The following is a 57,671-nucleotide window of genomic DNA, read 5'->3' on the forward strand; positions in this document are numbered from 1 at the left end:
CGCACCGCGGTGACACTACGCGCCAGCGACCCGAGCGCGGCGGTCCTCGTGCTGTCGCAGTACGCGGCCACCGCGTACGCCGCTGAACTGCTCGGCCCGTCCGGTCGGGCCGGAGTTGGCTACCTACTCAAGGACCGCATCGGCGAGATCGCCGACTTCTCCGACGCGGTGTCGCGGGTCGCGGCTGGCGAGACCGTCATCGACCCCGACGTGGTACGGCAGTTGCTGAACCGCCGACGCACGATTAACCCACTCGACCGGTTGACCACACGGGAACGGCAGGTGCTCGGGCAGATGGCCGAAGGCGACAACAATCCGTCCATCGCCCGAACGCTCGGCATCAGCGACGCCGCGGTGGCCAAACACATCGGCAACACCTTCACCAAACTCGACCTCCCTGAGGCCGACGGCCACCGCCGGGTACTCGCCGTCCTGACTTACCTGCGAAGCTGACCGCACCCGAGTCGGCAGGGACGGCGCGCGTGAGCGGCGAGCTGTGCGTGCATCCGGAGCACTACCCTTCACCTCGGTAAACACCGAACAGGCGCCGAGTTTGGACAACTGCGCCGATCATCTCTCATGCTGGTCGAGTGCTCGAACCGGAACTCACCGAACACGACTACCTGCGCCAGGTCGAGCTCCTCGCCCGCGACATCGTCAACGCGGCCACATCACCCTGTCGCTCAGTCACGCCGCCACGATCGGTCTCGGCGGCCGCTGACCCGGGTTCGCGCGAAGCGCGGCCCCGGACGCGCCGCCCCCGCGCGGTCGCGGCCGGTTGCGCCCAGCCGTAGCTGCGCCCGGCCCCGCGACGCGCGGCCGGCTGGCTCAGCAGGCCGCGCTGAACCCGTCGAGCAGATTCCGGTCGTACACGAAGATCGCATACCGGTCGATATCGACGCGCCGGAGCGGCTGGCCGTACTGGGCGAGCACGTCGCGTGGCGTTCCGTACATCGGGCGCTCCGTTTCCAGCAGCACGAAACGCGCGTCGTGGGCCGACGGGTCGTACATGTCGATGTGCGTCTGCCAGCACATCCCGGTGAGCTTGCCGTTACCGCTGAGCACCGGCACGACCGTGACGGCGCGTGAGGTTCCCACCGTGATGTTGTTCGACACCCAGTACGACCCGAGCCCGTAGCGCAGACCTTGGCGCTGCAGCCAGTCCGCGGCCGCCTGACCCTCGATCGGGTCCGCCCGCGGCGGCGCGTACCCGACCAACGCGACCACCTGCACCGCCAGGACTACCGCCAGCAATCCCAGGCCGGCTCGGGCCGGCACCCGATGAACGGCCGCCCCGCGACGGTCGGCTCCGGCACCTCGACGTCTGCGACGTGCACTAACGTCGCGACGGTCGGTAGCGACATGCCGCTCTTGGCCGCCGGCACCGTCCGCGAGCGGAATTGCTGCAATGGTGGGCGGTTCGGCCTGTGGCGTCGGGTGACTGGCGGGGCGCGCAGCGTGCGGAGATCGCTGCAATAGCCAGCGGTCGGCGAGGCGAGCGGCGAGCACGGCGGACATCGGCAGTACCGGCGCGATCTCGCGCGTGGCGAGCAGGTCGATCGGCAGCGTCGAGACGATTTCCGCGCCGAGGTCGCAGACGATCGCCACCGCCAGCACCGCGTCGAGACGGTCGGCGGTGCCGCGTAGCAGCCCGATTGCGGTGAGTGACAGGGCCAGGATTGCCAGTAATACACCCGGGATGTGTACCGCCTGTAGCATCACCTCTACCCAAGGCGCCTGGACGCCGGGGCGATACGTTCCGAAGAGGACGCCCACCATGCGCGCCACGGTCCCGGCGCGCGCCGGCCACTCCGACACCGGCGACAACTGGATCGGCGGGCGCGGCGCGTGGAACCCGCCGAGGCGCTCGATCAGCCAGAGCGCCGCGTGCGACAGGACGATCGACGCGACACCGGCGAGCGCAAGCCGGGCATCCACCCCGCGGAGCTCGCGCCGCCGCAACGCCCGCAACAGCGTCATCGCGACCAGCGGCGCCGCGCCCACGAACGTGATCAGCGGATCACCGGCCGCACCCCACGCCAGCACGACCGCCACCGCGTACGGCATCCACGCACGGTGACGGGCCCGTTCCACCAGGAGCCAGGCGATCAGTAGCGGCACGGCCGAGCCGGTGTGGTTGGGCGAGGACAGCAGCGTCTGGTAGGCGAGCCCGGGCATCGGCACGAACAGGATCGCGACCGCGATGACCGCCGCCAGCCACCCCCAGGCGGCACCGAGGGTCCGGCCGCGGGACGCTTCCTCGCCCGAGTCACGGTCGGCCACGGCCGGATCACCGGCCGCGCTACTGGCGCGAGCCGGATCGCTGGCCGCGGTGCGGGTGCCAGCCGGATCGCCCACCGCAGCGCTGGCGTGAGCTGGATCGGCGGCCGCGGTGCCGGCATCCGGACCGGCGGCGATGGTGCTCGCGTGCGGACCGGCGTCGGGTGCGCCCGCGTGCGGATCCGGGGCGGCGGTCGTGCCAGCAGCTCCGGCGAGAGGGACGGCAACCGTGCTGGTCGCCGGAGCCGATCCGGCAGCGGCGCCGGACGGCGCGGCGCCGGACGGGCGGGCCAGCCACGCCGCGAGCAGCACGACCAGCGTCCACGTGATGGCGGCGGCCACGTGGATCTGTTCCGGGCTGACCCCGGTGACGAGCTGCACCAGGCCGTACTGGACCAGCTCCGTCGGGTAGAACGACACGTCCGAGAGGGTCCAGCCGCGCAGCAGCGGGTTGCCGTGGAACAGGTCCCACGCCTGCAGCGCGTTGCTCGCGCCGTCGCTGTTGACCGTCACGGCGCGGGCCATCCGCAGGTACCCGAGCAACAAGACAACGCCGAAGAGTAGGCATGCGGTGGCGGTGAGCACCGCCCAGCGGAATTGTGGCATTGCAGTTAATACCGCCACGCACGGTCAGCGGAGCATGGCGAGGCGTCGACGTCGCTCATGAGGAGCCATTGTGTCGTACCGCGTTTTCACGCAAATCCGGCCATCCCCGCCGACTCACCACTGACGGTTCGTGCACTGTCGCGCTCCGCGAAGGTCCGTTGCGTCCGGTCACGGGCTGTCAGGCGGTGGATACGGTGAGCCGCGCGCGGTGCGTCGACGGCCCGACCACGTTCGGTCGTCATGGGCGGACCATAAGGGTGGGACCTGGGGCGTCACGTCACGCCACCGGGCGATCTACGGATAGCTCTCAGGTATTACTGGTGCCTATGGCGCGAATCCTGATCACCGGCGTGACCGGGTCGCTGGGCCGGCGGGTCGCCGCTCGAGCGGCCGGCGCCGGGCACACGGTTGTCGGCACCCACGTGAGCAGCTGCGATCCCGAGACGCACGCTGCCGTCCTCCTCGGCGCGTCGCCGCGGGTCACCGGCGCGAAGGGCGCGAGCTCCCATGCCGCCGCCGCACCCGGCCCGGCCTGCGTCCGGCTCGATATCCGCGATCGGGATGCGGTACGCGACGTCGTGGATACGGTCGGCCCGGATTACGTCATCCACGCGGCGGCCGCGCGTGATCGCAACGACTGGACGATCAACGCCGACGGCGCGGCCAACGTCGCGCTGGCCTGCCGGAACGTTCGCCTGGTGCACGTGTCCAGCGACGCGATCTTCGCCGGACGGAGTGATCGTGAGTACACGGAGGGCGACGAGCCGGAGCCGGTGTATCGGTACGGTGCGGCGAAGGCGGCGGCGGAAACCGCGGTGCGGGCCGCCGCGCCCGCCGCGGCGATCGTGCGGACCTCGCTGATCCTCGCCGAAGGCGACGGCGGGCACGAGGCACTGACCCACGACCTCATCGCCGGGCGGATCGACGGCGCGCTGTACGCCGACGAGATCCGCAAGCCCGTCCACGTCGACGACCTCGCCGACGCCCTGCTGGAACTCGCCGCCGGCGACTACCGCGGCATCCTCAACGTGGCCGGGGCGGACGCGGTCAGCCGGTACGAACTCGGCGTGCTGGTCGCACAGCGGGACGGCCTGGACGCGTCGCGGCTACGCAGCGCATCCTCGTCGGGCCGGCCGGGTGACGTCCGGCTCGACATCGGCCGGGCAACCGGCCTGCTCCACACCCGGCTGCGCGGCGCGCACGAATTCATGGCGCCCGCGACGCCGTGACGATGCGGGGGGGGGAGGGGGATCGGCCCGTGCCGGTGAGCGCCGGACACCGGACCGGATTGCCGGGCGGTACATGATACTGAATTGCCGCGTAATGGGGCGATTACCGGGCGGACGTAAACACAGAACGTGCGCACCGATAAGGTGATCTTCCATGAACGGCGTGCAGTTGCTGCTCATCATCGTCGGCGGCATCGCGGTGTCCGCCTGGGCGCACCGGCGGGGCGTGCAACCCGGGCTGGTCGTGGTCGTCCTGGCCGCGGCGGCGTCGTTCATTCCCGGGGTACCCCGGCTGGAACTGGACAGCGAGCTCATTCTCGCCGTCGTGGTGCCGCCGCTGCTGCACTCGGCCGCTCGCGGAGCGTCAGCATCCGGATTCTCGCAGAACCTGCGGCCAATCCTCACACTCGGCGTGATGCTGGTAGTACTCTCCGCAGGCGTCGCCGGGCTCGTCGGCAGCTGGCTCATGCCGACCATCGGGCTGCCCGCGGCGCTGCTGCTCGGGGCGGTACTCGCGCCGCCGGACACGATCACCACCGTGTCGCACGGCGATGAGCTCGGGCTGCCGCGGCGGGTCACGGCGATCCTGACCGGCGAGAGCCTCGTCAACGACGCGACCGCGCTCACCCTGTTCGGGCTGGCGGCCGCGGCGGCCGGCGCCGGCGAGACGGTGTTCCACAACGCGTTCGCGCTGTTCGGGTACACCGTCGTCGGCGGACTCGTGGTCGGCGGCCTGCTCTCCGCGGCCGCGCTGTGGCTGCGGCCCCGCCTGCACAATCCCGTGCTCGAGACGTCACTGGCGTTGCTGCTGCCGTTCACCGCGTTCCTGACGGCCGAGCAGATCCACGCCTCCGGCATCCTCGCCGTGGTCGCCGCCGCGTTCCTGCTGACCGTCAACACGATGCTCGACCCGCAGCATCAGTACCCCGGGGCGTACCGCACCCGCCTGCAGGAGGACGCGGTGTGGCCGGTGTTCGACTTTCTGCTGGAAACGTTCGTATTCGCCTACATCGGGCTTCAGCTGCGCTTCGTGGTCACCGATCTCGGGCACGCCGCCGCCCGGCCGGGCCTGGCGATCACGCTCGTCAGCGCCGTCGTATTGCTGATTACGGTAATCCTGTTCCGGCTCGGCGCCGTGTGGGCGCTGTTCGCCTGGTGGGGGCTGCGCCGCAGGTCCTTCGAGCGGCGGCTCGCCAACGACCCGCAGTTCCGGGCCCGCGCCCAGCGCCGCGCAGAGGCGCGCATGCGGCGGGTTCAGCAGCGGCGCAAGTCCGACCGTGGCGGTGCTGGCAAGCGGCGGGAACCCAGCCAGGGCGGCCTCGAACCCAACCTGGGCGGCGGGGCTTTCCGGGGCGCTGGCGAGCGGCGCGCGCTGAACCAGGCCGGCAGCGAGGCCAACCGAGGCGGCGGCGAGCGACGCGGGCTCAACCAGGACGGCGGCGAGGCCAACCGAGGCGGCGGCGAGCGACGCGGGCTCAACCAGGACGGCGGCGAGGCCAACCAGGGCGCTGGCGAGCGACGCGCGCTGAACCAGGGCGGCGGCGAGTGGCGCGAGTTCAGCCAGCGCGCCGGCGAGTGGCGCGGCCCGCTCGGCGTGCCGACCACGCGGGAGTCCGTCATCGTCGGCTGGACCGGCATGCGCGGCATCCTGACCCTCGCCGCCGCGGCCGCCATCCCGCACACGCTCAGCAACGGCGAGGAGTTCCCGGGGCGCGACGCGATCCAGGCGATCGCGCTGTTCGTCACGCTCGGTACGCTGCTGATCCAGGGCACGACGATCCCGATGCTGGTCCGCCGGCTGAACATCGACACCGGCGCCGAGCGCCGCCAGGCCAACGAGCTGCTGGAACGCGGCCAGGCGATCGCGGCCGCCGCGGTCACCCACGCCGGCCCGGCCGCGGCGGAGGACTTCGACGCCCAGCGCGACGCCGTGGTCCGCGCGATCGAGTCGGGGGAACTGGACGACGACACGGCGCGCGTGCTGGTCCACGACATCGACCTGCACCAGGCCGCCGCCACCCATCTATCCCGAGCCGAACACGCGGAGTAGGCGAAATACCGGTTATCGGATTGCCGGAATCCGGTAATTCCCCGGCGTCCCGCGGTCACCGCGGGCGAAGCTGCGCGCGGACAGCGCCGAGCACGGCGCCAACGTGGCCGGCGGCGAGCACCGCGACCGCGCGCTTGCGGCTCGGCGCGGCTCAGCCTCGCGGAGCCTCCCTCAGCGTGGCTCAGCGAGGCCCGGTGGAGATCGCGAGACCCGGGCCCCGAGCACCCCGATCGGCTGGTCAACGCATGCCGTTCGGCGGGGTACACGGCGATGCGCGGCGTATAGCAAGATCTCCCGGTGTGAACACAGACTTCGGCTGGCGTTGGCTCGACCGGATCGCCTACCGGTCGGCCTTCCGGCACACGAAGACCACCTTTGACGCACAGCTGCACGCACGCTCCGCGGGCACCGGCGGCTCCCTGGTGCTCCTCGTTTCGTCCTGGGCGCTGTACGCGCTGATCATCGCTCTGTTCCTGGCCGGCGTCTGGCTGTGCAGCCTGTCGTTCCCCGGTCCCGGGCTGCTGCTGGGCCTGATCGTCATCGGGGTCGCGGTCGAGCTGCGCCCTCGCTTCGGGCGGGTGCCGAAGTACGCCACCGAGGTCACGCCGGCGGAGGCTCCCGAGCTGCACGCGCTGGTCGCGCAGGTGGCATCGGCCGTCGGCGCGCAGCCCCCGGCGATCTACGTCGAGGAGGACGTGTTCAACGCCTCAGCCGACAGCTACGGCCTGCGCCGGCGCAGGGTGCTGGTCCTCGGCCTGCCGCTGTGGAACGCACTGTCCCGCCAGCAGCGGGTCGCACTGCTCGGCCACGAGCTCGGCCACTTCGTCAACGGCGACCCGCGTCGCGGCCTGGTCGTCCAGCCGGCCTTCACCGCCCTGCACCGGCTCTCCATCCTGCTGCGGCCCGCCGGCGACCACGGCCTCTGGGCCAGGCTGATCCTCGGCGCCTTAACCGCGGTCCTGCGCGCGGTGCTGCTGCTGCCCCGGCTGGCGCTGCAGATCCTGGCCTTCCGCGACGGCCAGCGCGCCGAGTACCGCGCCGACCGGCTGGCCGCGACAGCCGCGGGGCGCGCAGCCACCGTCGAACTGCTCGACCTGCTGACCGTCCTCGACAGCGTCGCGATGCTCGTCAAACGCGACGCGCGAGCCGGCCGGCCGGTCACCGCATGGCCCGCGACCACCGCCGGACTGCTCACCGAGATCCGGCCGCAGCTCACCGCCCGGCGCGAGGCCGAGCTGCGCGACCAGCTCTCGCTGTTCGACTCCCACCCGCCGAACGGGCTGCGCGCCCAGCTGGTGCAGGCGCAGGCGAACGAGTCGGCAGCCGTGGTGCTCAACGAGGCCGCGAACGCCCGTATCGACCAGGAACTCGCGAAACACAGCGCCCGATCGGCACGCGCGCTCAAATCGCTCTGATCTCTCCCGACGGCCAACGGCGGTTTCGAACGACAGGCCGAACAGGTCGATGAGCACGGCGGGCTGGGGTCAGGGGATCAGGACCAGGCGCTCGCCCGGGGCGGTGGGCATGGACCAGGCCTCCTCGACGCGGGCCAGCGGCACGGCGACGGGGTTCACCGTCAGGGTGCCCGCCGCGATCTCCGCCGCCAGGGACGGCAGTTCCGCGACGATCGCGGCGGTGGGCACCGAGCCTTGGCCGCTGCCCACGAGGGCGACGTTGGCGGCCCGCAGCAGATACGACGGGAGAGTGATCTCCGGGCCGGACACCGAGCCGATCTCGAGCCAGGTCAGCGGCTTCCCGCGGTCGCTGCGGGCGGTCAGCAGGGCGGGCAGGAGCCGCTCGGTCACCGGGCCCCAGACGTAGTCGATGACGACGTCGACGTCCGCGGCCGCCTCCGCCAGCCGCGCGGCCGCTTCCGCATCGGGGCCGCGCCCGGCAGCAGCCTCGCCGGATGCCGAGGAGGCAGGCACGGCCGCCGACTCGCCGGGCGACGAGGCCGCCGACGAGACGGACGACGAGGTGGGCACCGTGGAGGCGGGTGCGGCTTCGGGGGAGCGGTGCGGTGCGGGCAGCTCGAGGACGTCGTCGGCGCCGAGGTCCTTGAGCAGGGCGAGACGGGACGGGTCGCGGCCGGCGGCGACCACCCGCTTGGCGCCGAGCAGCTTGGCGATCTGCACGGCGAGCTGTCCGGCGTTCCCGGTCGCGCCCAGGACGAGGATCTCCGCGCCGGGCTGCACTGCGATGCGCCGGCGCAACGCCACCCACGACGACATGCCGGGGTTCATCGCCGCAGCCACCGCCACGGGATCCGTGTCATGTGGCAGGGGTACCGCACGTCGCCGGTCGACTACCGCCCGCTCCGCCATGGTGCCGATTGCCGTATCGGGAGCGACGAAATACAGCAGGTCCCCGGCCGCGGTACGCCCGACCGCATCGATGCCCGGAACCAGGGGCAGTGTCCCGTCCGAGGTGTAGTGGGAGCCGTCCGCCGACGAGCGGACCCGCGGATGCAGGCCGACGGCCAGGACGTCGACCAGGATCTCGTGGTCGGCGGCCGGCTCGGGCGCCGGAAACGACTCGTAGCGGGGCGGCGTGCCGAACGAGCGGACAACGGCGGCGTGCATGGTGGATCCCCCAATCGGTTTGTGTCACGTACTACTTCGAAGGTAGTTTGTCTCGCGTACTACGTCAAGTTAAGGTGTGCCGGTGACCGAGATGAGCACCATGGACGCCCTCGTGCAGCTGTCCTTCCAGATCCAGCGCATCCTCAGCGAGGTCGGCGCCGAGCACGACCTGTCGATCGTGCAGATCCGGATGCTCGGCGTGCTGCGGGACCGGCAGCCGGCAATGCTGGAACTCGGGCAGCACCTCGGGCTCGACAAGTCCTCCACGACCGGGCTGGTGAGCCGCGCCGAGAAGCGCGGGCTCGTGCAGCGTTCGCCGTCGCCGTACGACGGCCGGGGTGTGCTGGTCGCGCTCACCGAACAGGGGCGCGAGGTCGTCCAGTGGGGCGAGGCCGAGATCGGGCGGCGGATCGCCGAGCTCACCGGGCCGCTCAGCGACGCGGAACGGGACCGGCTCACCGAGCTCGCCGCGCGGCTGGTCCGGGACGTCCGGCCCGGTTATCCGATATACCGATAATCCGATAAAGCCGTGCAGGGCGTAATCCGATAAAGCCGTGCAGTGTGCGCGATGGGGCCGCCACACCCGTGTCCCCCGGCCGATCGGGGTCGTAACTGCCGCCGGGCGGGGCGGCGGCGCGCCCGGCGTGACCCGTCGGACATGGCGTGGTGTTCTACGCCGGCTGGAGGCGGTCCTGGGCGCCGTTCTGGTCAACGCGTGCGGCCGTGCGGCGCGGGCGGACTGGGCGGCGGCGAACGCGTCGCCGCTAAATCCGTGGACAGGCGGGTGCGGGCGCTGCCACGGTCGCGGCATGGACATGCTGCGCATGCACGAGATCGCCGAGGCCGGGCACCGCATCCTCAACCCGTTCACCGAAGAGAAGCTCATGCTGCTCGGCGAGGTGTGCCGGCTCCGGCCGGCGCAGCGCCAGCTCGACCTCGCGTGCGGCAAGGGGGAAATGCTGTGCCGCTGGGCCGACGCGTTCGGCATCGAGGGGCACGGGGTCGACATCAGCGAGGTCTTCGTGCCCCTCGCGCGGGCGCGGGCGGCCGAACTCGGCGTCGCGGACCGGGTCACCTTCGAACTCGGCGAGGCCGCGGCAGCCGTGCGCGCCATGACCGGGGCGGCGACACCCGCAATGACCGAACCGACACCCGCGGACACCGAGGCGACACGCTCGGATATCGAGGCGGCACGCGCGATTGTCGACGCCGCGCACGCGGACATCGAGGCGGCCCGCGCCGATATCGAGGCGGCACCCGCGGAGCGGCGGCAATATCACCAATATGACATCGCGTCGTGCATCGGGGCGACATGGATCGGCGGTGGACTGGCCGGCACCGTCGCGCTGATGCGGCCGGCGGTGCGGGACGGCGGGCTGCTGCTGCTCGGCGAGCCGTACTGGGCCGAGGACACGCCCGAGGAGGCGTACGCGGCGCTGAACATGCTGGGCGGAGAGTTCGCGACGCTCGAGGGCACCCTCGACCGGATCGAGGCGGCCGGGCTGGAATTGCTGGAAATGGTGCTCGCCGACGGTGACAGCTGGGATCGGTACGTTGCCGAACAGTGGTGGACGGTCTCGGACTGGCTGCGGGAGAACGCCGGCTCGCCGGACGCGCCCGCGATGCGGGAGTACCTGGAGACGTCCCGCCGCACGCACCTGCGGTATCAGCGCAGATATCTCGGCTGGGGCGTCTTCGTCTGCCGGTGAACCGAGGCAGATACGAGGCAAATAAATATGGCGAACGGCGGCGCCCGGTGAGGCGCGCCCAGGACAACGGCCCTACGCCGGGCGCGGGGCGGTGGCGTACGAGGCGAGCGCGAACCACCCCGGCAGCGCCCGCCGGACCGGCTCCGGGCCGAGGACCCGCAGCGCGCCGTCGCGCAGGGCGTGCTGCCAGGTCACGTCGCCGCGCCAGATCTCGACCAGGCGGCGCAGCGTGCCGTGCACGGTCACGGTGACGTCGAAGCCGGGGTCCTCGTCGCACACGTCCGCCTCGCGGGCGGCGATGACCAGCCACCAGTACCGCAGCGGGCCGGGCACGTCGGTGAACTCGAAGTGCACCACCGACCGGCCCGCCGGCACCGCGTCATGGTCGACCCGGCGGTGCATGTCCCACAGCAGCAGCTTCGGGTCGAGGTCGGCGTCGCCGAGCTCGCCGATCCAGCGCACGCCCCAGATGCCGATCGCCTCCAGGATCGGGCCGAGCTCACGGCCCGCGTCGGTGAGCGTGTACAGCCCGCCGCCGGTGGTGATCAGGCCGGCGGCCGTGAGCTGGTGCAGCCGCTTGGACAACAGCGCCGGGGACATCCGCGGCAGGCCGCGGCGCAGGTCGTTGAAGCGCCGGCTACCGGCGATCAGCTCGCGCAGCACCAGCATCGTCCAGCGCTCGTCGAGCAGCTCCATCGCCTTGGCGACGGGGCAGAACTGGTAATAGGAGGCGCCCATGCCACGCAGCGTAGGGCGGCAGCGACCGGTGCCGCAGTACAGATTCTGTACTGGAGGCCGCCGCCGGCCACTACTTAGCGTGAAAGTATGACGACTCCGTTGAAGCAGCAGCACCGCGCCATGTGGGCGTCCGGCGACTACGCCGCCGTGGCCGCGGACATCATTCCCGACCTGGGCGCCGTCCTGGTCGACGCGTGCGGCGTGCGGCCCGGGCAGCGGGTCCTGGACGTGGCCGCCGGCACCGGTAATGCCGCAATCCCCGCCGCGCTGCGTGGCGCCCGGGTCACGGCCAGCGACCTCACCCCCGAATTACTGGAGGCCGGGCAGAAGCTCGCCGCCGCCCAGGGCGCCCAGCTGGAATGGGCCGAAGGCGACGCCGAGGAGCTGCCGTTCGGCGACGCCGAGTTCGACGTCGTGCTGTCGTGCGTCGGCGTGATGTTCGCGCCGTTCCACCAGGTGGCCGCCGGCGAGCTGGTCCGGGTCTGCCGGCCCGGCGGCACGATCGGGCTGCTCAGCTGGACCCCGGCCGGGTTCGTCGGGCAGCTGTTCGCGGCGATGAAGCCGTTCGGCGCGCCCCCGCCGCCGGGCGCCCAGCCGCCGCCGCTGTGGGGCGACGAGGCGCACGTGCGGGCGCTGTTCGGCGACCGGGTCACGGGGGTCACGGCCCGCATCGAAACGGTCCGCGTCGAGCGGTTCGCGCAGCGTGACGCATTCCGGACGTACTTCCGGCAGAACTACGGGCCGACGTTGGCCGCTTATCGGCTGCTGGAGGGCGACCCGGCGCGGACGGCCGAGCTCGACCAGGCCCTGGACTCCCTCGCCGAGGAGTTCCGCGCCGCCGACGGGTCGATGGAGTGGGAGTACCTGCTGTTCACCGCCACGCGGTCTGGTGGTCCGGCCGGGGCGTAGTTACTCTTCAGTAGGTGAGCACTGAGGCTTTCGTTTACGACGCCATTCGGACACCGCGGGGCCGCGGTAAACAGAACGGCTCGTTGCACACCGTCAAACCCATCTCACTCGTGGTCGGGCTGATCGACGAGCTGCGCCGGCGCAACCCGGACCTCGACCCGGCCCGGATCGACGACGTCGTGCTCGGGGTGGTCTCGCCGGTCGGCGACCAGGGCTCGGACATCGCCCGGACCGCGGCCATCGCGGCCGGGCTCGGCGAGACCACCGCCGGAGTGCAGCTCAACCGCTTCTGCGCCTCCGGCCTGGAGGCGGTGAACATCGCCGCGCAGAAGATCCGGGCCGGCTGGGAGGACGTCGTCCTGGCCGGCGGCGTCGAGTCGATGTCGCGGGTGCCGATGGCCTCCGACGGCGGCGCCTGGGCGATGGACCCGGAGACGAACCTGGCCACCAGCTTCGTCCCGCAGGGCATCGGCGCCGACCTGATCGCCACCATGGACGGGTTCACCCGGGAGGACGTGGACGCTTACGCGCTGGAGTCGCAGACCCGGGCCGCGAAGGCGTGGGCGGGCGGTTACTTCGCGCGATCGATCGTGCCCGTGCGTGACCGCAACGGACTGCTCGTGCTCGACCGCGACGAGCACCTCCGCGCCTCCACGCTGGAGGGCCTCGGCGCACTGCCCGCCTCGTTCGCCACCATCGGCGAGCTCGGCGGCTTCGACGCGGTGGCCCTCCAGCGGTACCACTGGATCGAAGGCATCGATCACGTCCACACCGCGGGCAACTCGTCCGGCATCGTCGACGGCGCGTCGCTGCTGCTCGTCGGCGGCGAGGCCGTCGGCCGCGAGTTCGGTCTCACGCCGCGGGCCCGGATCGTCTCGGCCGCCGTCAGCGGCGCCGACCCGCTCATCATGCTCACCGGCCCGGCCCCGGCCAGCCGCAAGGCCCTGGCCAAGGCCGGCCTGGGCGTCGAGGACATCGCGCTGGTCGAGATGAACGAGGCGTTCGCCGCCGTCGTGCTGCATTTCGCCCGGGACATGGGCTTCGACCTGGACCAGGTCAACGTCAACGGCGGCGCGATCGCCATGGGTCACCCGCTCGGCGCCACCGGCGGCATGCTGCTCGGCACGCTTGTCGACGAGCTCGAGCGGCGCGGCGAGCGGTACGGGCTGGCCACCATGTGCGTGGGCGGCGGCATGGGCATCGCCACGATCGTCGAGCGACTGTGAACCGGGGGAGCGCTGTGACAATGATTCGGTACGAGCGCGACACGGACGGTGTCGTCACGCTCACGATGGATGACCCGGCCCGGTCGGCCAACACGATGAACGCCGCATTTACCGACGCGCTCGCCGCCGCGGTGGACCGGCTGTATGCGGAGCGTGACGTCATTACCGGCGTCATCCTCACCTCCGCGAAGCAGACGTTCTTCGCCGGCGGCGACCTGGAGCTGCTGGCGAGCCTCGGGCCCGACGACGCCGCCGCGGTGATGGAGTCCACCACCCGCATCAAGGACGTGCTGCGCCGGCTGGAGACACTCGGCCGGCCGGTCGTCGCCGCGATCAACGGCTCCGCCCTCGGCGGCGGCCTCGAGCTCGCGCTCGCCTGCCACCGGCGGATCGTCGCCGACGACCCGCGGATCGAGATCGGCTTCCCCGAGGTCACGCTGGGCCTGCTGCCCGGCGCCGGGGGCGTGGTGCGCACCGTGCGGCTGCTCGGACTGGCCGACGCCCTGCTCCAGGTACTGCTCAAAGGACAGCGGCACCGGCCGGAACAGGCCCTGCGGGTCGGGCTCGTCCACGCCGCCGCGCCGGCCGGAGAACTCATGGGCGCGGCCCGCGCGTGGATTACCGCAAACCCTCACGCTGTGCAGCCGTGGGACGTCAGCGGGTACCGGATTCCCGGCGGTACCCCATCGACACCGGCAATCGCGGCAAACCTCCCGGCGCTGCCGGCGACACTGCGCAAGGAGCTCAAGGGCGCTCCGTATCCGGCGCCCCGGAATATTCTGTGCGCCGCCGTCGAGGGAGCGCAGGTCGACCTGGCGAACGCGTTCGTCATCGAGGGCCGGTACTTCGTCGAGCTCGCCACCGGCCGGATCGCCAAGAACATGATCAAGGCGTTCTTCTTCGACCTGCAGGCGGCCAACGCCCGCGGCTCCGCGTCGGCGACGTTCACCAAGGTCGCGGTCCTCGGCGCCGGCATGATGGGCGCCGCGATCGCCTACATCTGCGCCCGAGCCGGCCTCGACGTCGTCCTCAAGGACGTCACCCTGGAGGCCGCGCGGCGCGGCAAGGCCTACGCCGAGTCACGCCGGCACGACCAGGCGTTGCTGGACCGCATCACCCCGACCGCCGAGGTGTCCGACCTGGCCGGCGCCGACCTCGTCATCGAGGCCGTGTTCGAGGACCCAGGCCTGAAGCACAAGGTGTTCGCCGAGATCGAGGACGTGGTGGCGCCCGGCGCGCTGCTGTGCTCCAACACCTCCACGCTGCCGATCTCGCTGCTCGCCGAGGGCGTGCGCCGCCGCGCCGACTTCGTCGGCCTGCACTTCTTCTCTCCGGTCGACAAGATGCCGCTGGTCGAGGTCATCCGCGGCACCGAGACCTCGTCCGACGCCGTCGACAGAGCCCTCGCGGTGGTACGCCTGCTGCGAAAGACCCCGATCGTCGTCAACGACAGCCGCGGGTTCTTCACCAGCCGCGTCATCGGCACGTTCACGCTGGAGGGCCTGCGCCTGCTCGCCGAGGGCGTCGCGGCGCCGTCGATCGAACAGGCCAGCCTGCAGGCCGGTTATCCCGCGGGGGTACTGCAACTGCTGGACGAACTGACCCTCACCCTGCCGCAGAAAATCCGCAAAGCCACCGCCGGCGCGCTCGTCGCCGCCGGCGGAACGTGGACCCCGGGCCCGGCCGACGCGCTGCTCGACCGCATGGTGGACGAGTTCGCCCGCCCGGGCCGCTCCGGCGGCGCCGGCTTCTACGACTACGCCGACGGCAAACGGGTCCGGCTCTGGCCCGGCCTGCGCGAACACTTCCAGCGACCGGACGCGGACGTACCGTTCACGGACATGCAGGAGCGCATGCTCTTCGCCGAGGCCGTCGAGTCGGTGAAATGCCTCGACGAGGGCGTCCTGACCGCGGTCGCCGACGCCAACGTCGGCTCCATCCTCGGTATCGGCTTCCCCGGCTGGACCGGCGGCGTGCTGCAGTACATCAACCAGTACGACGGCGGCCTGCCCGGCTTCGTCGCCCGCTGCGAGGAGCTGGCCACCCGTTACGGCGAGCGCTTCACCCCGCCGCCGCTACTGCTGGCAAAGGCGTCACGCGGCGAGACGTTCGCCTGACGCTGCGTTTACCGCCCGGCGTTTGTCGAAGGCGCCTTCCTGGGCGGGGCAATCGCGCACTCCGCGCGGACCCGGTGCGCCCCGCCCAGGGTGCGCGCTCAGCGCGTGCCCAGCACTGACCTGGTGCGCCCCCGCCCGGGTGCGCGCTCCGCGCGTGCTCGGCGCCGGCTCAGTCCGGGCTCAGCGTTGTCGGCCCGCGCTCTGCGAGGGGGCGGACGGGGCCGGGCCGGCCGGGTCTGCGCGGTGCGCCGGCTCAGTCCGGGCTCGGTGCCGTCCGCCCGCGTGCTGTGCGGACTCTGCGCGGTGTGCGGGCCCTGCGCTTCGCGCTCTGCACGGGGTCAGTGCGCCCCGCCCAGGTTGAGCACCACGACGCCGGCGATGACCAGCGCGACGCCGGTGACCTTCAGCAGGCTGAGCGGCTCGCCGAGGAAGACGGCGCCGATCGCCACGATGGCGGCGGTGCCGAGGCCGGACCACATCGCGTACGCCACGCCGACCGGCACCTGCTTCACCGACTGCGCCATGAACAGGAACGCCAGCGCGTAGGCGACAAGCACCCCGGCGGTCGGCCAGAGCCGGGTAAAGCCCTCGGTGGCCTTGAGCAGGCTCGTGCCGGCCACCTCGACGGCAATGGCCAAGGCCAGGTACCCGTACGCCATGATCCCTCCCGCGACGCCGAACTAGTACGACCGTACTGGTTCGGCCGTGTGGGACCGCGCGCCGCGGATTACCGAATTGCTGCATTGGCGGCGCACGCTAATTCGACCGTTACGACGGCTTCGCGGTTGGGTGATTACTGTCGTCCGCGCTCGACTGCGGCTCCTGGCCCGACGCTTCGGGTGTTTCTGGATTACCGCCCGGGCCCGGGACATCGGGCCGTTGAGGAACTCGCGTCCCGTCATCGGCCGGTGGCTGGCCAGGGGCGGCGGCGCGCGGACCGTCTACGGTCCGTGGCTGGTTGGCTGCGGCGGCCGGCGCAAGCGTAGAGGGTGGCAGGGGCGTCGCGGACGGCAAGGGCGTGGAGCGCGGCTCGAGCGTGGAGGATGGCATGGGCGTGGTGGGCGGCAAGAGCTGGCCGGGGACGGGGGCGGGGACCTGGCCGGTCAGCAGCCGGCGGCGGACCCGGCGTGAACGGATCACCGCGGCCACGCCGATCACGATCATCAGCAGGCCGGCCACGCCGATGCCGATCACGATCCGGGTCACGTCGCTCAAGGTGAGGCGGTCCAGGAACGAGCGGTCGGCGGACTTCGGGGCCGCCGGCGGCGGCGGGGCCGGCGCGGCCGAGGACGGCGCCGGCGGCTCATGCGGGACGTACCGCAGAATCCCGACCGGCTTCGGCTGGTCCGAGACCGTCAGGTAGGTCTTGCCGTCGCGGCTGTAGGCGATCGCCTCGCCCTGGGGCTCGTTCGGCAGCGGGGTGATCCTCGGTGTACCGGTGGTGATCGCGGCGACGACGTCGCCGTCGGCGACGTCGAACTCGTAGGCGTCGGACATCGTGCGGATCACGGCGCGCTTGCCGTCGGGGCTCATCGCGGCGCCGGTGACGACGCCGGTGCCGACGATGCCGTACGGGTTCGGGGTGCCGGTCGCCTGTGGCTTGAACGTGCCGGCGCGGGTCAGCGGCGCCGGGTTGGCGTTGTTGGCCGGCAGCGGCTCGGTCAGCGTGTACACCTCGCCGGCCGGATCTTTCGTCACGATCACCGGCCGGCCGTCGCTGTCGATGAGCAGCGCCTCGGCGTCGCGGGCGCGACCGTCCGGATACGCCAGGCGGTGGATGACCGGGGTGTTCGCCCCAGGCGCGAGACTCCACAGCGCGATGGACGACCGGCGGTTGCCGGAGCCGCCGGTCAGCGTCGTGTTGTCACCCACGTCGGCGACCCACAGCGTGCCGTCCTTGGTCACCTCGAGGTCTTCGGGGTCGAAGGCACTGCTGCCCGGGTACCCCACGGTGCGCGTCAGGGCACAGTCGGTGTCCAGGAAGAAGAGCTTTTCCCGGGACCGTTCGCCGTTGCCGTCGTTGATGACCACATATCCGTCCGCGGTCACCACCAGGCCGGAGATCCTCGTGACCTGAGGGTCGCTGATCGTGCACATGGTGCTACCGGTGGGGCTCGGGCCCAGGTTCGGGATGAGCGACGCCGACGTACCGGGCTGCGGGCTGGGGGCCTTGGCCACCGCCGGCGCCGCGAGTGCGACCACCATGAACGCCGATACGCCGACCACGCCCCCGACGCGCTGCAACATGCGCGACAGTGTCGCAGACGCGCCTGAGCGCTCATCCGCAGCCCGCCCTCGCATGATCAGCGCCCGTCAAAGCGAGCACCCCGGCGATGGCGTGAGCACCGCGCCGGCCAGGAACCTCCGGGTCCTTGCCACGCTCCACCACCGCGCCGGACACGACCACCAGCGACTCGTCGGGCGTCGAGCGAACCGACACCCACCCGCGGCGGCCGCAGCGGCTTTTCGCGCGCCGCCTGTCGTCCAGGCCCGGCTCCACCACGTAGTCGACCGCCATGAGCGCCGGGTTAGCCAGCAATTCGGTAACGCATCGTAACCGGATTGCACTTGATTTACGGCATGGTCACGGACTGCGCCGGCGTGGGTACCGTCGCGGATCGTGACCCGGCCGTCGCGGGCGGCGTGGGAATCGATTCGGTGGCTGGCTCCGCGGCTGCGGGCGGCTCCGCGGCTGCGGGAGCGGCTGCGGGAGCGGAAGCGTGCGGTGCTGCGGGCGGTTGCGCGGGGCGGAGGAGGAAGACGGCGCCGGCGATGGAGACGGCCAGCAGGGCGGCGCCGATGGTGAAGGCCAGGCGGTAACCGTCGGTCAGGGCGGCCGGATCGGCGGCGCCCTCGGTCAGGCGCGCGGTCGTACGCGCGGCGGCGACGGTGGAGAGGACCGCCACGCCGATCGCCGCGCCCAGCTGCTGGGTCGTGTTGAACAGGCCCGAGGCTAGGCCGGCGTCGTCGGGGCGGGCGGCGGACATGCCGAGGCCGGTGATCGCGGGCAGCACCAGGCCGGCGCCGGCGATGAGCAGCATGCTGGGCAGCAGGTCGGTGACGTAGGCCGCGTCCGCGGGCAGGCGGGCGAGCAGGCCGAGCGCGGCGGCGAGCAGGACCAGGCCGGCGATGAGCACCGTGCGCTCGCCGAAGCGGCGGACGAGCCGGGCGGACACGCCGAGTGACACGGCGGCGATCATGAGCGCGGCCGGCAGCATGGCCAGGCCGGTCTGCAGCGCGGTGTAGTGGAGGACTCGCTGCATGTACAGCGCGATGAGGATCTGGAAGGAGAACATCGCGCCGATGAACAGGATCTGCAGCGCGTTGGCGGCGGTGACCTGGCGTGAGCGGAGCACGCGCAGCGGCATGAGCGGGGTCTTCGCGGTCGCCTGCCGCGCGACGAAACCGGCGAGCAGCAGCACCGCCACACCGACCGTGACGAGGCGATTGCCGCTGGTCTGCACGACGGCGTAGATACCGGCCATCAGGCCCGCGGTCACCGAGAGCGCGCCGAGGACATCCGCTCCGGCGCGCAGGCCCAGTCCGCGGTCGCCCGGCAGGTACGGCACCGCGAGTGCCAGCGCGGCCGCGCCGATCGGGACGTTGATGAGGAAGATCCAGTGCCAGCTCAGGGCGTCGGTGAGCACGCCGCCGAGCACCTGGCCGAGGGAGGCGCCGGCCGCGCCGGTGAACGAGAAGACGCCGATGGCGCGGGCGCGTTCCCGCTGGTCGGGGAAGAGCGTCACGAGGATGCCCAGGCTGACGGCGCCGGTCATGGCGCTGCCGACGCCCTGCAGGAACCGGGCCGCGATGAGCAGGCCGGGGCCGGTGGCGAGCCCGGCCAGCACCGACGCGGCGACGAACAGGCCGGTACCCGCCAGCAGGACCCGCTTGCGGCCGAGCAGGTCGCCGAGCCGGCCGGCGAGCAGGAGCAGGCTGCCGAACGCGATCAGGTACGCATTGATGACCCAGGTCAGTCCCTCGGGCGTGAACCCGAGGTCACGCTGCATGACGGGCATCGCGACGGTGACGATGCTGCCGTCGAGGATGACCATGAGCATGCTGGCGGCGAGCACGGCGAGGGCGAACCATCGGTTCTGTCTCATGATGCGACCGTAGCAGATCGTCTACTACGGAACTATCTACCGTCCACCGGCGGCGGCTATGGCGGCGGCCACCAGGGCGGCGGCTACGGCGGCGGCGCCGGGGCGGAAGGTCGGCTATTGGCGGGCCCGGCGCACGCCGTGAGCCTCGACCGGAGTGGCGAGGTGGCCCTGGGCGAGGCGGGTCAGGGCCCGGACCAGCACCGCGCGCTCGTCGTCCGGGAGCGCGTCGAGCACCGCGGCGTGGACCGAGTCGGCAATCTGCTGACTGCGCGCGGCCATCTCGGCACCCTGCGGGGTGACGGCGATAATCCGCGCGCGCCGATCCGTGCTCGACGGCCGTCGCTGCGCGTAGCCGGCCTGCTCCAGCGCGTCGACCGTCACCACCATCGTGGTCTTGTCCATGCCGCCGATCTCGGCCAGCTGGATCTGCGTGCGCTCCTCGCCGAGCGCGTGCACCAGCACGCAGTGCATCCGCGGCGTCAGGCCGATCTCGGCCAGCGCCGCAGCCATCCGGGTGCGCAGCACATGGCTGGTGTGATCCAGCAGGGACGACAGGTCCGGCGTCACGGTGGCGGCCATGCCATCCAGCATAGATATCCGGCGGCGGTACCTCTTCCGGTCGATGTCCGTGCCGCCCGCCACCGCATAGGGTGCGCGCATGATCACTACCGGCTACTGCCTGGGTATCGATTACGGCACGTCGAATACCGCCGCCGTTATTCACGAACCCGGCGGGGTCGCCCGGCCGCTGCTGTTCGACGGGTTCCCGCAGTTGCCGTCGTCGGTGTGCGTCGGGCCGGACGGCCGCGGCCTGCTCGTCGGCCGCGAGGCGATCCACGCCGCCCGGGTGCGGCCGGAGCGCTTCGAGCCGCACCCCAAGCGGCGCATCGACGACGGGACGGTGCTGCTCGGTGACCGTGAGTACCCGGTCGAGCACCTCATCGCCGCCGGTCTCGCCCAGGCTCGCGCCGAAGCCGTGCGGACCATGGGCGCGCCGCCCGCCGCGGTCGCGCTCACCTACCCGGCCGCCTGGGCCTCGCGCCGCCGCGCGGTGCTGGTCGAGGCCGCCCGCCTGGCCGAGTTGCATGTTCCGGCGTTGGTACCCGAGCCGGTCGCCGCCGCCGCGTACTTCGTGCAGGGCACCGGCGCTGATGTGCCGGCCGCGTCCTGCGTCGTGGTCTACGACTTCGGCGCCGGCACGTTCGACGCCTCGGTCGTGCGCCGTACCGACGGTGGCTGGGAGGTCGCCGCCAGCGACGGCCTGCCCGACGCCGGCGGCCTCGACGTCGACGCGGCGATCGTGGCCTACCTCGGCGCCGTGTACTCGGCCACGCACCCCGAGCAACTGCGCCGCCTCGACCGCCCGGAGAGCCCGGCCGACCGGCGGGCGAGCCGGAACCTGTGGGAGGACGTGCGCACGGCGAAGGAGATCCTGTCGCGATCCTCCGCGACGTACGTGCACCTGCCGATCCTGGAGCAGGACGCGCCGCTGGGCCGCGAGCAGGTGGAGCGCCTGGCCGGCCCGGTCGTGGAACGCACGGTGGCGCTGACCCGCACGGTGATCGCCGCTTCGGTGCCGCCGGGCCGCCTGGCCGGGCTGTTCCTGGTCGGCGGCTCGAGCCGGATGCCGCTCGTGGCGACCCTGCTGCACCGCGTCACCGGCATCGCGCCGACGGTCATGGAGCAGCCCGAATTGGCGGTCGCGTACGGCAGCGTCGTATCCCTGACCGCACCGTCACGCCCCGTGCGCCAACGTGCACCGGTCCGTGAACACGCGACCGTATTGGGCGCCGACCCGGTTTCGGAGCACACCGCGGCAATCGCCGCACGCACGGTGCCGGCCGACCCGTTGCCGCCATTGCCGGTCGAAACGAGCCTGCCGGTCTCGCCGCAAGCACCCGGCGATGCGCGACGGGCGGTCGGTGCGGGCCCCTCGGCCGACGCCGGGCAGCTGGTTGAGGCCGCGCCCGTGGTTGGCGCCACCACCGGCGACCGAATCCAGACGGCCTCGGCCGGCGGCCATGGAGTGAACGGCGGCGACGCCACCGCGGGACCAACCGGCCGGGCCGGCACAGGCGGTGGCGCGGCGGCCGCGGTGGGGCCGACCGGCCGGGAGGACCCGGGCGACTGGGCGGTGACGGTGGGCGTGGCCGGACAGCGCGGCGCAGACGGTGGCAACGCGGAGGCGGGACCGGCCGGCCAGGAGGACAGCAGCGACGGGGCGGCGGCGATGGGCCTGGCCGGACAGGAGGACGGATACGACGGGGCGGCGGTGGTGGGCGTGGCCGCACAGCGCCGCGCAAGCGGTCGCAACGCTGGGGCGGGACCGGCCGGCCATCGTGCGGCGAACGGTGGTGAGACGGGGCTGAAACCGGGCGGCAGTGGCGGCGCGTCCGGTGATGGTTCGCAGGTGACACCGGCCGACCGCGATGGCGCGGCGGGAAGCACGGCGGACAGAGCACAAGGAAGCCGCAGGTCACTCTTCGCTGCGGTGCTGCTGCTCGCGGTGCTGGTGGCGATGGTCGGGCTGGCCCGCTCCACGGTAATCGCATGGGAGTTCTGGGTCGGTGACGCTCTGTTGTATCCCGGCTTCCTGCTGTGGCTGGCGTATGTGTTCGCGGCGCCGCGGGGACGGACGTGGTGGCGGCTCGCGGTGTATGCGCTGGTGCTCGTGCCCGGGTGTCTCGGTGCGTACCTGGGGACCGCCGCGATGGCCAAGCGGGTCGGGACCGGGGTGCTGTTCTGGGCGCTTGCTGGTACGGCCGCGGTCATGGCGGCGGCGCTCACGGTGCGGCGACGCACCGACGGCACCGAGCTACGCAGCGTGTTCGGGCGGGCCGATATTGCCGGGCTGGTGCTCGGCCTCGCCGCGTTCGGGTTCGTGCACGCTCCGGCGCTGGCGATTGTCGTCACCTGGCGGGACGCGGTGGCCGGGGTGCCGGTCGCCGTCGCGTTCGCCGGGGCGGGAGCGGCGCTGGGGCGGTACGTCGCCGTCCGAGAGCCGGGTGCACGCCGGTGGCTGCCCCGCGCGGCCGCAATCCTGATCACTTTGGGTGGTGCCGCGACTGCGGTGCGCATGGCGGCCGAGCTGTTCGGCTAATTGCGCAAACCAACTAGTAATCCGGTAATCCGGCAAGCCAATAATCGGTAATCCCGTAAAGCGGCAGAGCCGCGGCCGCCGGCGTCGTCGCAGCGCACCACCGGCCCTCCACCGCGCTTCGCGCGAACCCGGGCAGGCTCGAGGGGCGGCGCCGGATCGTGGTGGGCCATGTCGGGCGGCCGTCGGCGGCTGCCGCAGGCCGGACGTCGACGGCAGCCGCTGGGGCGCGGCGGTCATCGTCGTAGCGCCCGACCGCGGCGCCCCCACGGCGCCCCCGCGCGCGCCGCCCGTGGGGCAGCGCGGCCGAGGCGGACGTCGCACTCGCCGGGTGCAACACCCAATCCGCGTGGCCGGGGCGGACATATAGCGGACGTATGTCTCCGTGATCATGATGCCCGCAATGGCGGCACCACGGGTTTGCCATGATCCCGGAGACTTGAGGTACACGGGGGTACATCAGCGCTCCGTGATCATGAAAAACCGTTGGTCTCGGCGGCAGGTACAGCATGATCGCGGAGACTTTCGGTCGCCGCGCCGCGCCCCGCCCAGTGCGTCGGGACGCGCGGGCCCGAAACGGGCGCCGGCGAGGCCGCGCCCGTCGATCAGGGGCGGGCGGGTCGCGCCGAGTGTCGAGCGGCACTGCGCGGACGGCGGACAGCAGCGCCGCGGAACGCGGCGGGTAGGTTGCCGCCGTGCACAGCGCGGGGCGGTGGCCCGATCCTCGCCTGGTGAGCGCGCCACGGACGCTCGCCGGGCCGGCGGCCGTGCGCATCGACCGTGCCGGCGTGCGGTCCTCGCCAGGCCGGCCCGAGGCGGGCGCCCCCGAGGCAGGCGCATGGCCCATCGCCCCCGACTCGGGCGCCCGCATGGCGGGCGTATGGCCCATGGCGGCCGACGCGGGTGCAGGGGAGATCGCCCCCGACGCAGGTGCAGAGGTCATCGCCGGCGGTCACCGGCAGAGCCGTGGTCCGGGGCGCGGCGCACCAACCGAGGGGGCCGCCACACGGAGTCGCATCGGGGCCGGGGGCCGGGCTATTGTAGAGCGTTCCGAGCAACAAAAAAGACGCCAAGAAGGCGTCCAACTGCGGGCAATGTTAGCCGACTGGAGACGGATTGTCAACTTCATCCGACACAGCCGACATCGTCGAGGAGCAGCGGCACCTGGACACGCTGTACGAGCACCTCGACGCGCTGCGGGAGGAGGCGTCCGCGCAGCTGACGAAGGCGTTGCTGCAGACCGGGGGTACGCCGGCGGACCGTTCGCACCGGGAGTCGGCCACCGCGCTGTACTCCGACCGGGTCGCGCAGTACAGCGCCGTCGAGAACGGGCTGTGCTTCGGGCGCCTCGACTTCACGAACGGGGCGAGCGGCGAGACGCGGTACATCGGGCGGATCGGGATCTTCGACGAGGACAACGACTACGAGCCGTTGCTGATCGACTGGCGGGCCCCGGCCAGCCGGCCGTTCTACCTGGCCACGGCGGCCGCCCCGGACGGGGTCCGGCGGCGCCGGCACATCCGCACCGCGCGGCGCAGGGTCACCGGGCTCGACGACGAGGTGCTCGACCTCGCCGAGGCGCACGGCACCGGGCGGGGCGCGCACGACGGCGTGACCGGCGAGGCGGCGCTGCTGTCCGCGCTCACCGCCTCGCGTACCGGCCGGATGCGCGACATCGTCGAGACCATCCAGGGCGAGCAGGACCACGTGATCCGCGCCGACCTCGGCGGGGTCCTCGTGGTGCAGGGCGGGCCCGGCACCGGCAAGACCGCCGTGGCGCTGCACCGGGCCGCGTACCTGCTGTACACCCACCGGCAGATGCTCTCGTCGCGGGTGGTGCTCATCGTCGGGCCGAACGCGACTTTTTTGCGGTACATCTCCCAGGTGCTGCCCTCGCTCGCGGAGACCGGCGTGCTGCTGGGCACGATGGGCGACCTGTTCCCCGGGGTTGTGGCGCACCGGGAGGAGCCCGCCGAGATCGCCGAGGTCAAGGGCCGCGCGGAGATGGCCGAGGTGCTGGCCGCCGCGGTCCGTGACCGCCAGCGGGTGCCCGCCGAGCCGATCACGCTGCGCCTGGACCTGCTCGACGGCGGTACCGTCATGCTCGAACCGGCCGTCATCGAGGACGCCCGCGAGCGGGCCCGCCGCTCCGGCAAGCTGCACAACCTGGCCAGGCCCAGGTTCGACACCGAGATCGTGCACGCGTTGTCGCTGGTGGTCGCCGACACGATCGGGCTCGACCCCTACGCCGACGACCCGCTCGGCGGCGACGACGCCCAGGGTGAGGCGCAGCTGCTCGACGAGGCCGACCTGGCCGAGATCCGCCGCGAGCTGCGCGGCGAGGCCGAGGTCCAGGGCGTGCTCGACTGGCTGTGGCCGATCCTCACCCCGCAGCAGCTGGTCGCCGGGCTGTTCGCCTCCGCCGCGCGGCTGGAGGCGGCCGGCGCCGACCCGCGGCTCAAGCGGGCGCCGGGCGAGGGCTGGACGCCGGCCGACGTGCCGCTGCTCGACGAGGCCGCCGAGCTGCTCGGCGAGGACGAGACGGTGCTGGAGATCCTGGCCGAGCGCCGCCGCCGGCAGCAGGTCGCCTACGCGGAGGGCGCGCTGGAGATCGCGTTCGGGTCGCGCTCGATCGACCTGGAGGACGAGGACGACCCGGAGCTGCTCAGCGTCAACGACCTGCTCGAGGCCGACCGGCTCGCCGAGCGGCAGGACGACAACGAGGCGCTGAGCCCGGCCGAGCGGGCCGCCGCCGACCGGCGGTGGGCGTTCGGGCACGTGATCGTCGACGAGGCGCAGGAGCTCTCGGCGATGGCGTGGCGGCTGCTCATGCGGCGCTGCCCGAGCCGCTCGATGACCGTCGTCGGTGACGTGGCGCAGACCGGCGACCTGGCCGGGGCGTCGTCGTGGGCGGAGGTGCTGCGGCCCTACGTCGGGGACCGGTGGCGGTTGCGCGAGCTCACCGTCAACTACCGCACCCCGGCCGAGATCATGGCGGTGGCCGCGGGCGTGCTGGCCGGGATCGACCCGGACGGTAAGCCGCCGCGGTCGGTGCGCCGGTCCGGCATCGAGCCGTGGGTCCGCGGCGTCGCCCCGGCCCGGCTCGCCGACGCCCTGGCCGAGGCGGTCGAGCGGGAGGCCGAGGAGGCCGGCGAGGGACGGCTGGGCGTGCTGCTCCCGGCCGGCGTTTTCGACGATTTGGTACCCCATGTGCTCAAGGCCGCCCCCGACGCCGCGCTCGGCGCGGAGCCGGACCTGACCGCGCGGGTCGTGGTGCTCACCGTGAAGCAGGCGAAGGGCCTGGAGTTCGACGGTGTCGTCGTGGTCGACCCGGAACGCATCGTCGAGGAGTCCCCGCGCGGCGCCAACGACCTGTACGTGGCGCTCACCCGCGCCACGCAGCGCCTCGGCATCCTGCACCCGGGGACCCTGCCCGAATCCCTGCATGCCGTGATCGGCATATAAACTCGGGAGGGTGGCAACGCCCTTCGACGTCCTGGCCGAGCCGACCCGCCGCCGCATCCTCGACGCGCTGCTGGACGGCCCGCAGCCGGTCGGGGCGCTGACCGACCGGCTCGGCCTGACCCAGCCCGGCACCTCGAAGCACCTGCGGGTGCTGCGGGAGGCCGGGCTGGTCCGCGTGCGCACCGACGCGCAGCGCCGCTTCTACGAGCTGCGCCCGGAGCCCCTCGCCGAGGTCGACGCCTGGCTGGCCCCCTACCGCCGGCTCTGGCAGCGGCACCTGGACCGGCTCGAGGCCGCCCTGGCCGAAGAGGAAAGCCGGGAGCGTGATGGGTCGGACTCCAGCACGCTCACCGAGCCGTCTGGAGCCTAGCAACCCCTCGACCGGCCCCTTCGCGCGCGGGGTCCACCAGCGCCTTCGGCCCCGGGGCCGCCCCGCCGGGCGGTCTACCCGGCCGGGGGCCGCAGGACGAGCTCGGCGACCACGGCACGGTGGTCGCTGCCCGGGGTGCGGCGGGTCCCGAACTCGCGGACCCCGATCCGGCGGTCGGCCAGGACGTGGTCCAGGGTCACCGGCGGCGTCCAGAACGGCAGGGTCACCGTGCGGTACGGCCACGTCGGGTGCAGGCCGCGGCCCCGGGCGGCGGCCGCGTCGCGGTAGCCGGCCCGCAGCAGCCGCCGCAGCGGGGCGTGGTCGAGGGTGGCGTTGAAGTCGCCGAGCAGCACCCGCGGCGGGGCGTCCGGGTCCGGGACCGGCTGGGCGGCCAGCTGCGCCGCCCACGTGCCGGTCCGGCCCGGGCGCGGCGGATACGGGTGGGCGCACTCCACCAGGACCGGGCCGGCGCCCGGCACGTGCACCGTGGCCAGGGCCTGCGTCATCGGGATCCGCTCCAGGGTGCGCACCCCGGGCTCGTCGATCGGGTGCCGGCTGAACAGGCCGGAGCCGGCGCCGCCGGGGGCCGGGCTGACCACCCGGTGCGGCAGCAGCGCGTCCAGGCCGGCCGCGGCCAGCGCGGCCAGGCCGTCGGCGGTGAGCTCCTGCACCGCCAGGACGTCGACGTCGTCGACCTTCGCCTGGTCGACCAGGGCGGGGCCGGCGCCGGTGCCGAACAGCAGGTTGGCGCTCATCACCCGCAGCCGCACCCCCTCGCCGGGCGGCGGGGCGGGCACGAGCCGCGGCGCGACCAGCGCCGCCAGGGCGAGCCCGCACGCCAGCAGCGCGGCGCCGGGCGCCGGGAAGCCGGTGGCGAGGCCGGCGACGCCGGCGGCGACGCCGAAGACCGCCGCATAGGGGGTGTACGTCACCAGCTGCACCAGCGGCGTGCCCCGCGCCACGCCGAGGGCCCGCACCGCCGTGAACGCCGCCGCCAGCCCCGCGGCCACCCAGAAGACGACTGTCACGCGACGACGGTACCGGCGTCCGCGGCGAGCTTGCGCTCCAGCGGGGCCCGGAACCGGGGCGTCACCCGCACCTCACCCAGCCACTCCCGCAGTTGCCCGGCGGCGCGGGTGACGGCGCGGCGGGTGGCCGCCGGCACCTCCTCGACCAGCTCCCACACCACCCGCCCGCCGGGGGTCTGGGCCCAGCCGCCGACGACGCGGCCGTCGGCCCAGACCGTCGGGCCGGCGTTGCCGGTGCGGTCGAACAGCGCGGGGGCGTGCTGCCCGAGGTACCACTGCCGGGTCTGAAACCCCATGACCGTGGGGTCGAGGGCCGGCAGCAGCGCCACCCACGGCCCGGGCGGCGGCTCGGGGGCGGTGTCGCCGGGCAGCACGAACCCGGTCTCGCCGCCGTCGAGGCTCACCTCCTGCGCGTCGAGAGCGCGCAGCGCGGCCCGGGTCGCGGTCATCGTCCAGCCCGTCCACCACTTGAGGTCGGCGGCGGTGCCCGGGCCGAACCGGGCCAGCCAGGCCCGGGCCAGCTCGGTGCGGGCGTGCGCCGGGTCGAGCTCGGGCAGCGGGCCGGGCAGCCAGTCCGGCAGGCACGACCAGGCGTACTGGGTGGACAGCCACGAGCCGAGGGGGCGGCCGCGCACGATGCGGCCGTCGGCGGCGAGCAGGAGCAGCAGGCGGCTGGTGAGGTACTGCTCGCCCTGCGGCAGCCGGATCACGCTGCGCAGCCGCGGCTCGTCGGCGGCGAGCTGGGCGGCGGTGGCGCTGCCGCGGCGGGCGAGGGCCCGGTAGGTGGACTCCTCGACCGCGGCGAGCCAGGCCGCGTCGCCGAGACCGCTGTCCGCGAGGTGCTTGAGCAGGAGGCGGCGCTGCTCGGCGGCGACCGCGCGGGTGGCGGCGGCCTGCACGACCGGGGCGAACCCGGCCGGTATCACGAACATCGTGCGGCGCATGCCCAGCATCCGCAGCAGCGTGCGCCGCTCGTAGATGGCGTCGGAGAGCGTGCCGGTCAGGGGCGCGTGCAGGCGGGCGGCGACCGACAGGTACACCGTCGCCGGGTCGGTGGCGTGCAGCGCGACCAGGTCGGCGGCCACGTCCTCGGCGCCCTTGCCCGGCTCGACCGGGCCGGCGAGGCCGTGCCGGCGGGCCAGGCGGGCCCGGCGCTGGGCGGTGTCGATGTGCGGGAGGGTCACGGGGTCCAGTATCCCGAACGTACCGGGCGGTAACCTGAGGGGCATGACGCGTTTCGTGCAGACCGGGCCGTCGCTGCGCGACCCCTACACCACCGACCCGCAGCTGCGCGGCTGGCTCGACCGGCTGCTCGGCGAGGACGGCCACGCCGCCGCCAAGCACCGCCTCGCCGAGCTCTCCGCCGAGGTCCTGGGGCCGCTGCGGGCCGCGCACCACGACGCCGAGACGCACCCGCCGGTCCTCACCCGCTTCGACGGGTGGGGCAACCGCATCGAGCGGGTCGACACCTCGCCCGGCTGGCAGGCGCAGCGGGCCGCCGCCGCCCGGCACGCCGTCGTCGCCCTGCCGTACCTGCCCGACGCCCGCGCCGCCTGGGGCCCCGGCGCCCGGGTCGTCCAGCACGCCCTGCTGCACCTGTGGGGGCCGGAGTCGGCGACGTTCTCCTGCCCGGTCGCCATGGCCGACGGCGCCGCCGCCCTGCTCACCAGCACCGGCACGCAGGGCGGATGGCTGGCCCGGCTGGTCGCCACCGACCCCGCCGCCGCGGTCACCTCCGGGCAGTGGATGACCGAGTCGCAGGGCGGCTCCGACATCGCCCGCTCCACCACCACCGCCCACCCCGACGGCGCCGGCGGCTGGACCCTCACCGGCGACAAGTGGTTCTGCTCCGCGATCGACTCGGCGATGGCCGTCGCCCTGGCCCGCCCCGACGGCGCCGGCCCCGGCAGCCGCAACCTGGTGCCGTTCCTCGTGCCCCGCTACGCCGCCGACGGCGTCAGCCCCGCCCCCGGCCTGCAGGTGCTGCGGCTCAAGGACAAGCTCGGCACCCGCGCCGTGCCGACCGGCGAGGTCCGCCTCGACGGCGTGCCCGCCCACCCGCTCACCGACCCGGCCGAGCCCGGCCTGGCCGCGATGATGACCCTGGTCGTCGTCACCCGGCTGCACAACGCCGCCGCCGCGGCCGGCGGGATGCGCCGCGGCCTCGAATACGCGCTCAGCTACGCGGCCGGGCGGACCGTGGCCGGGGGCCGGCTGGACGGCAACCCGCTGCACCGGGCCACCCTCGGCGGCCTCGCCGTCGACGCCGCCGGCACGTTCGCGCTCGCCGCGCACGCCTTCGCGCTGCTGGGCCGGGCCGAGCACGGCGACGGGACCGCCGCCGCCGAGCTGCGCCTGGCCGCGCCCCTGGCGAAGCTCACCACCGGCCGGCTCGCCGTCGCCTCCGCCAGCGAATACCTGGAGTGCTTCGGCGGTGCCGGTTATGTCGAGGACACGGGGGTACCGCGGCTGCTGCGCGACGCGCAGGTCCTGCCCATCTGGGAGGGCACCACCAACGTGCTCTCCGTCGACGTGCTGCGCGCACTGGCCGCCGGCGACGGCGCCGCGCCGCTACTGCACCGGCTCACCGCGGCCGCCGACGCCGGCACCCACCGCCTGCCCGGGGTCGCCGAGGCCCTCGCCGCGGCCACCGCCCGCCTCGCCCAGGACGCGGCCACCGCCGCCGCCGACCCCCGCGACCCCCGGGTCGTGGCCGGGGCGCGGGAGCTGGCGCTGCGGCTCGGCCACGCGCTGACCGCGGCGCTGCTGGTCGAGCACGCGGCGTGGGCGGCCGACCGCGGCGACGAGCGCCCGGCCCTGCTGGCGTCGCTGTGGATCCTGCGCCGGCTCGGCCGGGCCGACGTCTCGGCCGACCTCCACACCCACCTCGACGCGCTGGTCTCCTAGGGTTTGGTACGGCGGGAGCGCGCCGCGGCGAGCGTGTAGGACGGGTCGCGGTCCAGGTTGTGCCGGTCGCGGTCGTAGCGGCGGGTCGTGCGCGGATCGGCGTGACCCATCGCGTCCTGCACGTCCTCCAGCGGTACCCCTTCGTCCCGGGCGGCGGTGGCGAACGCGTGGCGCAGCGAGTGCGGCGACAGCCGCTCCCACGCCGGCACGCCCGCGTCCCGGGCCAGCCGCCGCACCAGCCGGAACACGGCGTGCCGGTCGACCCGCCCGCCGGTCGCCGTGGCGAACAGCGGCCCGGGCGCGTCGCCGCGCACCTCGAGGTACCCCTCCAGGTGCCGCAGCACCGCCGGGGTCAGCGCCCGCCGGCGGGGCTTGCCGCCCTTGCCGGTGAACCGCACCGTGCGGTGGCCCCGCTCGGCGCCGAGGTCGTCGAGGTCGAGGGCGACCACCTCGCCGACCCGCAGCCCCAGGTCGGCCAGCAGCGCCAAAACCACCCGGTCCCGGGCCGCGGTCGGCCCGTCCAGCCGGTCGGCGGCGGCGAGCATCGCGTCGACCTCGGCGGCGCTCAGCCCGACGGTCGCCGACACGTCCCGCGCCACCCGGGGCCGGTCCGCGCCGCCGACCGGGTTCGCGGTCACCGCCTCCAGCCGCAGCAGGAACGCGTACCAGCTGGACAGCGCCGACAGCTTCCGGGCCACGCTGGCCGGGGCGAGCGGCCGCCCGCTGCGCGCGTCGACGGTCGCCTCGAGCTCCCGGGCGTAGGCGTTGACGTGCAGGAACGAGGCCCGCAGCGGCTCCAGGCCGCGGCCGGCACACCAGCCGAGCCACTGCTGCACGTCGCGGCGGTAGGCGGCCCGGGTGTGCGCCGACAGCCGCCGGTTGGCCAGCCAGCCCTCGGTGAAGTCGGTGAGGCCGCCGCCGGCCACGGGCAGGGCCGGCGGGATGCGCGAGGGGGTCGTCATCGCCGCCGAGTTTAGGGATTGACCGCCCACACCGTGGTGCGCTTCACCGGCGTGTCCTCCAGCGTCGCCGGTACCGGCACGTCGTACTCGGCGAGCAGGGTCAGGTGCTCCTTCGGCAGGTACGCCCGGCCCGGGTCCCCGACCAGCACGGTAGCGCCCGCGGCGGCGGCCCGGCGCAGGTAGCCGAGCATCCGCCGGGTCATCTCCCGGCTGTAGAAGACGTCCCCGGCCAGCACCACGTCCTCGCCGGGCTCCTGCTCGAGCACGTCGGCCAGCAGCGCGGTCACCGCCACCCCGTTCGCCTCCGCGTTGACGCCGATCGCGGCCACCGCCAGGGGATCGATCTCCACCGCGGTCACCCGCGCCGCGCCGGCCTTCATCGCCGCGATCGCCACCAGCCCCGACCCGGCGGCCAGGTCCAGCACGCCCCGCCCGGCCAGCACCGCCGGGTGGTCGAGCACGTAGCGGGCCAGGGCCTGCCCGCCCGCCCACGCGAACGCCCAGAACGGCGGCGCCAGCTGCGCGCCGTGATCGGATTCGGTCCGCTCCCACAGCTCGATGGCCTCCTCGGCCAGCCGCAGGTGTACCTCGGGAGTCAGCGGCACCGCCGACAGCCGCGTGTTGGCCAGGACGAAGTCGGTGGTCATCGCCCCGGACGGTACCAAGCCCACCTGTCACCCCTGCGTGCGACGCCCCGGACCGGCCCGCGACGGTACCGTCGCGGCATGCATTTCGCCTGGATTGTCCTCGGCCTGTCGGTGGCCGTGCTGACCCTGCTCGCCCTGTACGCGGGCCGCTTACGCCGCAAGAACTGGTAGTTGTCCACCGCCCTTCCACCCGGTCCCGCGCCCGTGCTGGGCTTGCGGGCATGGCCACGGGCATAAGGTCCATCCATGGGCATGCCGTCCGCCGCGGGGATCGCGGCCGCATGAATCCGTCGATACTGCGGGACAAGGCGTTCAACGGCTACCTGGCCTATCGGATCCCGCACCGGCTCGACGACCGGGTCGATCTGAACGCCGGGGCGGGCGTATGTCTCCGTGATCATGATGCTCGCGTGGCCGCACCGCGGGTTTGCCATGATCCCGGAGACTTTCGGTACACGGGGGTACATCAGCGCTCCACGATCATGAAAAACCGTTGGTGTCGATGCCCCGGTGGGCATGATCACGGAGACTTCCGGTCGCTGCGCCGGGCCCCGCGGCGGGGAGGCCGAAGCGGGGCAGGGCGGTGTTGTCGAAGCGGGTCACCGCGGAGATGCGGGAGCCGGACAGGGTCAGCGTGATCAGGCCCGTGGTGTGGCGGCGGCCGGCGAACGCCGGGAGGTAGGCGGCCAGGGCCGGGGCGCCGTTGGCTGGAGCGGCGGAACGCCGCGCTGCTGCCGGCCGGCTGAGACCGCCGTCACGGCCGGGGCGTGTCACGCCCGCGGGCCCCGCACCCATCACCTGGTCGGCAACCGATCCGACAGACTTGGAGGACGACGATGCGAGTGGTGGTGCTGGGTGCGGGGTACGCGGGAATGAGCGCCGCGGTGCAGCTCGCGGCCCGCACGAAGGGCCGCGGCGACGTGGAGGTGAGCGTGGTCGACGCGCACGAGCGGTTCACCGAGCGGCTGCGGCTGCACATGGCGGCGACCGGGCAGCCCCTGGCCCGGTACGGCCTGCGGGAACTGCTCGGCAACGCCGGCGCGCGGTTCGTGTGCGGGCGGGTGACGGCGGTGGACCCGGCGGCCCGGACGGTCCGGCTCGGCGACGGCCGCGAGCTGGGCTACGACACGCTGGTGTATGCGCTCGGGTCCGGCGCCGACCTGGGCGCGGTCCCGGGCGCCGGAGACCACGCGTACACCCTGGACAGCCTGCGTGACGCGGAACGGCTCGCCGACGGGCTCGGCCGGCTCACCGGCGGCCCGGTCGTGGTCTGCGGCGGCGGCCTGACCGGCGTCGAGGCGGCCGCGGAGCTCGCCGAACGGTACCCGCGGCTCGGCGTGGTACTGCTCGGCCGGGACGAGCCGGGCGCCGGGCTGCACCCGCGGGCCCGCGCCTACCTGGCCGCGGCGCTGCGGCGGCTCGGCGTCGACGTACGGGCCGGCGTGGAGGTGGCGAAGGTACTGCCGGACGCGGTCGAGCTGGCCGGCGGCGAGCGGGTGGCCGCCGGCGCGGTGCTGTGGGCGGCCGGCACCCGGGCGGCACCACTGGCCGCGGCGGCGGGGCTGGCCGTCGACGGGCTCGGCCGGATCGTGACCGACGCGGCGCTGCGCTCGGTGTCGCACCCGGACGTGTACGCGGTCGGCGACGCGGCCGCGATCCGGCAGGGCTACGGGCTGATGCACGGCACCTGCCAGAGCGGCATGCCGACGGGGGTCCACGCGGCGCTGTCGATCGTGCGGCAGCTGGCCGGGCGGGCTCCGCGGCCGTTCCGGTTCGGGTACTACCACACGCCGGTCAGCCTCGGCCGTCGCGACGCGGTCGTGCAGTTCACCCGCCCCGACGGCCGCCCCCGCCCGCTGCTCCTGACCGGGCGGGTGGCGGCGCGGTACAAGGAGACGGTGAGCGCCGCGCCCTGGCCGACCTTCGCCCGCATGCTGCGCCTGCCGGCGTCCGGCGCCTGGTGGCCCCGCGGCGGCCGGTACACCCGCCGGGAGGCCGCGGCGTGAGCGACGACCCGTTCGACGTGCACCGGCGGCTGCTGTTCTCGGTGGCGTACCGCATCCTCGGCTCCGCCGCCGACGCCGAGGACGCCGTGCAGGACAGCTGGATCCGCTGGCAGGCCGCCGACCGCTCGACCGTCGCCGATCCGCGCGCCTACCTGGCCCGGGTCGTGGCGAACGTGGCCCTGGAGCGGCTGCGCTCGGCCCGGCGGCGGCGCGAGACCTACGTCGGGCCGTGGCTGCCGGAGCCGATCCTCACCACCGGCGACGCGGCCGGCCCGATCACCGACGCCGAGTCGGTGTCGATGGCGATGCTGGTCGTGCTGGAGACGCTCAGCCCCCTGGAACGGGCCGTGTTCGTGCTGCGGGAGGTGTTCGACTTCAGCCACGCCGAGATCGCCGCGGCGGTGGAGCGCTCCGAGGAGGCGGTGCGCCAGGCCGCGCACCGCGCCCGCGAGCACGTGCGGGCCCGCCGGCCCCGCTTCGCCGCCGACCCGGCCCGGCAGCGGCAGGTCACCGAGCGGTTCCTGGCCGCCGCGCGGGGCGGCGACGTGAACACCCTGCTGGAGCTGCTCGCGCCGGACGTGACCCTGTGGACCGACGGCGGCGGGAAGGTCCGGGCCGCGCTGCGCCCGATCGCCGGCGCGGACCGAGTCGCCCGCTGGTTCGCCGGCGTGGGCAACGTCGCCTACGAAGGGGTTGCGCCGTCCGACATGCGCGCCGAGCCAGCCGAGCTCAACGGCGGCCCGGGCGTGGTCTTCCGCGGCCCGGGCCGGGTGATCGCCACCCTGACGTTCGAGCTGGACGCCGACGGCCGGATCGCCACGGTGTACAACGTCGCCAACCCGGACAAGCTGAGCGCGGTCCAGGACGCCGCCGACCGACCGTGACACTGTCACTGTCACTGTCACTGTCACGGTCGCGAGCCGCGCCGTCCCTGGCCCAGACGGCGGGCGCTGCACCCCGCGCCGCGCAGGGACCGGAAGTCTCCGTGATCATGCGCAACCGGCATCGACACCAACGGTTTTTCATGATCGTGGAGCGCTGATGTACCCCCGTGTACCGAAAGTCTCCGGGAACATGGCAAACCCGGTGTGCGGTCACCGCGGGCAGCATGATCACGGAGACATACGTCCGGTCCGGTCGCGCGGATCGCAGGTTGCGCCCGCCTGGTGCGACATCCGCACCGGGGGGCGGCGCCGATGACCGCTTGTGTTCCGCCGGTGGCCATGCGCCGGGCGCCGGGCATCAACCAGCACGATCAGGCGCCTGGCCTCCATACATCACACCAGCGGACGTGATCCCGCCCCGGTCGCGGGCGAGCTGGGCACCGCCGCGGAGAACCGTGACAGTGTCACGGTCGAAACGGTGACACTGTCACCGTCGAAAACCGTGACAGTGTCAGGTGACAGTGTCGCGGGTTGACGGTGACAGTGTCGCGGTTGAGCCGCGGCGTCCCTGGTCAACAAGGATCACGAGGATCGTGCGACGCCGCGGAGAACGTGACAGTGTCGCCGTCGAAACCGTGACACTGTCACCGTTGACGGGCCCTGCGGATCGTGCGGCGCCGCGGAGAACCCTGACACTGTCACGGTCGAAACGGTGACACTGTCACCGTCGAGAACCCTGACACTGTCAGCGTCGAGAACCGTGACAGTGTCACGGTCGAAACGGTGACAGTGTCACGGTCGGCGGGCGATGCGGCCGTAAGGACGGGACGCGGCAGCGCGGGCGGTCAGACCAGCCGGAGCTGGCCGCCGGTGCGGGCGGCGGGGCCGAGGTCGCCGACGCGGTGGTGGCGGCGGCACAGCACCTGGTAGTGCACGTCCCGCGGCGGGGCGGTGTCCGGCACGCCGGTGGTGTCGCCGATCACCACCTGGTCGCCCTGGCGGGCGATCACGCCGTCGACGACCCGGGCGTTGAGCAGGCCGGGGCGGCCGCACCAGCACAGTACCTCCACCTGCACCTTGGTGACCTCGTCGGCGAGCTCGAAGAGCCGCCGCGCGGCCGGGAACAGCGCGGTGCGGAAGTCGGTGGCCAGGCCGAAGGCGTAGACGTCGACGTCGGAGGTGTCGACCAGGTCGGCGAGCTGCTCGATCTGCTCGACGGTGTAGAAGCTGGCCTCGTCGCAGATGAGGTAGTCGACCCGGATGCCGCGGGCCCACCGGTCGCGGACCAGGGCCACCAGGTCCAGGCCGGCCACGTCGACGGCGTCCTTGCCCAGGCCGATGCGGGTGGACAGCCGGCCGGGGCCGGCCCGGTCGATGGTGGTGAGGACCAGGCCGTGGCGGCCCTGCCGGGCATGGTTGTAGTCCATCTGCAGCGCGAGGGTGGACTTGCCGCAGTCCATCGGGCCGTAGAAGAACTTCAGCCGGCCGCCGCGGCGCAGGCGGCTGTCGCCGGCGGCCACGCAGGCGTCCGGGTCGTCGTCGGTTGGGGTCACGGCGTGGAAGCCTACTGCCCGCCGAGGGCGCGCAGACTGGCAGCGACGTCGTCGCGTTCGGTGATTCCCATCGCGTCGTAGAGGTCGAGGGCGGTCTGCAGCCGCTGCCGGGCCAGCCGCGGCTCGGTGGTGCACAAGCCCAGCCCGTGGTAGGCGCGGGCCTGCTCGTAGCGGTAGCCGCTGCGCATCGCCCGCTCCAGGGCGACGGCGTGCTGCAGCTTGGCGTCGTCGAGCCGGCCGATGGCGTGCAGGCCGGCGCCGAGGTTGTTCGCGGCGAGGCAGGCGGTGTACGGGTCGAGGTGCTCGGCCTGCTCCTGGGCGGCGTGCAGCAGCCGCAGGCCCTCGCCGACGTCGCCCAGCGCGATGAGGCTCAGCCCGAGGTGGCTGCGGGCCTCGCACGGGGCGGCCGGGCCGATCTCGGGGCTGGGGTGGTCGGCGATCCAGCCCAGCAGCAGCACCGCGAGCCGGTGCCGGCCGAGCCGCTGCCGGATCAGCCCGAGCTCGAGGACGCCGGAGGTGATGAGCTGCGGCGCGCCGCCGACCCGGCCGGCGGCGATGGTGTTGCGGGCGGAGGCGAGGGCCTCGCCGGTGCGGCCGAGCAGCCGCAGGACGGTGGCCAGGCAGCTCCACTGGCCGCCGAAGACGACGGCCTCGTTGGGGTAGATCGCCCGCAGCGACGCCTCGAGCAGGTCGAGGGCCTCGCCGAGGCGGCCGGAGAACTGGTACACGGCGGCGAGGTTGGTCTTGGCCCGGTTGCCCCACACCGGGTGTTCGACGATCCGGGTCAGGTGCTGGGCGGCCTCGTCCTGGTAGCCGGCCCGGGCGTAGGCGGAGGCGAGGTAGTTGTGGGTCATCGCCTGCAGGTCGTCGTCGCGAAGCGTCTCGGCGGCGGCGAGGGCGCGGCGGTGCAGGTCGATGGAGACGTCGTTCATCGAGTTGCGGAACAGGTAGCTCCACAGCGCCCGGGTGAGCAGGCAGGTGTGGCGGTGCAGGCCGAGGCGGTCGGCGAGCTGGGTGGCGCCGACCAGGTTGCCGATCTCCAGGTCGAGCCAGCGGCGGGTGGCGGCGGTGTCGGCGAAGCGGGGCACGGACGGCAGCAGCTGGGCGCCGTCGAGGGGGCCGCGGCGGCGGCCGTGCTCCCAGGGGCGGGTCGCCTCGGCGGTGGACTGCAGATAGAAGTCGAGCATGCGGCGGGTGGCGGCGTCGCGCTCGGGGTCGGCGGCGGCGAGCTGGGCGGCGTACTCGCGCAGCAGATCGTGCAGCCGGAACCGGCCGGCGACGGGCTCGATGAGCAGGTGCGCGTCGACGAGCCGGCCGAGCAGCTCGTCGGTGTCGCGGATCGGCCGGTCGGCCAGGGCGGCGGCGGCCCGCATCCCGAACTCTCCGGAGGGGTGCAGCCCGGCCAGCCGGAACAGCCGCCGGGCGGGCTCGTCGAGCTGGCGGTACGACAGGTCGAACGCGGCGTGCGGGCTGCGCCCGTCGACGGTGAGGTCGATCGGGGCCGGGTTGGCCTGGCGCAGCCGCTCGGCGAGGTCGGCGACGCTCCACGACGGCCGGTGTGCCAGCCGCGCCGCGGCCAGCCGCAGGGCGAGCGGCAGGCCGCCGCACAGCCGGACCACCTCGGCGGTGGCGTGCGGGTCCTGCTCGGCGCGTTCGCCGACGACGGTGGCGACGAACCGGGCGGCGGCGGTGTCGTCGAGCACGTCGAGGGAGACGCTGTGCGCGCCGTCGATGCCGCCGAGCCGCCGCCGGCTGGTGATGATGACCAGGCTGGCGGAGGCGCCGGGCAGCAGCGGGGCGACCTGGCCGGGGTCGGCGGCGTTGTCGAGCACGACGAGCATCCGCCGCTGGGCGAGCTCGCTGCGCCAGCGGGCGACCCGCTCGTCGGGGTCGGCGGGGATCACCTCGGCGTCGACGCCGAGGTGGCGCAGCAGCAGCCCGACGGCGTCGTGGGCGGCGACCGGCGGGCGTTCGCTGTGGGCGCGCAGGTCGACGAAGAGCCGCCCGTCGGGGTAGCGGTCGGCGGCCAGGTGTGCGACGTGCACGGCGAGGCTGGTCTTGCCCACCCCGGCCATGCCGTCGACGGTGAGCACGACGGGCAGGTCGTCGCGGCCGGCGCCGGCGGCGGCGAGCCGGGCGACGAGGTCCTCGCGGCCGGAGAAGTCGGCGATGTCGCGGGGCAGCGTCCACGGGGTCGGCGCCGGCGCGGCGGGCCGGGACGGGACGGCGGCCGCGGCCGGGGGCGGGGCCGGCTGGGGTTGCAGCAGCCCGCGGTAGAGCTCCTGCAGCGGCGCGCCGGGGGCCAGGCCGAGCTGCTCGTCGAGGGCGTCGGCGAGGCGCAGGTAGACGGCGATCGCGTCGGCGGTGCGCCCGACCCGGGCCAGGGCGGTCATCAGCTGCCCGTGGAGGCGCTCGCGCAGCGGGTGCTGCTCGGCGAGGCCGGTGAGCTGGCTGATCAGCTCCGCTTGCAGGCCCAGCTGCAGCTCGACGTCGAGGCAGTCCTCCAGCGCCGCGTGGTGGCGCTCCTCCAGGGCCACCGCGGCGGCCTGGACGCTGGGGCTGTCGACGCCGGCGAGGGCCGGGCCGCGCCACAGCTCGAGCGCGTCGCGGAGGTGCTTGCGGGCGGTGTGCAGTTCCCCGGCCGCCATCGCGGCCCGCCCGTCGGCGACGAGCTGGGCGAAGACGAGCGTGTCGAGCTCGTCGTCGGCGACGACGGCCCGGTAACCGGCGGTGTCGGTGTGGATGGTGCCGGGCAGCTGCCGGCGCAGCCGGGACACGCAGGTGTGCAGCTGGGCCCGGGCGGTCACCGGGGCCGCGTCGCCCCACACGGCGTCGACCAGCCGCGGCAGGGTGACCACCCGGTTGGGCTGCAGCAGCAGCATGACGAGCAGGACCCGGTCCCGGGCCGCCGAGATCTCCAGCCGCCGCCCGGCGACCTCGACCTCCAGCGGACCGAGCAGCCGGTATCGCACGACCCGAACAGTAACCCAGGGTGTCACCGAGGCGACAGCCGCCGGTTCACAGCTTGGCGGGCGGGGTGTTGCCGGCCTGCTCGATCGCCCGCCGGATGGGTACCGCGGCGAGCGCGACGAAGCCGGCGATGAAGAACACGAGCAGCGACACGATCGCGACCCGGTAGCTGCGGGTCATGTCGTAGGCGAGGCCGAACAGCAGCGGCCCGAGCCAGCTGGTGCCCTTGTCGGAGATCTCGTAGATGCCGAAGTACTCGCCTTCCTTGCCCTTGGGGATGAGCTGGGAGAACAGCGACCGGGACAGGGCCTGGCTGCCGCCCAGCACCAGGCCGATGGCGCCGCCGAGGATGACGAACGGCACCGCCTGCCGGGCGGGCAGGAAGAACGCGACCAGGATGACCAGCGTCCACAGCACGAGGCTGACCAGGACGGTCTTCCACGCGCCGATGGCCCGGGCGAGCCGGCCGAGCAGCAGCGCCCCGGCGAAGGCGAGGAACTGCACCATGAGGATCGTCGGCACCAGCACCGAGTCATCCAGGTGCAGCTCCTTGGTGCCGTACTGGCTGGCCAGGGAGATGACCGTCTGGATGCCGTCGTTGTAGATGAGGTACGCGACGAGGAAGAACAAGGTCAGCGGGTACACCTTCAGGCCCTTGAGGGTGTGCCACAGCTGGCGGAATCCGCCGGTGAGCACGTTGCCGGCGGCCGCGGCCGCCTCCGGGTCGGTGACCGGCCGGTTGCGCAGGGTCAGCAGCGGGATGGTGGTGAACCCGGCCCACCACACGCCGGCGGAGACGATGCTGTAGCGGGCGACCTCGCCGGTGGACAGGCCCAGCTTGCTCTTCAGGAGCACGGCGGCGACGTTGACCAGCAGCAGCAGGCCGCCGCCGAGGTACCCCCAGGCCCAGCCGAAGCTGGACACCCGGTCCCGGTCCGCTTCGGCGGCGATCTGCGGCAGGAACGAGTTGTACACCACGACGGAGGCGCCGAAGGCGATGTTGGCCAGCAGGAACAGCCCGGCGCCGAGCAGGTAGCGGTCGCCGGTGAGGAACAGCATGCCGGCGGTGGCGGCGGCGCCGATGTAGGCGAACAGCGCGAGGAGCTGCTTCTTGCGCGGCGACCGGTCGGCGATCGCGCCGACGACCGGCAGCACGAACACGGTGAGGAACACCGACAGCGACACCGTGTAGGGGAACAAGGCGCCGGGGGCGATCGGGATGCCGAGCGGGTGGATGACCGCGGTGTCGCAGGCGTCGTCGCTGCAGCCGGCGGCGGTCTCCGCGATCGAGGTCAGGTAGGGGCCGAGGAAGACGGTGATGACCGTGGTGGAGAACGCGGAGTTGGCCCAGTCGTAGAAATACCAGCCGGTCCGCTCGCGGCGGGTGCTGCTGGGTGGCGCCTGCTCGGCGACGGCCTGCTCCACAGTGGACCTTTCCTCGGGTGGCGGTCAGTGCCAGATGCCGCGCGCGATGTACACCTCGCGCAGCACCTCGATGTGATCGGTCATGATGCCATCAACACCGAGGTCGAGGAAGTGGCCGATCTGCTCCGCGTCGTCGATGGTCCACAGGTGGACCTGCAGGCCGGACCGGTGGCAGTGGTCGATGAACCGGCGCCCGGCGAGGCGGATCCGGCCGTACCGCGGCGGGATCTGGACCGCCACGACGCTCGCGGCGGGGGTGTAACGGCGACCCACCTGGAACGCCGCCCACAGCGCGGCGACCTCGCGCATGCCCATCGACGTGGCCACCGACGGTCCGGCGGCGGCACGCAGCCGGCGCAGCCGGGCCGAGGAGAACGAGGCGAGCAGGACCCGCCCGTGCGCGTTGAGCCGTGCCACCGCCTCCACGGTGGGCCGCACGGCGTGGTCGGTCTTCGCGTCGATGTTGAACCGGATGTCCGGATAGGCGTCGAGGACCTCGTCGAGGCGGGGCACCGCGGCGGCGCCGCCGACGCGCTCGGAGCGCAGGTCGGCCCAGCGTAAGTCGATCATCCGACCCGGACGTCCCAGCAGCCGCTCCAGCGTGTCATCGTGGAACACGACCGCGACCCCGTCGGCGGTGGCGTGCGTGTCGGTCTCGATGTATCGGTAGCCGAGTCCGGCCGCACGGGCGAACGCCGCTGTCGTGTTCTCGTCACCGGCCGACGCCCCGCCGCGGTGGGCGAAGCCCAGCGGTCCTGGCGCGTCGAGGTAGGGCACCTGCTGTCTCACGCGGCCAGTATGCAGCGATCTCCGGTCAACTTCGCGCAACGGCGGGTTACGGCAGGCTTGACGGCCGACGCAGAGCGTGGAACGGCAAAGGTAGGGTGACGCACATGCGCGTGCTCGGCATCGACTTCGGCACGTCGAACACGGTCGCGATGGTCCGCACGGCGGACACGCGGATGCGGCCGCTGCTGTTCGACGGTTCCCCTCTGCTGCCCTCTGCCCTGTATTTCAACACCGACGGGAAGGTCCTGGTCGGCCGGGACGCCGAGCGCAACGCGCGGCTCGACCCGGCCCGCTTCGAGCCCAACCCGAAGCGGCGCATCGACGACGGCGAGGTGTTCATCGGTGAGCATCCGATGCCGGTGCCGCGCCTGTTCGCGCACGTGTTGTCGCAGGTGAACACGGAGGCCCGCCGGCAGCTGGGCGGGGCGCCGGACGAGGTGCGGCTCACCCACCCGGCGCGGTGGGGCGAGCGGCGCCGGTCCCTGCTCATCGAGGCGACCCGGATCTCCGGGCTGGGCACGCCGCGGCTGATCGCCGAGCCGGTCGGCGCGGCGTCGTACTTCACCGCTGTGCTCGGCTCGGCGGTGCCGGTGGGGCGCAGCCTGGCCATCTACGACCTGGGCGGCGGCACCTTCGACGCGACCGTGGTGCGCCGCACCCAGTCCGGCTTCGAGGTGCTCGCCGAGGACGGCCTCGCCGACGTCGGCGGCCTCGACTTCGACCACGCGATCGTGGAGCACCTCGGCAAGACCTACTCCGACAGCCACCCGGAGAAGTGGGCGGCGCTGGCCAACCCGGCCGACGCCGCCGACCGGCGGCTGCGCCGGATGCTCTACGAGGACGTGCGCGGGGCGAAGGAGATGCTGTCGCGGACCGCGTCGACGGACATCCACCTGCCCTCGATGGAGATCGACGCGCACCTGACCCGCGAGGAGCTGGAGACGCTGGTCCGGCCGTATCTGGAGCGGACCGTGGCGTGCCTGCGCCGGGCGATCGAGTCGGCCCGGCTGCAGCCCAAGGACCTGGTCGGGATCTTCCTGGTCGGCGGCTCGTCCCGGATCCCGCTCGCGGCGCACCTGATCCACACCGAGCTGGGCGTGGCCCCGACGACGCTGGAGCAGCCGGAGACGGTGGTGGTCGAGGGGGCGCTGTGCATCGGCGCGGCGGTCACCCCGGCCCGCGCGTCCGGGACCCCGCGGCAGGTGACGCCGCCGCCGGTGCAGACCCGCCCGGTGACCCAGCCCCCGCCGGTCCAGCCGCGGCCGGTGCAGGCGGCGCAGCACGCCCCGGTGTCGGCGGCGCCGATGTCCGGGGTGCCGGTGTCGCCGGCGGTGCAGCGCCCGCCGGTCGTGCCGCCGCGGCCCCCGGTCGTGCAGCAGCCGATCCAGCAGCGCCCGCAGGTGCAGCCGCAGCCGGTGTTCCGCCCCCAGCCGCAGCCCGTGGTCCAGCAGCCGCCGGTCCAGGCGCCCCCACCGGTCATGCAGCCGGTGGTGCAGCAGCCGCCCCGGCCCGGCCCGTTCCCGCCGCAGGCGGCCCGGCAGGCGCCGGCGCAGCAGGGGGAGGCGTCGGAGCGCAACTGGATCGCGGTGATCGTCGTGGTCCTGGTGCTGGTGGCGATCCTGTTCGTGATCCTGCTCGTCACAGCCCTCAACTGACGGCGTCATCACACAGCGGCGGCGGTACTCGTACCGCCGCCGCTTTCGTTTGTGCTGGTTACTGGGGGGCCCAGAAGGTGGCGAGGCTGCTGGCCGCCGGGTCGTCGGAGCCCAGCAGCAGGCTCCACGGGTCGGTGCCGGGCGGCACGTCGACGCCGGCGTAGTCGGCCAGCCCGCCGGGCTCCGGCGCGGCGGGCCCGGCGCCGGCCGGGTCGTAGGCGGCGGACAGGTCGTGGCCGGGGCCGCCGAGCACGTCGGCGTCGGTCCACGGGAACCCGTCGACGGGCTGCGGCGGGTCCTGCAGGTGCAGCTCCTCGGGGAACTGCACGTCGTGCCAGGCCGGGTCGTCGGCGTGCGCGTCGATGTCGGGGTCGGTGCCGAACGCCGCCTCGGGCTCGCCGGCCTGCACGTCGTGCTGCGCGTCGTCGTGGAGGTCGGCGCCGGCCGGGTCGTGGGCGGACTCGTCGTAGCCCGGGTCGGGGTCGTGGTGCAGGGCCTCGTCGTACTCGGCGGTGGCGTGCTCGGTGCCCAGCGGCTCTTCCAGGTCGTCCCCGCCGTGGTGGACGTCGAGGTGCTCGCCGCCCTCGGCGCCACCGTATTCGCCGTGCAGGTAGTGGTCGCCGTCGGCACCCGTGCCGTAGTCGCCGCCTTCGGCATCGGTGCCGTAGTGGTCGCCGAAGTCACCGTGCAGGTCGTGGCCGCCGTCGCCGCCCAGGTCGGCGGTGTCGGCGTCGTCGCCGCCCTCGGACCATTCCCAGTGCCCGTCCATGGAACCCCCTACGCCTCGGCCTGCGCTTCGCCCGCATCGCCGGGTGCGTTCGGGGTGAGCGCGCGGATGCGCACCAGCACCTCGTCGACCTGCTTGATGCGGGAGCGCAGGCCCTCCCGTTCGGTGTTGAGCGCCGCCTTGCGCTTGCCGCGCTCGGCCTTGTCCTCCGCGAGGGACTTGTCGATGTTGGCGATGTGCGCGTCGAGCTGCTTGAGCCGCCGCTCGATGGCCTCGTCGAGGGCCAGGGTCAGCGCGTACTGCAGGTCGGTGAACCGGTGCATGATCTCGTCGGACAGCGCGGCCCGGGCCTCGCCGAGGACCTCCCGCAGCCAGGAGCGGGCCTGGACCTTGTCGGCCATGCTCTTGCGCTTGAAGATCATGTAGGCGCCGGCGGCGAGGCCGAGGCCGACGCCGACGACGGGCAGGACGAGCCCGGCGCCGGCCAGCCCGATCGCGCCGAGCGCGCTCGCGCCGCCGATCATGCCCGGGACGCGGGCGGCCATCATCGCCATACCGGCCGAGGACATGACGACCATCGCGCCGTCACCCGACTGCTCGCGGCGCGGCTTGGTGCCCAGGGCGTGGCGCAGCCGGGCGTTGAGGCCGCGCAGCACGTGCTGCAGCTCGTTGGGGTGGAACACCTGGGCCAGGACCCGCTCGCCGACCTTGCGGAAGCGGAACTCGAGGTCGTGGGACAGCCGCACGGAGAGCGCGTACAGCGCCTTGTCGACCTCGGCGGGCAGCTCCTGCATGTCGCCGCGGCCGCCCTTGTCGATCTTCTCCATGAACTGTTCCTGCAGCTGCGTGATGTAGTTGCGCAGCCGGGTGGTGGCCTCGACCCGGGCCCGCTGGGTCTCGGTGGACAGCGCCAGGGACCACTGCCGCGACTCGGTGCGCTTGCGGGTCGCGACCTGGGCGCGCTCCTCCTTGGCCCGCTCGGCGTCGGCCGGGTCGGGGTCGGTCGCCTTCATCCGGTCGCCGAGCTCCTGGTCGACGCGGATATACTCCGAGCGCACCGAGCGCAGCACGTTGGCCTGGGCCAGCAGGTGGCCCTTGCTGGCCAGGTCGATGAGGGCGTGCTGGAGCTCGGCGATGCGCGACTCGCGGATCAGCTCGCCGGCGGCGTCCTTCGGCATCTGCATGGCCAGCTCCGCCAGCCGGGCGGAGACCGGGAACCACGGCGCGGAGGCGAACCGGGGCGCGTGGGTCTGCAGCTGGCCCTTGTTGTCGGCGAGGATGGTGCGCCAGCCGGGGTAGGCGTCGACCTTCGTCAGCGCGAACAGCACGAAGTTGACCTTCTTGCTGGCCTCGATGAGGAAGTTCATCTCCGGCTTGGAGAACGGCGAGGACGAGTCGACGACGAACAGCAGGGCGGTGGCCTTCTCCACCGCGTCCATGGCCACCTCGGCGTGCATCGAGTCCAGCCCGCCGGTGCCGGGGGTGTCGATGAGCGTGAGGTACTGCAGCAGCGGCGCGGAGTGGTGCACCTCGATCCGCCGCGGCGGGCGCATCCCGTCGGGCAGCCGGCCCAGCACGGTGCCCCAGTCGCGCAGGTCGCCGAGGCCGAGCGGGACCGGGTCCTCCCGGCCGGGGATGTAGGCGCGGGCGCCGTGCTGCGGGTTGTGCATGAACTCCAGGTAGGAGGCGGTGGCCACGGCCGCGTCGACCGGGGACAGGTTCGGCACGCCGATGAGCATGTTGGTCAGCGAGCTCTTGCCGCGCTTGGTCTCGCCGACCACGACGATGCGCGGCCGGACCACATCGCGGCGCCGCTCGGCGTCGATGTCCGCGGCCGCGTCCGGGTCGATCTTGCGCAGGTAGGCGAGGCTGCCCTCGACGCCGGCCTTGAGCAGCTTGCCCAGGGCGGCGGTCGGGTCGGCGGGCTTCTTCGCCGCCGCCCCGGCGGGCGGGTTGGAGGTCGAGGTCATCGTGGCTGCTCTCTGCGCGGCTGCTGCGTGGTGTGCTGGCTGGTGCGGACGGTCGGCTGCGCGCCGGTCGGGCCGCCGGCGCTGCGGCCGGACTGGAAGACGGTGACGATCGGGGCCCGCAGGACCCGCCCGTCGCGGTCGACGTAGCCGGGGACCTCCACGCCGGAGATCTGCCCGTTGAGGCCCGGGTCGTTGGTCGGGGTGGTGCCGCCGGCCTCGTGGTGGGCCGGGTCGAAGCGCACCCCGGTCGGTTCCAGGGTGGTGACCCCGGCCTCGTGCAGGGCGGCGCCGAGCCGGTCGCCGAGGGCCTTGCTGGTGACCCGGTCCCGCACGTAGATCGACGCCTGGACCAGCGCCCGCCGGTCGGCGTCGGCCTGGCCGCCGCGCCCGGCCGGGGCGGACACCGGCGCGGCCGGGCGGCGGGAGGACAGCAGCAGCAACAGCAGCAGCGCGGCGCCGACGAACAGCGTGCCGACGAACGCGACCAGGGCCGGCTTGACCCCGAACGACTCCTGCGAGGTGCACGCGGGCACCGGGGCCTGCGCGGTCTGCTGCACCTTGTCCGGCTCCTCCTGCGGTGTGCCGCTCTTGGTCTCCGCCGGCTTCGGGGACAGCTGGATCGTGACCGTCCGCTCGGGGCAGTTCGGCTCGCCGGCGAGCAGGCCGGTCGCCGCGCCGGTGAGCACCGAGATGATCAGTGCGACGGCGACCGCGACGAGGCGCAGGCTGTTGGAGGACATCTTCGGCTCCTGGGGGTGGGGGCCTCGGTAACTGGCTGGGCTGGGTCGTGCCGCACGGTTATCGGACATTGGCCTGGCCCCCGCCGCGGATGCGCTGGGACAGCAGGTAGAAGCCGCGGTGCGCGACGAGCGCGACCCGCGACTGGGAGGGGCTGGCGCCGGCGACGGCGTACGCGCGCCAGCGGGTCGCCGCGTCCAGCGCGGCGCGGACCATCTGGTCGCGGTCGGCGCTGGGCAGGTTGAGGATCCAGCCCGGGTCGTTGGACAGCGCCAGGCGGGTCAGCTCGCCCTCCATCTGGTCGGGCAGGTCGACCGCGCCGGTGGTGACCAGCTGGGCCACCTCCAGCAGGCGCAGCCGGTGCGACTCGGGCTGCTGCAGCACCCGCTCGATGGCGTCGCGCAGCAGCTCCCGGTCGTGCGGCCGCTCCGCGTGGCTGGCGATCTTCTCGAGGCTGGACAGGGCCCAGCCGGCCTTGATCGCGTCGGTACGCCACCGGAAGGCGTGGTCGAGGGTCTGCCGCAGCCGGGGGAAGCCCGAGGCCTGGAACAGCATCCGGACCAGCTCGCCGGTGGCGAGGGTGGGCTTGGCGACCAGCTGGGCGATGGCGAAGCTGATGCCGTAGAGGTCCAGCAGGCGCAGCAGCCGCTCCCGCGACTCGCGGGTGACCGGGCACTCGCGGGTGGTGAACAGGTCGACGGAGGCCAGCAGCACGGTCCGCTCGCCCTGGGGCAGGGCGGCGAGCTGGCGCAGGGCCTCGCAGTCGGCGGCGGTGAGCCGGCCGGCCTCGGTGGTCTCGGCGAGCAGCCCGACGACCGGCACGACGTCGGAGACGACCCGGCGCAGCACCTTCGACTGGTCGTTGGCCAGCGGCGCGACGATCGGCCACGGGTCCTGCCCGCCGCCGGCGAGCTTGTCGACCTTGTTGAACAGCCCGAGGGAGTTGATCGGGTTGCTCGACAGCCGGGCCGAGATCGACCGGAACGCCTCCAGGGCCTGCACGTCGTCCTCGCGGACGGACTGCGTGAACACGTAGATGATCGCCTCGGCGCCGGACAGCGCGCCGGCGGAGTCCGAGTCGAGGTCGTCGTCGATCGGCGCCTCGGAGAACAGGAACCGGCGGGCCTGGTCGGACACCGACGTGTTGGCGCTGGACAGGCCGGGGGTGTCCACGACGGTCAGGTCGCGCAGGTGGTCGCTGGTGAGCGTGACGTCGACGTAGGCGACCTCGTGGCGGGCCACCCCGAGGCGCTGCGGGATCATGCCGGCCTCGTCGAGCGGGAGGCTGACCCGGGCGCCGTTGCGCTTGACCACGTCGACGCGGTCGGACGTGCCGTAGCGGAACTGGGTGACGATGCGCGTGCACTCGCCGACCTCGGTCGGCGCGACCCGCCGGCCGATGAGGGCGTTGACCAGGGTGGACTTGCCGGACTTGAGCCGGCCGGCGATCGCGACCCGCAGCGGCTCGCCCAGCCGCCGCCGCACGTCGACCACCTGGGCCTGCGCCGCGCCGCCGAGGCGGTTGCCGACCTCGGCGCACAGGTCGCCCACCCGGGAGCTCAGCGGTCCTGGAGCCACGGCGTCAGCTCCGCTTCGCGGCGCGGCACAGACTGATCACCGACTGCGCGAGGCCGGTGGGTTCAGCCACAATGCCGACGTACCCTCGGGTGTCCAAGGGGTGGACCTCGCTCATTCTTCGCTCCTGGGTGCGATCAGTACCGTCATGTCCCGCACGTACGGCACACACATTACGAATATCCTGCGCGCGCAGGATCCCATGTTCGTGCCAGGAATGGAGGCTTCCCGTGCCTGAGGCACCGACTGATGAGCCCGCCGCCGCCCCGGCGGCCGGGTCGGCGGTGGTCGGCCGGGCGAGTGTTCCTGCCGGGGCGTGGCCGCCCGCGGAGCTGACCGCCGCGGCCGTGGAGGCCCTGCACAACCCCGGTCTGGTGGTCATCGCGGGCGCGCCGGGCACGGGCCGCACGAGCGTGCTCAAGCGGCTGGGGGAGTCCTTCCGGGGTCCGGTGTTCAGCGGCGGTGCCCTGGCGATGCTGCGCGGCGTGCCGGCGTTGCCGCTGTCGCGGGCGGTGCGGGTGCGACTGCCGTCACACGAGGCACCGCTGCTCGCCGAGGCCGTCCGTTCCCGCGTCCGTAACGGACTGTTACTGCTTGACGACCTCCAGTGGGCGGATCCGCTGACGATCGCCGCACTCCCGGCCATCGCCGAACACTGTCGGATTGTTGTCACATTGCGGACACCCCATCGTCTCCCCGGCGACGCCGAACGCGCCCTGCGCGCCGCCGCCCAGCAGGCCGGGGCGTGGCTGGCGATGCCGCCGATGCCCCCCGACGCGGCCGCCGCGCTGGTCCGCCAGCTCGCCCCGTCGGCCTCCACCGCCGTCGTCGCCGACCTGGTCCGCCGCGCCGGCGGCGTCCCGCTCGCCGTCGCCGCGCTGGCCAAGCACGTCGCCCAGGGCGGCACCCCCCGTGACACCGGCGACGGCCTCGACAAGGGCCTCGCCTACACCGTCGCCGGCGCCCTGGCCGACCTGAACCGCCCGGCCCGCACCGCCATGGCCGCGCTCGGCCTGCTCGGCCGGCCGGTCACCGCCACCGTCCTCGGCGAGGGCCTCACCGAACTGGTCGAGACCGGCCTCGTCGAGCTCACCGAGGGCGTCGCCGCGCCCGTCTCCCCGTACACCGCCGAGGTCGCCGCCGGCCTGCTCGACACCGCCGAGCGCGCCGCCCTGCACCGCCGCCTCGCCACCCTGGTGCCGCCCCGCGAGGCCGCCCGCCACCTGGCCGCCGCCGGCGCCCCCGCCGAGGCCTACCAGGTCGCGGTCACCGCCGCCGCGGCCGCCGAGTCCTCCGGCGACCGCGCCGAGCTGCTCCTGCTCGCCTGCGACCTGCCCGGCGTCGACGCCGAGCCGCAGGTACGCACCGCCGCCGCCCGCGCCGCCCTGGCCGCCGGCCGCCCCGGCTCCTGCCTGCGCGTGCTCGACCCGGCCACCACCGACCCGGTCGCCGCCGTCCTGCGCGGCGAGGCCCTGCTGCAGCAGGGCAACCCGGTCGCCGCCGCGGCCGCCGTCACCGCCGTCACCGACGACGCCCCCGCCGAGGTCATCGGCGGCCGCGACCGCATCCGGCTGCTGTCCATGCTCACCACCGACCCGTCCGGCGCCCTCGCCCGCGCCGACGAGCTCCTCAAGATCCACGGCGACGCGCCCGCCCACCCCGGCCTGCGCGCCGCCATCGCCGCCGTGCGGGCCGGCACCCGCGAGCCCGGCTGGGAGTACGGCCTGGCCTCCGCCGCCTCCGCCGCCGGGCAGGCCGGCGACGCCCTCGCCGCCCGCTGGTCGGCCTGGCTGCTGGTGGAGACCCTCACCGCCGACGCCCGCCTCGCCGAGGCCGCCCAGGCCGCCGCCGCCGCGGCCGCCGCCTGCGCCGGCGACCTCGCCTACAGCTGGCAGACCCGCTTCCTGGCCGCCCAGCTGTGGTGCGACGCGCTGCGCGGCGCCGAGATCGACGAGGTCGTCCGCCGCGCCGGTGACCTCGCCGACCGCACCCTGCCCGCCCTCGCCCGCGGCTACGCCGTCGCCGCGGCCAGCCTCGCCGAGGCCGACGGCGGCCTGCTCGCCCCCGCCCGGGCCCGCCTCGAGGCCCTGCGGAACCGCCCCGCCTCCGCCGGCCCCGTCCTGGACTGGGTCTCCCGCGAGGCGGCCTGGCTCGACGGCCGCCCCGACCTGGCCTACGAGCCGGGCCAGGACAGCGCCCTCGCCGGCTCGCCGCTCGTCGACGGCCTGCGCCGGATCACCGCCCGCTGGGCCGCCTACGACGCCGGCGTCACCGCCGACGCCGCGGCCGCCGACGCGCCCCTCGCCCCGGTCCGCGCCACCCTGGAGGCCTGGAAGGCCCCCGACCGCTTCGCCGAGGCCGCCGCCGCCTGGCACGAGCTCGCCCGCCGCGAGGAGGTCCGCTGCCTGCTCGCCCAGGGCCTGCTCGAGGACGCCCCGCAGCAGGCCGTGCCGCCGCTGCTGGAGGCCGAGCGCCTCGCCGAGGAGGCCGGCCTGATCGTCCTGCTGGGCCGCGCCCGCCGCGCCCTGCGCCGGCACAGCATCCGCCGCGACACCCGCGGCCGCCGCGCCGGCGACGAGCTCACCGACCGCGAGCGCGACGTGCTGCGCCTGGTCGCCAACGGCGAGCCGACCCGCCGCATCGCCGGCCAGCTGGGCATCTCCCGCGAGACCGTGGAGACCCACATCCGCTCCGGCATGCGCAAGCTCGGCGCCCGCACCCGTACCGAGGCCGCCGCCCTGGCCATCGAGGAGCTTGGATGAGTAGCGCGGCGGTCTTGTGCACCGCGCCCCGTTCATCGCATGGTTGGCGCATGGCTGCTGGTTCTGGCACCGCCGCTGGTCCGCGTGTGACTGCTGGTTCCGGTGCGGCCGGTGACTTCCGGCGGATAGCCGATGGTCCGGGGACGGCTGGCGGTTTGCGGCCGGCCACGGCGGTCGGCGGGCCGGGCACGGCGGGCGCCGGCCGCGCCGGATCGGGCCGCTGATGGCCGGCGACCCGGCACTCGCGCCCCGGTACGTCGTGGCGAACGGCGCGGACGCCACCGCCGTGCTGCGCCGGCTGGCCCGGGCCGGCTGGACCACCCGGGAGGGCTTCGCCCTGACCGACCAGAACTGGGACGTCTCCGACGCTCGCCTCGCCCTGTTCGGCCGCGTCGCCGACGCCGACACCGCCGAACTGGCCCTGCTGGCCGCCGCCCGCGGCGCCGGCATCGTCGCCATCAGCGACGCCGCCACCGAGATCGGCCGGGCCCTGCTGGCCGACCTCGGCCGCATCGGCCCGGTCACCACCGACCCCGACGCCGACCTGGGCACCGCCCCCGCCGAGGAGGCCGGCGGCCCGGTCCTGGCCCCGGAACAGCGCGCCCTGCTGGAACGCCTGGCCGGCGGCGAGACCATCGCCGCGGCGGCCGCCGCGGAGTTCCTGTCCCTGCGCACCGCCAACCGCCGCATCGCCGAGGCCCGCGAGGTCCTGGGCGTCCGCACCACCCGCGAGGCCGTCCTGGCCTACCTCCGCCTGCGCCGCGAGGGCGCCTGACCCCGGCCCGCCAACGCCTCGCCGCCGCGCGAGGCGCACGGCCTCGGCCCGATTGCCGGCCCCGACCGTGCTCGCCGGCGGCGACGTGAGGGCCCGCCGCGAGACGACGATGCGCGGGCCTGATCAGGGCGGCAAGGCTCACGGCGGCGGCCAACGAGCCGGACGGTAGCAGCCGGCGGGCGGGACAAGTGGCGGTCAGGCCAGGGCGGCATCGGTCGACGCGAGGCGGTGGAGGTCAAGGCGGGGGCAGCGTTCGCCGAGGTGGTGGCGGCCTGCGCGAGGTGTGACGGCCCCGCGCGCGGCGGTGGAGGTCAGGCGGCGGGGCGGTGGCGGCGCTGCAGGCTCAGCGGCCGGACCGGGTCGATGTATCGGGGCAGCCGCGGTTCGGCGGCCCGCAGCGGCCGCAGCTCCGCCGTGATCGCGTCGATGATCCGCTCGGTGGCCCGCTGCGCCGCGCCCGGCGTGCGCGGGTCGATGCCGGACAGGTCCACGACCGCCCCGAAGTGGACCCGCACCACCGGCCGGCGCAGCAGCGAGCGGAGCGCCGCGCTCACCATCGGCCCGAACCCGCCCCAGGCGACGACCTCGTGCGCCCCCCACTGCGCGACCGCGACGACCGGCACCCCGGTGGCGAGCGCCACCCGCGCCATCCCGGTCTTGCCCCGCTCCGGCCACATCCCGGGGTCGAGCGTGATCCGCCCCTCCGGGTAGCCCAGCACGTGCGCCCCGCCGGCCAGCGCCCGGGCCACGTCGTCGACGGCCGCCGCGACGTTCGCCTGCCGCCGGTTGATCCGGATGTGCCCGGCGGCGCGCATCACCGGCCCGAGCACCGGCGCCCGGAACAGCCCGCCGGTCGCCATCAGCCGCGGCGCGAGCCGCGCCACCCGGCACGCGGCGGTCACCGCGACCGGGTCGAACGGCCCGACGTGGTTGACCGCGAAGATGACCGGACCCTCCCGCAGCGCGGACGGCACCTCACCGCTGACCCGCAGCCGCGCGACCGGCACGACCACGCACCGCGCCGCGGCGAGCAGCACCCGCCACGTCCGCGGCACCTGCCACCGCTCCACCACGGCCCCGCCACCAACCGCCGGATCCGCACCCACTGTCGCGTCACCGGACGACGCCACCTTGCTCACCTGCTGTTGTCCATCCTGCCCGGCCGCCCCGGCAGTCGCGATGATCGTCCCGTCGCCCACCGCTGCCGTCCATCCCTGACCTGGTCCACCGCGGCCCCGCCGGCCGCGCGCTGTTGTCGTGCGGAACGTGCGCCGCGGCGCCGCTCCTGGAACGGTAACGCCGCCCTCCGGCCGGCTTACCCCCGCCACCAACCGAGCCGCGGTGACCGTAAGTCACCGTGATCATGCTTGTCCATCCGCCGACACCACGTGTTTTTCGTGATCCCGGAGACAAAATGTACCCATAGGTGCGATATGTCTCCGTGATCATCAAAAACTGCTGGTGCCGGCCCGGCCTCGATCATGATCACGGAGACATGTCGCTCCCGAAGCCTTGCCGCCGCCGTCCGCGCCGGCACAGCGGAGCTGCTAGCCCCTGACCGCGCTCAGCGCGGCGTCAAACGTCGAGGCTTCGGGCACCCAGGCGACCCGCGAGACTTTCGCCGCGCGGGTGCGGCGCCATGCCTCGCGCGAACCTCGGGCGCCCCCGGGGCACGGTTGGATCCGGTAAGAGACCAACCCGGGCCCGCCCGGCTGCGCTGCTGACGAACCCCGGGCGGGCCTGGCGCCGCGGCACAGGCGCCGATCGAAGACGAGCGGTCGCTGTTCGGCGCGAGTAGCCATGTCCTCACCGGCACCCGCCCCGGTTGCGCTGGGCGCGGTGCGGGGAGCCGGGGCCGGGGGAGGTGGCCCGGCTACTCGGCCTCGCGGAGCTCGGCCAGGCGGGCCTCGATCTCGGCCAGCTCGGCGCGGAGGCGCTCGGCCTGGGTCTCGGCCTCGGCGCGGGCGGCGGAGACGATCTCCTCGACGGCCTCGTGCACGCCGGGCACGTCGAGCATCGCGACCATCTTGAGGGCCTCGCCGGCCTTGATGACATATGGCTTGGCGAGGGCCTTCGCGCCCTGGTTGGCGGCGACGGTCCACTCGCCGTCGGCGTAGGCGAGGGTGACGGTCAGGCCGGCGGGGGGCTTCGGCTTCGCGGGGGCGGCCTTCTTCGCCGGCTTGCCCGCCGTCTTCGCCTCCGTGGCCGGGGCGTCGGCGGTGGCCGCAGGCTCCGCGACGGCGTCGGCGGCGGGAGCCGGCTCGGGGGAGGAGGTCGGGGGAGCGGGGGACTCGGCAGGGGCGGCGGCAACGGACAAGGCTGGCACGGGGCTCTCCTCACGAGGTGCGGGAACGGCAGGGGCGCGCTTGACCGGCGCGGCCTTCGGCGCGATCGCCAGGTCGGCGGGGGAGAAGGGCAGCTCGTCGCGGCCGAACCGGACCACGACCCACTCGTCGGACAGCTCCGGGTCGGTCAGTGCCACGACCTGCCCCACCTGCCCGGCGATCTGCCCCGCCTGCTCGGTGAACACGACCTTCGGTTTCCGGCCGGCTGCGAGGGTGTCCCGGATCTGCTCCAGCTCCACCGTCGACAGGCCCTTGGCCGCGGTCCGTGCGGCAACCATCGCAACCCCTCCAACCCGTCAGTCGAACATGTGTCGGAATAGTCATACCAGCCGCCTACGACATTTTCCGAGCGCGACACACCGTACGACAGCGGGAACGACGACCGGATTCAGGGCAGCTCGTCGATCTCCGCCTGCGGGTCCAGGGTGCGCAGCATCGCCGCGCGGTCGGTGACGATCGCCCAGCCCGGCCGGGCCTGCGCGCGGCGCACCACATGCGCCGCGGCGACCAGCGCCGGGCCGCCCTCGCCGGCGAACAGCGCGCCGCTGTCCACCGCGTCGGCCGCGGTCAGGTCGTCCACGACCACCACCGGCAGCGCGAGCAGCACCTTGAGCACGTCGTAGTCCTTCGGCGACGTCTGCGCCCACGCCTCGGCCAGCGCCGCCGCCGGCACCGCCAGCACGACCCCCTGGTCGACGGCGTGCCAGACGATCGCCGAGCTGTACGGCTTGCCCGCCACGAAACCCAGGATCGCCGAGCTGTCCAGGATTCTTCCCCCGACCGCGGTCACGACACCGGCCCGGTCGCGGGCGCCACCCCCAGCACCTCACGCGCCCACGCGTGGTGCTCCGGGTCCAGCCGCACGCCCCGCTGCGCGTACAGCTCGTTGAGGGTCATCAGCGCCCGGTCCCGGGCCAGCCGTCCCCGCACCGCCTCGGCGACATACGCCGACACCGACTCCGCACCGCCCGCGTCGACGAACCGCCGCACGGCCGCGGCGTCGTCGGCGGCCATCGTCACCGTGACCCGCTCCTTGCGCACCTCACGCATACGCACAGGGTAGCGGCCGCATACCTCCCTCACCTAGCGTCGCATCACCCGGCCGGGGGAAAATCCTGCCCACCTGCGAAGATCGGGCCCGAACGTCCGAAGACCCGGCACCCTCCGTGACGACGTCCCACCGTCCAGCGACGAGTCAGGCGGGCTCGCCGAACCAGCGGGCGAGATGCCCGTCCAGGTCCCGCTGATCGTCGCCGATCCAGGCGACGTGGCCGTCGGGGCGCAGCAGGACGCACGGAACATCCAGGGCCGCGGTGGGATCCCCGAGGTGGTCGACCCGGTCCGACCAGCCGCCGGCGGTCAGGCGTCCGGTGCGGTCCAGCAGCAGGCCGCGGCCGCGGTGCAGCAGACCGTAGAGGCGGCCCTGGTCCACGTCGATGTCGCGCAGGCGGCGGCCGAGCAGGTCGGGGCCCGCGCCGAAGTCGTAGCGGATGCCGATCCCGGTGATCTTCTCGATCAGACGGCGGTTCACCTCGTCGAAGTCCATCAGCTCGGTGAGCAGCCGGCGCACGGCCCGCGGGCCCGGTTCGGCGGACAGCAGTTCCGTCTGGGCCCGGGTGTTGTCCAGCACGTCCTCGGCGACCGGATGCCGTTCGGCCTGGTAGGTGTCCAGCAGCGGTGCCGGCGCCCAGCCGCGGACCTGCGCGGCCAGTTTCCAGCCGAGGTTGAACGCGTCCTGAACACCCAGGTTGAGGCCCTGCCCGCCGATGGGCGGATGGATGTGTGCCGCATCGCCGGCCAGCAGCACCCGCCCGACCCGATACCGCTCGGCCAGCCGGGTGGCATCCCCGAACCGGGACAACCAGCGCGGGGAGTGCACCCCGAAATCCGTTCCGGCGATGGTACGCAACTGTCGCCGGAAATCCTCGAGCGTCGGCGGTACCGCACGATCGACGACGCCGGCGGCGGGAACGACGACGCTGTAGACCCCCGCACCGAAGGGCCGCAGCCAGAATCGCTGATGGGTCTCGCGGACCTCGGCCACCTTGGCGGCGATCTCCTCCGGCGGCACACCCACTGCCATCTCGCCCATCAGCGTCTCGTGCCGCGCCGGCTCGCCGGGGAAGCCGACGCCGAGCAGTTTGCGCACCGTGCTGCGCCCGCCGTCACAGCCGACGAGATAGCGCGAACGCAGCCGTTCCCCGCCGGCCAGTTCGACGGTCACACCGTCGTCGTCCTGCTCGAGCCCGGCCACCGCACAACCGCGCCGGACCTGCGCGCCCAGTTCGACCGCATGGGCTTCGAGCAGGTGCACGATGACCGGCTGCGGGATGCCCAGCAGATAGGCGTACGCGGAATCCAGGCCCGCGGGCGCGGGTTTGTCGATGGCGGCGAAGAAGCCGCCGGCCGGCCGCCGTCTGCCGTGTGCGGCGATGCGGTCCAGCAGCCCGCGCATGGCCATCAGCTCGATACTGCGAATATGCAGACCGACGATGCGGACGAACGACGCGGGCTCGGTTTCCTGCTCCAGGACGAGGACCCGCACATCGTGCAGCCGCAGCTCGGCGGCCAGCATCGCACCGGTCGGACCGCACCCGGCAATGATCACGTCGAACACAGTGTGCATCAGGTGTTGCCTTTCGGGAGTGCCTGTTGGCGAGGCGCTCCCGGCGACACCTACGTCAATCGCCCGGCCGTGACGGCAAGGGAGAGCACCCAGATCGATCCAGCGTTCATGGGTCTCACCTCCTCGGGCGGTGTCACGGTCAGCTGGAAGCTACAAGCCCGGGCACATCCCGTCCAGTCATTTCCCGCTGCCGCCCGTCGATGTTCGATAATGTACATTATGTCAACCTGGCGGGGTGCGGGTGGCTAGATCGCCGGGCGGTAGAAGAAGGTGCGGCGGCGGGCGATCCGCCCGGCCCGGATCTCGTACCAGTCGGCGAAGATCTCGTTGAGCGGCACCCCGGCGTGGGACATGCCGTCGAAGCGGCCCCAGCAGAAACCCTGCCCGTCGATGGACACGCACCGGTCGACCTGGTGGCGGCCGGCGGAGACGATGCAGCGGCGCTTGTAGAACGCGACGAACGCGTCGGCGCCCTCGATCGGGGCCACGCCGGGCCGGTGGTAGACGACGTCACGCGTGACCAGGTCGGTCAGGCCGTCCCAGTCGCGCTTGTCGATCACGGTCAGCAGGTTGGAGATGAGCCCCGGATCGTCGTCCATGCCCTCCATGACACGGCCCGGCCCGACCCGGGTCAACGCCCCACCGGCCGATGTTTACACCCGGAAACCGGACCGTAACGCCGCCGGTGGGGGCGCAGACTGGAGAGAGGGTGCGCCGGCCGTCGGCGTGCCGGCGCGCCCTTCGCTACCCGGCCCGCTGTGGCCGGGCGTGGCCGCGGCGCGGGCCGGCGACGACCCACCGCATGACGATCTGCTCGCGGCCGGCGACGCTCAGGCCGGCCGG

At 73.8% G+C, this 57,671-nt stretch carries 46 protein-coding genes and 1 pseudogene (3 of these 47 only partly in view); 19 read left to right on the top strand and 28 right to left on the bottom strand.

The features are described from left to right. On the top strand, nt 1-86 hold the end of the coding sequence (locus ACQPXD_RS28125) for a sensor domain-containing protein (protein ID WP_432843980.1). The gene continues 238 nt to the left of window position 1, outside the view; the window shows 86 of its 324 coding nt (coding positions 239-324); its start codon lies off the left edge, out of view; the stop codon is at nt 84-86. Next, nucleotides 1-453 (top strand): annotated as a pseudogene (locus ACQPXD_RS28130) (LuxR C-terminal-related transcriptional regulator); its annotated part reaches 3 nt to the left of the window's first position; the annotation flags it as partial. The gene ACQPXD_RS28125 and the pseudogene ACQPXD_RS28130, both read left to right, overlap by 89 nt. A 375-nt stretch (nt 454-828) precedes the next feature. On the opposite strand, the gene ACQPXD_RS28135 reads toward ACQPXD_RS28130, so the two are convergent. Continuing rightward, nucleotides 829-2,865, bottom strand: coding sequence for a hypothetical protein (locus ACQPXD_RS28135; protein WP_432824313.1), 2,037 nt, complete (start codon nt 2,863-2,865; stop codon nt 829-831). Between the two features lie 347 nt (nt 2,866-3,212). On the opposite strand from ACQPXD_RS28135, the gene ACQPXD_RS28140 reads away from it, so the two are divergent. The 3 genes from ACQPXD_RS28140 (at nt 3,213) to ACQPXD_RS28150 (ending at nt 7,580) form a co-directional block, all read left to right on the top strand. Then, nucleotides 3,213-4,115, top strand: coding sequence for a sugar nucleotide-binding protein (locus ACQPXD_RS28140; protein WP_432824314.1), 903 nt, complete (start codon nt 3,213-3,215; stop codon nt 4,113-4,115). A gap of 154 nt (nt 4,116-4,269) precedes the next feature. After that, entirely contained in the window at nt 4,270-6,165 is a 1,896-nt protein-coding gene (locus tag ACQPXD_RS28145) for a cation:proton antiporter domain-containing protein (protein ID WP_432824315.1), read from the top strand. A gap of 299 nt (nt 6,166-6,464) precedes the next feature. Beyond that, nucleotides 6,465-7,580 carry a M48 family metallopeptidase gene (locus ACQPXD_RS28150; RefSeq protein WP_432824316.1) on the top strand — a complete coding sequence of 372 codons (1,116 nt, stop codon included), beginning with the start codon at nt 6,465-6,467 and terminating at the stop codon, nt 7,578-7,580. 69 nt (nt 7,581-7,649) lie between these two features. On the opposite strand, the gene ACQPXD_RS28155 is transcribed toward ACQPXD_RS28150, so the two are convergent. Continuing rightward, nucleotides 7,650-8,747 (bottom strand): quinone oxidoreductase family protein, encoded by a 1,098-nt coding sequence (locus tag ACQPXD_RS28155; protein WP_432824317.1) that lies wholly within the window; start codon nt 8,745-8,747, stop codon nt 7,650-7,652. A gap of 91 nt (nt 8,748-8,838) precedes the next feature. On the opposite strand from ACQPXD_RS28155, the gene ACQPXD_RS28160 reads away from it, so the two are divergent. Both ACQPXD_RS28160 and ACQPXD_RS28165 read left to right on the top strand, forming a co-directional pair. Beyond that, on the top strand, nt 8,839-9,264 hold the full coding sequence (locus ACQPXD_RS28160; protein ID WP_432843982.1) for a MarR family winged helix-turn-helix transcriptional regulator: 426 nt from the start codon (nt 8,839-8,841) through the stop codon (nt 9,262-9,264). Between the two features lie 127 nt (nt 9,265-9,391). Next, entirely contained in the window at nt 9,392-10,456 is a 1,065-nt protein-coding gene (locus tag ACQPXD_RS28165; RefSeq protein ID WP_432824318.1) for a methyltransferase domain-containing protein, read from the top strand. Nucleotides 10,457-10,528: 72 nt separating this feature from the next. Here the strand turns inward: ACQPXD_RS28165 and ACQPXD_RS28170 are convergent, their stop codons facing one another. Beyond that, nucleotides 10,529-11,194 carry a winged helix-turn-helix transcriptional regulator gene (locus tag ACQPXD_RS28170; RefSeq protein WP_432824319.1) on the bottom strand — a complete coding sequence of 222 codons (666 nt, stop codon included), beginning with the start codon at nt 11,192-11,194 and terminating at the stop codon, nt 10,529-10,531. 87 nt (nt 11,195-11,281) lie between these two features. Between ACQPXD_RS28170 and ACQPXD_RS28175 the strand changes: the two genes are divergently transcribed. The 3 genes from ACQPXD_RS28175 to ACQPXD_RS28185 are packed head-to-tail and all read left to right on the top strand — an operon-like array spanning nt 11,282 to nt 15,446. Next, nucleotides 11,282-12,103, top strand: coding sequence for a class I SAM-dependent methyltransferase (locus ACQPXD_RS28175; protein WP_432824320.1), 822 nt, complete (start codon nt 11,282-11,284; stop codon nt 12,101-12,103). A gap of 14 nt (nt 12,104-12,117) precedes the next feature. Beyond that, a complete protein-coding gene (locus ACQPXD_RS28180; RefSeq protein WP_432824321.1) occupies nt 12,118-13,329 on the top strand; it encodes an acetyl-CoA C-acetyltransferase in 1,212 nt (403 codons plus the stop codon). A gap of 20 nt (nt 13,330-13,349) precedes the next feature. Then, nucleotides 13,350-15,446 (top strand): 3-hydroxyacyl-CoA dehydrogenase NAD-binding domain-containing protein, encoded by a 2,097-nt coding sequence (locus ACQPXD_RS28185; RefSeq protein WP_432843984.1) that lies wholly within the window; start codon nt 13,350-13,352, stop codon nt 15,444-15,446. Nucleotides 15,447-15,784: 338 nt separating this feature from the next. Here the strand turns inward: ACQPXD_RS28185 and ACQPXD_RS28190 are convergent, their stop codons facing one another. The 5 genes from ACQPXD_RS28190 to ACQPXD_RS28210 form a co-directional block, all read right to left on the bottom strand. Beyond that, entirely contained in the window at nt 15,785-16,105 is a 321-nt protein-coding gene (locus tag ACQPXD_RS28190) for a DMT family transporter (protein ID WP_432824322.1), read from the bottom strand. 109 nt (nt 16,106-16,214) lie between these two features. Continuing rightward, nucleotides 16,215-17,693, bottom strand: coding sequence for a hypothetical protein (locus ACQPXD_RS28195; protein WP_432824323.1), 1,479 nt, complete (start codon nt 17,691-17,693; stop codon nt 16,215-16,217). Between the two features lie 31 nt (nt 17,694-17,724). After that, on the bottom strand, nt 17,725-17,964 hold the full coding sequence (locus ACQPXD_RS28200) for a hypothetical protein (protein ID WP_432824324.1): 240 nt from the start codon (nt 17,962-17,964) through the stop codon (nt 17,725-17,727). A 55-nt stretch (nt 17,965-18,019) separates the two neighbouring features. Next, a complete protein-coding gene (locus tag ACQPXD_RS28205) occupies nt 18,020-19,552 on the bottom strand; it encodes an MFS transporter (protein ID WP_432824325.1) in 1,533 nt (510 codons plus the stop codon). Nucleotides 19,553-19,666: 114 nt separating this feature from the next. Beyond that, nucleotides 19,667-20,131, bottom strand: coding sequence for a MarR family winged helix-turn-helix transcriptional regulator (locus tag ACQPXD_RS28210; RefSeq protein ID WP_432824326.1), 465 nt, complete (start codon nt 20,129-20,131; stop codon nt 19,667-19,669). 79 nt (nt 20,132-20,210) lie between these two features. On the opposite strand from ACQPXD_RS28210, the gene ACQPXD_RS28215 reads away from it, so the two are divergent. From ACQPXD_RS28215 to ACQPXD_RS28225, 3 genes are all read left to right on the top strand, one after another. Next, on the top strand, nt 20,211-22,652 hold the full coding sequence (locus tag ACQPXD_RS28215; RefSeq protein WP_432824327.1) for an Hsp70 family protein: 2,442 nt from the start codon (nt 20,211-20,213) through the stop codon (nt 22,650-22,652). Nucleotides 22,653-23,765: 1,113 nt separating this feature from the next. Continuing rightward, entirely contained in the window at nt 23,766-26,114 is a 2,349-nt protein-coding gene (locus ACQPXD_RS28220; protein ID WP_432824328.1) for a HelD family protein, read from the top strand. A 10-nt stretch (nt 26,115-26,124) separates the two neighbouring features. Further along, nucleotides 26,125-26,484 carry an ArsR/SmtB family transcription factor gene (locus ACQPXD_RS28225; RefSeq protein ID WP_432824329.1) on the top strand — a complete coding sequence of 120 codons (360 nt, stop codon included), beginning with the start codon at nt 26,125-26,127 and terminating at the stop codon, nt 26,482-26,484. Nucleotides 26,485-26,558: 74 nt separating this feature from the next. On the opposite strand, the gene ACQPXD_RS28230 is transcribed toward ACQPXD_RS28225, so the two are convergent. Both ACQPXD_RS28230 and ACQPXD_RS28235 read right to left on the bottom strand, forming a co-directional pair. Next, the gene (locus tag ACQPXD_RS28230) at nt 26,559-27,512 is read right to left on the bottom strand and encodes an endonuclease/exonuclease/phosphatase family protein (RefSeq protein WP_432824330.1); all 954 of its coding nucleotides are present in this window, start codon (nt 27,510-27,512) and stop codon (nt 26,559-26,561) included. Continuing rightward, nucleotides 27,509-28,696, bottom strand: coding sequence for a winged helix DNA-binding domain-containing protein (locus tag ACQPXD_RS28235; RefSeq protein WP_432824331.1), 1,188 nt, complete (start codon nt 28,694-28,696; stop codon nt 27,509-27,511). The genes ACQPXD_RS28230 and ACQPXD_RS28235 overlap by 4 nt, the downstream gene beginning before the upstream one ends. Before the next feature lie 43 nt (nt 28,697-28,739). Here ACQPXD_RS28235 and ACQPXD_RS28240 point away from each other — a divergent pair, with 43 nt between their 5' ends. Next, nucleotides 28,740-30,419, top strand: a complete 1,680-nt coding sequence (locus ACQPXD_RS28240) for an acyl-CoA dehydrogenase family protein (RefSeq protein ID WP_432824332.1) — start codon at nt 28,740-28,742, stop codon at nt 30,417-30,419. Here ACQPXD_RS28240 and ACQPXD_RS28245 read toward each other — a convergent pair. From ACQPXD_RS28245 to ACQPXD_RS28255, 3 genes are all read right to left on the bottom strand, one after another. After that, nucleotides 30,416-31,381, bottom strand: a complete 966-nt coding sequence (locus ACQPXD_RS28245; protein ID WP_432824333.1) for a tyrosine-type recombinase/integrase — start codon at nt 31,379-31,381, stop codon at nt 30,416-30,418. The two genes, ACQPXD_RS28240 and ACQPXD_RS28245, sit on opposite strands and share 4 nt — an antisense overlap. A gap of 11 nt (nt 31,382-31,392) precedes the next feature. After that, a complete protein-coding gene (locus ACQPXD_RS28250) occupies nt 31,393-32,028 on the bottom strand; it encodes a class I SAM-dependent methyltransferase (RefSeq protein ID WP_432824334.1) in 636 nt (211 codons plus the stop codon). 480 nt (nt 32,029-32,508) lie between these two features. Beyond that, on the bottom strand, nt 32,509-32,802 hold the full coding sequence (locus tag ACQPXD_RS28255; protein ID WP_432824335.1) for a hypothetical protein: 294 nt from the start codon (nt 32,800-32,802) through the stop codon (nt 32,509-32,511). A 62-nt stretch (nt 32,803-32,864) separates the two neighbouring features. On the opposite strand from ACQPXD_RS28255, the gene ACQPXD_RS28260 reads away from it, so the two are divergent. Both ACQPXD_RS28260 and ACQPXD_RS28265 read left to right on the top strand, forming a co-directional pair. Continuing rightward, nucleotides 32,865-34,034: an NAD(P)/FAD-dependent oxidoreductase gene (locus ACQPXD_RS28260; RefSeq protein ID WP_432824336.1), complete on the top strand. Its 1,170-nt coding sequence runs from the start codon at nt 32,865-32,867 to the stop codon at nt 34,032-34,034. Continuing rightward, a complete protein-coding gene (locus tag ACQPXD_RS28265) occupies nt 34,031-34,918 on the top strand; it encodes an RNA polymerase sigma-70 factor (protein WP_432824337.1) in 888 nt (295 codons plus the stop codon). Before ACQPXD_RS28260 ends, ACQPXD_RS28265 begins: the two co-directional genes overlap by 4 nt. An 845-nt stretch (nt 34,919-35,763) precedes the next feature. Here ACQPXD_RS28265 and ACQPXD_RS28270 read toward each other — a convergent pair. The 4 genes from ACQPXD_RS28270 to ACQPXD_RS28285 are packed head-to-tail and all read right to left on the bottom strand — an operon-like array spanning nt 35,764 to nt 41,655. After that, nucleotides 35,764-36,471 (bottom strand): thymidine kinase, encoded by a 708-nt coding sequence (locus ACQPXD_RS28270; protein ID WP_432824338.1) that lies wholly within the window; start codon nt 36,469-36,471, stop codon nt 35,764-35,766. An 11-nt stretch (nt 36,472-36,482) separates the two neighbouring features. Beyond that, nucleotides 36,483-39,443, bottom strand: coding sequence for a BTAD domain-containing putative transcriptional regulator (locus ACQPXD_RS28275; protein WP_432824339.1), 2,961 nt, complete (start codon nt 39,441-39,443; stop codon nt 36,483-36,485). Between the two features lie 46 nt (nt 39,444-39,489). Further along, the gene (locus ACQPXD_RS28280; RefSeq protein ID WP_432824340.1) at nt 39,490-40,866 is read right to left on the bottom strand and encodes an MFS transporter; all 1,377 of its coding nucleotides are present in this window, start codon (nt 40,864-40,866) and stop codon (nt 39,490-39,492) included. A gap of 24 nt (nt 40,867-40,890) precedes the next feature. Further along, complete coding sequence (locus ACQPXD_RS28285; RefSeq protein WP_432824341.1) at nt 40,891-41,655, bottom strand: glycerophosphodiester phosphodiesterase family protein; 765 nt, start codon at nt 41,653-41,655, stop codon at nt 40,891-40,893. Nucleotides 41,656-41,759: 104 nt separating this feature from the next. Between ACQPXD_RS28285 and ACQPXD_RS28290 the strand changes: the two genes are divergently transcribed. Then, nucleotides 41,760-43,310 (top strand): Hsp70 family protein, encoded by a 1,551-nt coding sequence (locus tag ACQPXD_RS28290; RefSeq protein ID WP_432824342.1) that lies wholly within the window; start codon nt 41,760-41,762, stop codon nt 43,308-43,310. A gap of 58 nt (nt 43,311-43,368) precedes the next feature. On the opposite strand, the gene ACQPXD_RS28295 is transcribed toward ACQPXD_RS28290, so the two are convergent. From ACQPXD_RS28295 to ACQPXD_RS28310, 4 genes are read right to left on the bottom strand one after another with little or no spacing between them, the layout of a single operon-like run. Next, nucleotides 43,369-44,079, bottom strand: coding sequence for a hypothetical protein (locus ACQPXD_RS28295; protein WP_432824343.1), 711 nt, complete (start codon nt 44,077-44,079; stop codon nt 43,369-43,371). Between the two features lie 8 nt (nt 44,080-44,087). Then, complete coding sequence (locus ACQPXD_RS28300) at nt 44,088-46,007, bottom strand: dynamin family protein (RefSeq protein ID WP_432824344.1); 1,920 nt, start codon at nt 46,005-46,007, stop codon at nt 44,088-44,090. Further along, nucleotides 46,004-46,747, bottom strand: a complete 744-nt coding sequence (gene grpE, locus ACQPXD_RS28305; protein ID WP_432824345.1) for a nucleotide exchange factor GrpE — start codon at nt 46,745-46,747, stop codon at nt 46,004-46,006. The genes ACQPXD_RS28300 and grpE overlap by 4 nt, the downstream gene beginning before the upstream one ends. 58 nt (nt 46,748-46,805) lie before the next feature. Next, on the bottom strand, nt 46,806-48,323 hold the full coding sequence (locus ACQPXD_RS28310) for a dynamin family protein (RefSeq protein ID WP_432824346.1): 1,518 nt from the start codon (nt 48,321-48,323) through the stop codon (nt 46,806-46,808). 227 nt (nt 48,324-48,550) lie between these two features. Between ACQPXD_RS28310 and ACQPXD_RS28315 the strand changes: the two genes are divergently transcribed. Both ACQPXD_RS28315 and ACQPXD_RS28320 read left to right on the top strand, forming a co-directional pair. Beyond that, entirely contained in the window at nt 48,551-51,082 is a 2,532-nt protein-coding gene (locus ACQPXD_RS28315; RefSeq protein WP_432824347.1) for a LuxR C-terminal-related transcriptional regulator, read from the top strand. Nucleotides 51,083-51,305: 223 nt separating this feature from the next. Then, nucleotides 51,306-51,857 carry a LuxR family transcriptional regulator gene (locus ACQPXD_RS28320; RefSeq protein ID WP_432824348.1) on the top strand — a complete coding sequence of 184 codons (552 nt, stop codon included), beginning with the start codon at nt 51,306-51,308 and terminating at the stop codon, nt 51,855-51,857. A gap of 311 nt (nt 51,858-52,168) precedes the next feature. Here ACQPXD_RS28320 and ACQPXD_RS28325 read toward each other — a convergent pair whose 3' ends face one another. The 7 genes from ACQPXD_RS28325 to ACQPXD_RS28355 form a co-directional block, all read right to left on the bottom strand. Continuing rightward, nucleotides 52,169-52,930: a lysophospholipid acyltransferase family protein gene (locus ACQPXD_RS28325; RefSeq protein WP_432843986.1), complete on the bottom strand. Its 762-nt coding sequence runs from the start codon at nt 52,928-52,930 to the stop codon at nt 52,169-52,171. Nucleotides 52,931-53,730: 800 nt separating this feature from the next. After that, a complete protein-coding gene (locus tag ACQPXD_RS28330; protein WP_432824349.1) occupies nt 53,731-54,480 on the bottom strand; it encodes a hypothetical protein in 750 nt (249 codons plus the stop codon). Between the two features lie 110 nt (nt 54,481-54,590). Next, nucleotides 54,591-54,992 (bottom strand): hypothetical protein, encoded by a 402-nt coding sequence (locus ACQPXD_RS28335; protein WP_432824350.1) that lies wholly within the window; start codon nt 54,990-54,992, stop codon nt 54,591-54,593. Further along, nucleotides 54,989-55,252: a hypothetical protein gene (locus ACQPXD_RS28340; RefSeq protein ID WP_432824351.1), complete on the bottom strand. Its 264-nt coding sequence runs from the start codon at nt 55,250-55,252 to the stop codon at nt 54,989-54,991. Before ACQPXD_RS28340 ends, ACQPXD_RS28335 begins: the two co-directional genes overlap by 4 nt. Nucleotides 55,253-55,397: 145 nt before the next feature. Further along, nucleotides 55,398-56,819, bottom strand: coding sequence for a rifampin monooxygenase (rox, locus tag ACQPXD_RS28345; protein ID WP_432843988.1), 1,422 nt, complete (start codon nt 56,817-56,819; stop codon nt 55,398-55,400). A gap of 254 nt (nt 56,820-57,073) precedes the next feature. After that, complete coding sequence (locus ACQPXD_RS28350; protein WP_432824352.1) at nt 57,074-57,427, bottom strand: nuclear transport factor 2 family protein; 354 nt, start codon at nt 57,425-57,427, stop codon at nt 57,074-57,076. Nucleotides 57,428-57,572: 145 nt separating this feature from the next. Continuing rightward, a protein-coding gene (locus ACQPXD_RS28355; protein ID WP_432824353.1) for a hypothetical protein crosses the window boundary here: on the bottom strand, nt 57,573-57,671 show its 3' portion. It continues 42 nt past the right edge of the window; the window shows 99 of its 141 coding nt (coding positions 43-141); its start codon lies beyond the right edge, outside the window; its stop codon occupies nt 57,573-57,575.

This window comes from Dactylosporangium sp. CA-092794 (assembly GCF_050948465.1).
Classification (GTDB): Bacteria; Actinomycetota; Actinomycetes; order Mycobacteriales; family Micromonosporaceae; genus Dactylosporangium.

What these genes read in the sequence shown, in the direction of transcription:
- ACQPXD_RS28245 (WP_432824333.1), bottom strand. Translation starts at nt 31,381, where the DNA reads ATGACGACCCCCTCGCGCATCCCGCCGGCCCTGCCCGTGGCCGGCGGC.
- ACQPXD_RS28155 (WP_432824317.1), bottom strand. Translation starts at nt 8,747, where the DNA reads ATGCACGCCGCCGTTGTCCGCTCGTTCGGCACGCCGCCCCGCTACGAG.
- ACQPXD_RS28195 (WP_432824323.1), bottom strand. Translation starts at nt 17,693, where the DNA reads ATGTTGCAGCGCGTCGGGGGCGTGGTCGGCGTATCGGCGTTCATGGTG.
- ACQPXD_RS28170 (WP_432824319.1), bottom strand. Translation starts at nt 11,194, where the DNA reads ATGGGCGCCTCCTATTACCAGTTCTGCCCCGTCGCCAAGGCGATGGAG.
- grpE (WP_432824345.1), bottom strand. Translation starts at nt 46,747, where the DNA reads ATGTCCTCCAACAGCCTGCGCCTCGTCGCGGTCGCCGTCGCACTGATC.
- ACQPXD_RS28340 (WP_432824351.1), bottom strand. Translation starts at nt 55,252, where the DNA reads ATGCGTGAGGTGCGCAAGGAGCGGGTCACGGTGACGATGGCCGCCGAC.
- ACQPXD_RS28250 (WP_432824334.1), bottom strand. Translation starts at nt 32,028, where the DNA reads ATGACCACCGACTTCGTCCTGGCCAACACGCGGCTGTCGGCGGTGCCG.
- ACQPXD_RS28210 (WP_432824326.1), bottom strand. Translation starts at nt 20,131, where the DNA reads ATGGCCGCCACCGTGACGCCGGACCTGTCGTCCCTGCTGGATCACACC.
- ACQPXD_RS28185 (WP_432843984.1), top strand. Translation starts at nt 13,350, where the DNA reads ATGATTCGGTACGAGCGCGACACGGACGGTGTCGTCACGCTCACGATG.
- ACQPXD_RS28160 (WP_432843982.1), top strand. Translation starts at nt 8,839, where the DNA reads ATGAGCACCATGGACGCCCTCGTGCAGCTGTCCTTCCAGATCCAGCGC.
- ACQPXD_RS28175 (WP_432824320.1), top strand. Translation starts at nt 11,282, where the DNA reads ATGACGACTCCGTTGAAGCAGCAGCACCGCGCCATGTGGGCGTCCGGC.
- ACQPXD_RS28190 (WP_432824322.1), bottom strand. Translation starts at nt 16,105, where the DNA reads ATGGCGTACGGGTACCTGGCCTTGGCCATTGCCGTCGAGGTGGCCGGC.
- ACQPXD_RS28140 (WP_432824314.1), top strand. Translation starts at nt 3,213, where the DNA reads ATGGCGCGAATCCTGATCACCGGCGTGACCGGGTCGCTGGGCCGGCGG.
- ACQPXD_RS28215 (WP_432824327.1), top strand. Translation starts at nt 20,211, where the DNA reads ATGATCACTACCGGCTACTGCCTGGGTATCGATTACGGCACGTCGAAT.
- ACQPXD_RS28145 (WP_432824315.1), top strand. Translation starts at nt 4,270, where the DNA reads ATGAACGGCGTGCAGTTGCTGCTCATCATCGTCGGCGGCATCGCGGTG.
- ACQPXD_RS28350 (WP_432824352.1), bottom strand. Translation starts at nt 57,427, where the DNA reads ATGGACGACGATCCGGGGCTCATCTCCAACCTGCTGACCGTGATCGAC.
- ACQPXD_RS28205 (WP_432824325.1), bottom strand. Translation starts at nt 19,552, where the DNA reads ATGAGACAGAACCGATGGTTCGCCCTCGCCGTGCTCGCCGCCAGCATG.
- ACQPXD_RS28300 (WP_432824344.1), bottom strand. Translation starts at nt 46,007, where the DNA reads ATGACCTCGACCTCCAACCCGCCCGCCGGGGCGGCGGCGAAGAAGCCC.
- ACQPXD_RS28320 (WP_432824348.1), top strand. Translation starts at nt 51,306, where the DNA reads ATGGCCGGCGACCCGGCACTCGCGCCCCGGTACGTCGTGGCGAACGGC.
- ACQPXD_RS28330 (WP_432824349.1), bottom strand. Translation starts at nt 54,480, where the DNA reads ATGGTTGCCGCACGGACCGCGGCCAAGGGCCTGTCGACGGTGGAGCTG.
- ACQPXD_RS28290 (WP_432824342.1), top strand. Translation starts at nt 41,760, where the DNA reads ATGCGCGTGCTCGGCATCGACTTCGGCACGTCGAACACGGTCGCGATG.
- ACQPXD_RS28295 (WP_432824343.1), bottom strand. Translation starts at nt 44,079, where the DNA reads ATGGACGGGCACTGGGAATGGTCCGAGGGCGGCGACGACGCCGACACC.
- ACQPXD_RS28200 (WP_432824324.1), bottom strand. Translation starts at nt 17,964, where the DNA reads ATGGCGGTCGACTACGTGGTGGAGCCGGGCCTGGACGACAGGCGGCGC.
- ACQPXD_RS28240 (WP_432824332.1), top strand. Translation starts at nt 28,740, where the DNA reads ATGACGCGTTTCGTGCAGACCGGGCCGTCGCTGCGCGACCCCTACACC.
- ACQPXD_RS28260 (WP_432824336.1), top strand. Translation starts at nt 32,865, where the DNA reads ATGCGAGTGGTGGTGCTGGGTGCGGGGTACGCGGGAATGAGCGCCGCG.